Origin of the sequence: Mesorhizobium sp. M0016, from assembly GCF_040324035.1 — a bacterium.
Lineage (GTDB): Bacteria > Pseudomonadota > Alphaproteobacteria > Rhizobiales > Rhizobiaceae > Mesorhizobium.
Genome location: NZ_JAMYVM010000008.1, coordinates 170,650 through 212,921 on the forward strand (window position 1 = coordinate 170,650; position 42,272 = coordinate 212,921).

Annotated in this window: 37 protein-coding genes (1 of these 37 running past the window's edge); 25 read left to right on the forward strand and 12 right to left on the reverse strand. The window is 63.0% G+C overall.

The window, feature by feature from the left end; genetic code table 11:
• The 3 genes from NKJ88_RS14835 to NKJ88_RS14845 form a co-directional block, all read left to right on the forward strand.
• Nucleotides 1-243, forward strand: partial view of a DUF1036 domain-containing protein gene (locus NKJ88_RS14835; protein WP_023667922.1) — the 3' portion only. 219 nt of this gene lie to the left of the window's left edge; 243 of the gene's 462 nt are visible here — the last part of the coding sequence; the start codon falls outside the window, past its left edge; its stop codon occupies nucleotides 241-243.
• Entirely contained in the window at nucleotides 240-2,636 is a 2,397-nt protein-coding gene (locus NKJ88_RS14840; protein ID WP_352444501.1) for a M23 family metallopeptidase, read from the forward strand. The genes NKJ88_RS14835 and NKJ88_RS14840 overlap by 4 nt, the downstream gene beginning before the upstream one ends.
• A gap of 223 nt (nucleotides 2,637-2,859) precedes the next feature.
• Nucleotides 2,860-4,515: a caspase family protein gene (locus NKJ88_RS14845; protein ID WP_023823529.1), complete on the forward strand. Its 1,656-nt coding sequence runs from the start codon at nucleotides 2,860-2,862 to the stop codon at nucleotides 4,513-4,515.
• 87 nt (nucleotides 4,516-4,602) lie between these two features.
• Here the strand turns inward: NKJ88_RS14845 and NKJ88_RS14850 are convergent, their stop codons facing one another.
• On the reverse strand, nucleotides 4,603-5,139 hold the full coding sequence (locus tag NKJ88_RS14850; RefSeq protein WP_023714865.1) for an OmpA family protein: 537 nt from the start codon (nucleotides 5,137-5,139) through the stop codon (nucleotides 4,603-4,605).
• A 229-nt stretch (nucleotides 5,140-5,368) separates the two neighbouring features.
• Between NKJ88_RS14850 and NKJ88_RS14855 the strand changes: the two genes are divergently transcribed.
• Nucleotides 5,369-5,929: a DUF6931 family protein gene (locus tag NKJ88_RS14855; protein ID WP_352444504.1), complete on the forward strand. Its 561-nt coding sequence runs from the start codon at nucleotides 5,369-5,371 to the stop codon at nucleotides 5,927-5,929.
• Between the two features lie 59 nt (nucleotides 5,930-5,988).
• Here the strand turns inward: NKJ88_RS14855 and NKJ88_RS14860 are convergent, their stop codons facing one another.
• Entirely contained in the window at nucleotides 5,989-7,245 is a 1,257-nt protein-coding gene (locus NKJ88_RS14860) for a caspase family protein (protein WP_031202459.1), read from the reverse strand.
• A gap of 44 nt (nucleotides 7,246-7,289) precedes the next feature.
• On the reverse strand, nucleotides 7,290-8,375 hold the full coding sequence (locus NKJ88_RS14865; protein ID WP_245259885.1) for an OmpA family protein: 1,086 nt from the start codon (nucleotides 8,373-8,375) through the stop codon (nucleotides 7,290-7,292).
• Between the two features lie 546 nt (nucleotides 8,376-8,921).
• Between NKJ88_RS14865 and NKJ88_RS14870 the strand changes: the two genes are divergently transcribed.
• The 4 genes from NKJ88_RS14870 (at nucleotide 8,922) to NKJ88_RS14885 (ending at nucleotide 15,900) form a co-directional block, all read left to right on the forward strand.
• Nucleotides 8,922-9,401 carry a response regulator transcription factor gene (locus tag NKJ88_RS14870; RefSeq protein ID WP_352444505.1) on the forward strand — a complete coding sequence of 160 codons (480 nt, stop codon included), beginning with the start codon at nucleotides 8,922-8,924 and terminating at the stop codon, nucleotides 9,399-9,401.
• A gap of 340 nt (nucleotides 9,402-9,741) precedes the next feature.
• The gene (locus NKJ88_RS14875) at nucleotides 9,742-12,549 is read left to right on the forward strand and encodes a DUF5801 repeats-in-toxin domain-containing protein (protein WP_023726320.1); all 2,808 of its coding nucleotides are present in this window, start codon (nucleotides 9,742-9,744) and stop codon (nucleotides 12,547-12,549) included.
• A 105-nt stretch (nucleotides 12,550-12,654) separates the two neighbouring features.
• Nucleotides 12,655-14,370, forward strand: coding sequence for a type I secretion system permease/ATPase (locus NKJ88_RS14880; protein ID WP_023726319.1), 1,716 nt, complete (start codon nucleotides 12,655-12,657; stop codon nucleotides 14,368-14,370).
• A 3-nt stretch (nucleotides 14,371-14,373) separates the two neighbouring features.
• Nucleotides 14,374-15,900, forward strand: coding sequence for an HlyD family type I secretion periplasmic adaptor subunit (locus NKJ88_RS14885; RefSeq protein WP_352444507.1), 1,527 nt, complete (start codon nucleotides 14,374-14,376; stop codon nucleotides 15,898-15,900).
• Nucleotides 15,901-16,099: 199 nt separating this feature from the next.
• On the opposite strand, the gene NKJ88_RS14890 is transcribed toward NKJ88_RS14885, so the two are convergent.
• Entirely contained in the window at nucleotides 16,100-16,747 is a 648-nt protein-coding gene (locus NKJ88_RS14890; protein ID WP_352444509.1) for a ThuA domain-containing protein, read from the reverse strand.
• A 257-nt stretch (nucleotides 16,748-17,004) separates the two neighbouring features.
• Here NKJ88_RS14890 and NKJ88_RS14895 point away from each other — a divergent pair, with 257 nt between their 5' ends.
• On the forward strand, nucleotides 17,005-17,649 hold the full coding sequence (locus NKJ88_RS14895) for a YjbE family putative metal transport protein (RefSeq protein WP_023695266.1): 645 nt from the start codon (nucleotides 17,005-17,007) through the stop codon (nucleotides 17,647-17,649).
• 13 nt (nucleotides 17,650-17,662) lie between these two features.
• Here NKJ88_RS14895 and NKJ88_RS14900 read toward each other — a convergent pair whose 3' ends face one another.
• A complete protein-coding gene (locus NKJ88_RS14900) occupies nucleotides 17,663-19,048 on the reverse strand; it encodes an FAD-binding oxidoreductase (protein ID WP_352444511.1) in 1,386 nt (461 codons plus the stop codon).
• A gap of 227 nt (nucleotides 19,049-19,275) precedes the next feature.
• Between NKJ88_RS14900 and NKJ88_RS14905 the strand changes: the two genes are divergently transcribed.
• Nucleotides 19,276-20,340, forward strand: coding sequence for a LacI family DNA-binding transcriptional regulator (locus NKJ88_RS14905; protein ID WP_023834883.1), 1,065 nt, complete (start codon nucleotides 19,276-19,278; stop codon nucleotides 20,338-20,340).
• Here the strand turns inward: NKJ88_RS14905 and NKJ88_RS14910 are convergent.
• The 3 genes from NKJ88_RS14910 to NKJ88_RS14920 form a co-directional block, all read right to left on the reverse strand.
• Nucleotides 20,328-21,260, reverse strand: coding sequence for an alpha/beta hydrolase (locus tag NKJ88_RS14910; protein WP_352444513.1), 933 nt, complete (start codon nucleotides 21,258-21,260; stop codon nucleotides 20,328-20,330). The genes NKJ88_RS14905 and NKJ88_RS14910 overlap by 13 nt on opposite strands.
• A gap of 64 nt (nucleotides 21,261-21,324) precedes the next feature.
• A complete protein-coding gene (locus NKJ88_RS14915) occupies nucleotides 21,325-22,473 on the reverse strand; it encodes a Gfo/Idh/MocA family protein (RefSeq protein ID WP_352444515.1) in 1,149 nt (382 codons plus the stop codon).
• Nucleotides 22,474-22,728: 255 nt separating this feature from the next.
• Nucleotides 22,729-23,490, reverse strand: a complete 762-nt coding sequence (locus NKJ88_RS14920) for a DeoR/GlpR family DNA-binding transcription regulator (protein ID WP_023692210.1) — start codon at nucleotides 23,488-23,490, stop codon at nucleotides 22,729-22,731.
• A gap of 163 nt (nucleotides 23,491-23,653) precedes the next feature.
• Between NKJ88_RS14920 and NKJ88_RS14925 the strand changes: the two genes are divergently transcribed.
• The 9 genes from NKJ88_RS14925 (at nucleotide 23,654) to NKJ88_RS14965 (ending at nucleotide 32,508) form a co-directional block, all read left to right on the forward strand.
• Nucleotides 23,654-24,454, forward strand: coding sequence for a beta/alpha barrel domain-containing protein (locus NKJ88_RS14925; RefSeq protein WP_023682642.1), 801 nt, complete (start codon nucleotides 23,654-23,656; stop codon nucleotides 24,452-24,454).
• A 3-nt stretch (nucleotides 24,455-24,457) separates the two neighbouring features.
• Nucleotides 24,458-25,408, forward strand: coding sequence for a PfkB family carbohydrate kinase (locus NKJ88_RS14930; protein WP_023804402.1), 951 nt, complete (start codon nucleotides 24,458-24,460; stop codon nucleotides 25,406-25,408).
• Between the two features lie 89 nt (nucleotides 25,409-25,497).
• On the forward strand, nucleotides 25,498-26,643 hold the full coding sequence (locus NKJ88_RS14935) for an ABC transporter ATP-binding protein (RefSeq protein WP_352444517.1): 1,146 nt from the start codon (nucleotides 25,498-25,500) through the stop codon (nucleotides 26,641-26,643).
• 115 nt (nucleotides 26,644-26,758) lie between these two features.
• A complete protein-coding gene (locus NKJ88_RS14940) occupies nucleotides 26,759-28,006 on the forward strand; it encodes an ABC transporter substrate-binding protein (protein ID WP_352444519.1) in 1,248 nt (415 codons plus the stop codon).
• A 139-nt stretch (nucleotides 28,007-28,145) separates the two neighbouring features.
• Nucleotides 28,146-29,042, forward strand: coding sequence for a carbohydrate ABC transporter permease (locus NKJ88_RS14945; RefSeq protein WP_023729220.1), 897 nt, complete (start codon nucleotides 28,146-28,148; stop codon nucleotides 29,040-29,042).
• 4 nt (nucleotides 29,043-29,046) lie between these two features.
• A complete protein-coding gene (locus NKJ88_RS14950; RefSeq protein WP_023686993.1) occupies nucleotides 29,047-29,889 on the forward strand; it encodes a carbohydrate ABC transporter permease in 843 nt (280 codons plus the stop codon).
• 39 nt (nucleotides 29,890-29,928) lie between these two features.
• Nucleotides 29,929-30,750, forward strand: coding sequence for a sugar phosphate isomerase/epimerase family protein (locus NKJ88_RS14955; RefSeq protein ID WP_023692215.1), 822 nt, complete (start codon nucleotides 29,929-29,931; stop codon nucleotides 30,748-30,750).
• Nucleotides 30,751-30,754: 4 nt separating this feature from the next.
• Nucleotides 30,755-31,480, forward strand: coding sequence for a ribulose-phosphate 3-epimerase (locus tag NKJ88_RS14960; protein ID WP_352444522.1), 726 nt, complete (start codon nucleotides 30,755-30,757; stop codon nucleotides 31,478-31,480).
• On the forward strand, nucleotides 31,480-32,508 hold the full coding sequence (locus NKJ88_RS14965; RefSeq protein ID WP_023695255.1) for an ROK family protein: 1,029 nt from the start codon (nucleotides 31,480-31,482) through the stop codon (nucleotides 32,506-32,508). Before NKJ88_RS14960 ends, NKJ88_RS14965 begins: the two co-directional genes overlap by 1 nt.
• Nucleotides 32,509-32,554: 46 nt before the next feature.
• On the opposite strand, the gene frp is transcribed toward NKJ88_RS14965, so the two are convergent.
• The 3 genes from frp to NKJ88_RS14980 form a co-directional block, all read right to left on the reverse strand.
• A complete protein-coding gene (frp, locus tag NKJ88_RS14970) occupies nucleotides 32,555-32,887 on the reverse strand; it encodes a fluorescence recovery protein (RefSeq protein ID WP_023695254.1) in 333 nt (110 codons plus the stop codon).
• 83 nt (nucleotides 32,888-32,970) lie between these two features.
• Nucleotides 32,971-33,252 carry a hypothetical protein gene (locus NKJ88_RS14975; RefSeq protein ID WP_023686988.1) on the reverse strand — a complete coding sequence of 94 codons (282 nt, stop codon included), beginning with the start codon at nucleotides 33,250-33,252 and terminating at the stop codon, nucleotides 32,971-32,973.
• 91 nt (nucleotides 33,253-33,343) lie between these two features.
• Complete coding sequence (locus tag NKJ88_RS14980; protein ID WP_352444525.1) at nucleotides 33,344-34,261, reverse strand: LysR substrate-binding domain-containing protein; 918 nt, start codon at nucleotides 34,259-34,261, stop codon at nucleotides 33,344-33,346.
• Between the two features lie 102 nt (nucleotides 34,262-34,363).
• Between NKJ88_RS14980 and NKJ88_RS14985 the strand changes: the two genes are divergently transcribed.
• The 3 genes from NKJ88_RS14985 to NKJ88_RS14995 all read left to right on the forward strand — a co-directional run bounded on the left by NKJ88_RS14985 (nucleotide 34,364) and on the right by NKJ88_RS14995 (nucleotide 36,560).
• Complete coding sequence (locus NKJ88_RS14985; protein ID WP_023686986.1) at nucleotides 34,364-35,002, forward strand: DsbA family protein; 639 nt, start codon at nucleotides 34,364-34,366, stop codon at nucleotides 35,000-35,002.
• Between the two features lie 52 nt (nucleotides 35,003-35,054).
• Nucleotides 35,055-35,663 carry an NAD(P)-dependent oxidoreductase gene (locus NKJ88_RS14990; protein ID WP_023667893.1) on the forward strand — a complete coding sequence of 203 codons (609 nt, stop codon included), beginning with the start codon at nucleotides 35,055-35,057 and terminating at the stop codon, nucleotides 35,661-35,663.
• 165 nt (nucleotides 35,664-35,828) lie between these two features.
• Nucleotides 35,829-36,560: an SDR family oxidoreductase gene (locus NKJ88_RS14995; RefSeq protein WP_352444527.1), complete on the forward strand. Its 732-nt coding sequence runs from the start codon at nucleotides 35,829-35,831 to the stop codon at nucleotides 36,558-36,560.
• On the opposite strand, the gene NKJ88_RS15000 is transcribed toward NKJ88_RS14995, so the two are convergent.
• A complete protein-coding gene (locus NKJ88_RS15000; RefSeq protein ID WP_352444529.1) occupies nucleotides 36,511-37,443 on the reverse strand; it encodes a LysR family transcriptional regulator in 933 nt (310 codons plus the stop codon). The genes NKJ88_RS14995 and NKJ88_RS15000 overlap by 50 nt on opposite strands.
• Before the next feature lie 247 nt (nucleotides 37,444-37,690).
• Between NKJ88_RS15000 and NKJ88_RS15005 the strand changes: the two genes are divergently transcribed.
• The 3 genes from NKJ88_RS15005 to NKJ88_RS15015 form a co-directional block, all read left to right on the forward strand.
• Nucleotides 37,691-38,605: a dihydrodipicolinate synthase family protein gene (locus NKJ88_RS15005; protein ID WP_352444531.1), complete on the forward strand. Its 915-nt coding sequence runs from the start codon at nucleotides 37,691-37,693 to the stop codon at nucleotides 38,603-38,605.
• Nucleotides 38,606-38,848: 243 nt separating this feature from the next.
• On the forward strand, nucleotides 38,849-40,705 hold the full coding sequence (locus tag NKJ88_RS15010; protein ID WP_352444536.1) for an ABC transporter ATP-binding protein: 1,857 nt from the start codon (nucleotides 38,849-38,851) through the stop codon (nucleotides 40,703-40,705).
• The coding region (locus NKJ88_RS15015; protein ID WP_352444533.1) for an ABC transporter ATP-binding protein at nucleotides 40,705-42,272 on the forward strand (1,568 nt) is incomplete at its 3' end. The genes NKJ88_RS15010 and NKJ88_RS15015, both read left to right, overlap by 1 nt.

Consider the following 42,272-nt stretch of genomic DNA (forward strand, 5'->3'; position numbering starts at 1 on the left):
AATCAATGCGTCAACGTCATCCGCGAGGAGCTGACCAACCGCTACATCTACATCTACGCGACGGATGTGTTCGGCCACGCCATTCTGGCAGGCTCCACCGACATGTGCATCGAGCGGCGGCGGTTCTCGATCCGCGGCATCGATGAATGCTGGCAGCGCGGCCATATCGCGGCGAAGTTTCTCGAAGTCGACACCCAGGAACAGGTGCGCTGGACCTTCTTCCTGACCGGAAGCGCGCCGTGACGCACAGCATCGACACCAGCTTCAAAGCAAAGAAGCAGGCGCGCGCCGCGCTGCGCAGGCGCAGGATCTGGCTCGGGCTGGCGGCTGGCCTGGCGACAATCGTCCTCGCCGCGATCGCCACCGGCTTTTATCTTACCGCCGACTACTGGTCGTTCGGCGACGAAGACGAGGAACTGCACGCCGTCGAAGGCTCGGACGACGTGCCGGCCGACGCATCGGTCTACGTGCCGGCCATCATCGACCTTGCCGGCGACCCGATGTGGATCACACTGGCGCCGGAGGCGGGCGCTGCCAAGAGCCGCGGGATGCCGCGCCCGGCGGAGCTCGACCAGGCCGGCATCTCCCCTCAGATCATGGTTCTCTCCGACGTGATGCTGAGCGCCAGCGAAAAATTCATGACGACGATCCCCTCGACGCAAGAGGATTTCGCTTTCTTTCAGGCGCAGCGGAAGACTGCGGTCGCGCCACCCGCCGAACCCAGCGATCCGCAGAATGACCTGCAGAACGATCTTCAACCATCGCCCGGCGCGGACGGGGCTCCGGCGGCCTCCGGCCCAGCTCCTGACCCGCAGGTCGCTCCGGGTGCATCGGCGGCGGCCGATGACCCCGAGGCCGGCTGGGGCGAGACCATCGATGAGGGCGAAGCAGCACTCCCCGCCTTTCAGAAGACACCGGTCGAAAACAACACCAGCGTTGCCACCGTCAGCTCGGAATACCAGCGCTTCGAGGCGACCGAGGACATTTTCGTGAAAATCCTCAACGACCGCAGCCTGGACAGCGTGGCGCTCGATGCGCATTTTTCCGCCGACGACGCAAAGCTTGCCGGCGAGGGGCTGAAGGCGCTGTTCGACAAGGACGGCCTGCAGCCTGGCTATGTCGTGGCGATGCGCGGCTTCAGGCCGACGCGCGAGACCACGACGATGTCGCTGATGCAGGTCTCGATCTACGCCAGGAACGTCTTTGTAGGCACGCTGACACGCAACGCGGCCGGCGCCTTCGTGTCGGGCGTCGACCCGTGGGTGCGCGAGGACCTGTTCAATTATTCGGGCGCCGAGACCGAAGGCACGCAGAAACGGCAATACCGCCTGCTCGACGCGATCTACTCGACGGCGGCCCGCAACAATGTGCCGAGCGGCATCATCGGCGAAGCCATCATGTATCTGTCGCGCGGACAGGATCTGGATGCTTTCGCCAGCGAGGACCAGCGCCTTGTGCTGATCTATTCGCAGACGCCGCGTGGCAAGAACGAGACCGACGGACGGGTGCTCTATGTCGGCATCCAAGGCACGCAAAAGAGCCTCGATTGTTTCGTTTTCCAGCAGAGCGACGGCCAGTTTTCCTGCGTCTCGGGCGATGACCAGGTGCGCTCGCTGACGGTGGCCAACGGCATGGTGACGCCGGTCAACGGAGTCATGACGTCGACCTTCGGGCCGCGCAAGCATCCGATCCTGGGCGTTGTTCGCATCCACAAAGGCGTCGACTGGGCAGCACCCGTGGGGACCCCGATCGCCGCAGCCTTCGACGGCGAGATCATCTTCCAGGGCGACGGCGGCGGCTACGGCAATGTGGTCAAGATCGCCCATGGCGGCGGCCGCGAGACGCGCTACGCGCATATGTCGAAATTCGCCATTGCCAGCGGTGTCGGCACCAAGGTGAAGGCCGGCGACATCATCGGCTATATCGGCACCACCGGCCTGTCGACCGGGCCACATTTGCATTTCGAACTCTACCAGAGCGGTCAGGCGATCGATCCCCTCGGAACAGTGACCGCTGCAATCGCCGTCACTTCCAGCGATCCCGCCGTCGAAACGCTGACCGACCGTATCGTCCACGTCGAATCGGGCGGTAGCGCGCGGGCCAAGAACCCGCTGTCTTCGGCGACAGGCGCCGGCCAGTTCATATCCAAGACCTGGATCCGGATGATGAACACCTATCGTCCCGAACTCGCGCGATCGCTGTCGACCGCAGACCTGCTCGCTTTGCGCTACGACGCCACCATCTCGCGTGAGATGGTGCGCAATCTGGCGCGCGAGGGCGAAGCCTATCTCAAGGCGCGTGGCCACCAGATCACCGCCGGCCGGCTCTATCTCTGCCATTTCCTCGGTATGGAAGGCGCCCATCAGGTGCTGGCGTCGCCGGGATCGGCGCAGTTGAGCGCCGTGCTCGGCTCGTCCGTTATCCAGGCCAACCCGTTTCTTGCCGGCAAGACCGCCAGCTACGTCGTCGACTGGGCGGAACGGAAGATGGGCCGCAAATTGCCGACGCCCGCCACCACCGATGCGGGCCAGCAGACGACGACGGAAGTCCGCCAGACATCGCCGGAGTTCGAAAAATACAAGCAGGCGATAACGGCACTGGTCGGCTCGATCCAAAATGCTCTTGAGCCGGGCTAGAGCTGGCAGTTCGCCCCGGCTTTCGCCAAGCCGATTGGTTCTGAGGCCGGCGAATGGTATGTTTGCGGATATTTGGGAAGGTTTTTGGGTCCTTGTGAACCAAAACTGTGGCTGGGATCACATACGCCCAACAGCCATTTTGGCAGAAGCGATACACTCGCTGGTGAAATTTAGCATGCGCAGCCATCAATAACGCGCCCCATTGGGGCGGAGGGCCGATCCCATGAAAGCGTTTGCCGTCCTTTTGAGCGGAATTGTTCTGTTAGTGCTGACCGCGCTTGGCACCGTCCAGGCGGCGGCGCCGGATGCCGGTGGCGTCAAACGCGTCGCGCTGGTCATCGGCAACAGCAAATACGTCCATGCCGTCGAATTGCCCAATCCGGCCAATGACGCGCATCTCATCGCATCGACGCTGCGCAATGCCGGCTTCGAGGTGATCGAGGGTGTCGACCAGGACAATGCCGGCATGCACAGCCTGATCAGCAAATTCACCGAGCGGTCCTACGATGCCGACCTCGCCGTAATCTTCTACGCCGGCCACGGCATGCAGGTGGACGGCAAGAACTTTTTGATCCCGGTCGACGCCGAACTGACGTCACCTGCCTATCTCAAGACCCGCACCGTCCAGATCGACGACTTCATGGCCGCATTGCCACCCGACCCGGCGGTCGGCGTCATCATCCTCGATGCCTGCCGCGACAATCCGCTGGCACGCACACTGGCGGCCGCGATGCCGAAGACCCGCTCCACCGCGCTGGGCACCGGCCTGGCGCCGATCGACCCTAAATCAGAGGGCGTCGGCACCGGCGGCATCCTGATTGCCTATGCCACCGACCCGGGCGCCATCGCCTTTGACGGCAACGGCGTCGACAGCCCCTACTCGACCGCGCTCGCCAGGCACCTGACCGAACCCGGCGTCGAGATCCAGAGCGCGCTGACGCGGGTGCGCGGCGAAGTGGCCGAGACCACGCAAGGCCGCCAGCGGCCATGGCACAACGCATCGCTGGGCCGCGAGGTCTTCCTTGGCAAACCGGCCGCCCAAGCCGCGCCGATGGTAAGACCGGCCGCCGATGACGCGAACGCCGCGGCAGCGCCCGCCCCTGCTCTCGTCACCAGCGAACCGCCTTCGTGGGAAGTCGAGCAGCGGCTTTGGGACGAGGCCTCGAAGCGCAACACCGCGCCATTCTACGAAGCCTATCTCGAACAGTTCCCGAATGGCCGCTTCGCGACGGTGGCGCGGCTCAACATCGACTCGCTGAACGATCCGAAAGCCCAGGAACGGGAAGTCGCCGCGCTTGCTGCCGAAGAAGCGAACTCGGGTTCTGCCGTACGCACCTCGGTCGGCATTTCGGACGACATGAAGAAGGTGCTGGGCACCGAGGCGACGGAGAACGCGATCGGTCTCGATCGCCAGGGCCGCATCGACCTGCAATTGCGCGTCGAGGCGCTGGGCAACGAGCTTGGCCGCGTCGACGGCAATATCGGCGCCAAGACCCGGCAAGCGATCGGCGACTGGCAAGAGGGGAACGGGCTGCCTCCGACCACCTTCCTGACGCGCGAGCAACTGGCGTTCCTGGTTGTCCAGACGGATCCGATGATGGAGGCCGTTCGTGCCAAGCACGAGGCCGACCAGGCCGGCGTGGACAAGCAGAAGAAACAGGTGGTGCAGAAGGCCCGCACGCTGAAGCCGGTGGCGGAAAAGCCACGCAAGAAGCAGTACGCCCAGAAGCCGCGCCGGCAACAGCAGTTCGTGCAGAAAAGGCGCAACCGCGAGGTCGTGCGCGAGGATGAACCGCCGCCGCGGGACAACAATGATTTCCTGACCAAGGCGCTGATCTTCGGCACCGGCGTAGCGGTCGGCGGCGTGCTCAAGAACTGATCGATCATGTCAAACAATAAAAGCGCCGCGTGTCCGTTGGACGCGCGGCGTTGTGTTTGACGACGGCCGGAAGACGCACCCGCGAAGCTACTGCGCCTTGATCCGCATCTCGACCCGCCGGTTGACGGGATCGTAGGGATCGGGATTGCGTGGATTGGCCTCGCCGAGACCGACCGCCTTGATGCGGGTGGATTCGATGCCGTTGGATTCGAGGAAGGCGGTGACCGATTGCGCCCTGCGCTGCGACAGGCCTTCATTGTAGGTCGCCGAGCCGGATGCGTCGGTATAGCCTTCGACGACGAAGGACAGCTTGCTCAGCCGATCGTCCTTCAGCGCCTTGGCGAATTCGTCGAGTTCGCTGCGCGCCTTGGCGTCGAGCTCGGACGAATCCAGGCTGAAATTGATCAGCATATCGAGGCCGGTCTTCTCCGGAGGCTTTTCTTTCTGGCTGGTCTTGCTCTTGCACTCGTCCTCGGTGCCGACACAAATCCCGCGTGCCGCGCCGTGATCGATAGCGCCGGCAAAGAACTTCACAATGTCTTCCGATTTCTGAAGTGGGTCGGCATAGACGTGCGTCGAGAAAAGCACGGTCGCCAATGCCAAGACTGAAATGTGCCGCTGCATAACGGTTACTCCCGTTTCGAGCATCCGATTTTCACTCAGGCCCGATCCATGGATCCGGGCCAACTCTTCCTGTTCGACAATGATCTGTCGAGATCACGGTCGGCTGTGGAATATACCAAACCGTGAGGCGTTTGTCTGTGAACAACGTCATGGACATGTGGTGGTCGACAGCCTTGACCCGCGCCTCGCAGGCGGGTTGAGTGAGGGCTGGGGGAGGATAACAGCAGCGATGGTCAACGGGCTTCGATTCCAGACCGCACGCGATCTCTTCGCCGCGAACACGGCTGTCGCCCGGGACATGACGGCTGTTCCGACCGACCAACCCTCGCTCGAGTTCTGCCGCCGGCTGATGGCCGGGCGCATCCCGGAGGAAGCGATTACCTTTTGCGCCTATCTCCTGCCTGACCGGGCCGCAATCTGGTGGGGCCATGAGTGCCTGGGGCATCTGACCGAGCTGCTCGAAGAGCAGGACCTCGCAACGCTGGCACTGATCCAGGAGTGGGTCGGCGACCCCAACAATGCAACCCGCCGGGAGGCTGTCGCCGGGGCGGCGATGACGCAGCAGCACACGCCTGCCGGCTGGATCGCGCTCGCGGCGCAACGGCATATCAGCTGCCTGGCTGCGCAGAACGGGTCGGGGCTGCGGCCGCTGCCGGCTGCGCATGCCGTCAATACCGGCATACTGGCCGGACTGGCGCGGGTTGCGGTGGCGGACCGTTTCTCCGTGCTCACCGCCTTTGTCGAAATGGGCATCCATCTGGCCGAAACCGAGGCGCTGCGCCGAGCCTGATTGCTCCTAGATCATGACGAGATTTCATTGAAATCTGATCCAACCCATTGTTGGCGGTCTCATTTGCAGCCGTTTTGCGCCCATTTGCCGAGTGCCACCTTGAAGCGCGTGCCCAGCGGGTGTTGCAGGCGCAACACCGAGACATCATTGGTGACGTAGGTCTTGGCCTGGTCGCACAGCCGCTCCTCGGTCCATTGATGACAGTTGCTGCACTGGTTGTCCCAGACGGACTTTTCCAGGCCCTCGACCGGACTGAAGTGCGGCTTGCCCTGGATGAGTTGGGCGATGCTCTTGCCGTCGATCGCCGGGTCGCCGAAATTGACCGGAACGTCGAAAAGGACTGGCGCGTCTGAGCCCAGCTTCGGAATTTCCTCACGCAGCTGTTCCAGCGCCTGCTCGCCGGCGTCCGTACCCGGCGGATTGGCGGCCGCGCCGGTGCGCGCCTGCGTATCGCCTTCGGGCGCAGCCGCGCCGGAATCGCCGACGATCAGCGGCGCCTTGAGATCGACCTTGTGAAGCACGACATCGGTGGTCAGCGAAACGCTGACCCAGGGCTGCTGGCGTCCGGCTGTGGCCTTGAACACATCCGACGTAACCCGGTTCATCGCTTCGGTGATCGAGACGTTGACCTCGCCGATATGGGCAAGCAGCGCCGCCGAAAATGGCGAGTGCTCGCCCGGTCCGTCATAGGCGAGCTGGTTGGGACTGGCAGCGAAGGCGACCAGCGTGCCGGCGCCGCCATTCTCGATCGGTATTTCGGCAAGGCCGCTGCTTGCCGTGCTGTCGCCGCCAGTCTCCTTGGCAAGCACATCGGCGAGCGGGTTGTCGCGGCAGGCGTCGAGGAACACCAGCCTGATGCTGGTCTCGCGCGACATCTGCCGCAGGATGAAGTCCACCTGCACGGCTTCGAAGTCGAGCGAGGTCTCGTCCTCCAGCGCCGCATCGACAGGCAGCAGGTAATTCCTGCCCGAGACCTGCAGGCCATGACCGGCATAGAAGAACAGCGCGATATCGGCGCCACGCACCTGCCGCGCGAATTGCGCGATCTTTTCCTGCGTCTGCGCCTTGGTGAGATCGAGGCCGGAGACGATTTCGAAGCCCAGCCCCTTCAGGCGATCGGACATTGCCTGCGCATCGTTCACCGGATTGGGCAGCACCGGCGCGTTCCGGTAGTGGGAATTGCCGAGCACCAGGGCGATGCGGCGTTCGGCACTGGCCGCGGTCATGGTAATGATCATGGTCAACGCAAGCGCCAGCACGGCGAGGCCGATGCCGCGCATGAAGTTGCCGCAACTTGCAATGATGTCCAAACGCACCGGGTTCCTTTTCGGTTGACGGGCCTTCTCAGTTAAGGACCGGCTCAGTTGGAGAGCGGCGTGGCGGAGAACTCGATCCGCCGGTTCAGCGCCTTGTTCTTCGGCGTATCGTTCGGCGCCACCGGCTTTTCCTCGCCATAGCCGGAAGCCGTGATCTGCGCCGATGGAATGCCCGCAGCGATGATCGCGTCGGCGACCGCCTTGGCGCGCCGTTCCGACAGGTTCTTGTTGGCCGTCGGCGAGCCGTCGGAATCGGTATGGCCCGAAACCTCGACCTTCAGTTTCGGACATTTGCCGACGACGCCGACCACCTCGGCCAGCAGTGGGCGGCTCTTTTCATCGAGCCGAGCGCTGGCTGGGCGAAAATAGACGGCGCCGGTGCGCGACAGCACCTCGAACCTGTTCAGGCATTCATCGTCGCTGAAGGACGTCTTGCCTGCATCTGTGGCGACCGGCCCGGCATCGGCTGGGGCTGCGGCCGCGACGGCAGGCGTGGCCGCAGGCTTGGCGCCATCAGCGGTGAAGACGAAGTCGAACGACACCGAAGCCGTCGGGACGATGCTGCTGACATTGGCCGCCTGCTGGAGTTTTTCGATGTTGGGCAACAGGCCGAAATCCTCGACATGCACGGCGACCGGCGCCTCCGAGGCGATCGACACCATGCTGTCGGTGATCATGGTGACCACGACATTGGCCTCAAGGTCCTTGTCGACGCCGTGCAGGCTCAGGCGAAACGGGATATGCGCGCTCATGCGCCGTTTGGTGGCGAGATCAGCAAAAGCGGCGGGATCGACTTTCGCCGTCACTTCCGCCGTCGGGAATTTGAAGGTTTCGAAGAACAGGAAGCGCATGCGGACATTGCGAAGGTCGATACCGGTGTCGACCGAGTTGAGGTCGAACGTGACCTTGGCGGCGCCATCCGATGTCAGCGTGCCCGAGAGGTTCCTGATCTTGTTGGTTTCGACAATGGTGTTCTTCTTCACCGATTGATAGGTGAGCGTCGAATTCGCCGGATCGAGCGTCCAGTTCGGCTTCGCATTCGCCACTTCCGGTGCGAGCAGCAACAGCCCGAATACAGCGGCGACGAGAGCAAGGGCGCCGACGATGCGCCGGCCCTTTGAGAACGGCATTCGTTGCCGAAAAAATCCGCCGACCTCGAACATTGATGCCCCGCCTCAGGACAACAGACCTCAGTTCCGATCACGGCTGTCGAACGCAGTGATGCCAGCGAGCATAGAACATATGATTTGGCTTTGCGAGTAGCTCCGCCTGTCTGCCCAAGGGGAGAAGACAGCTCAAAAATCCGTCATCACTGGCAGCTTAACAGGCGTCAAATCCAGAGGCGCCTTGCGCGATCACGAGCGCTTCGGCGGGCCTGTCGAACGCAGAAAATGCCATTCATAGCCTTGAATATACTACAATATTAGCAACTCCTTGACAATCGACCGAAGCTCTGGTTTCTTGACATATTAAACAAAGTTCGTTGCGTTTTTTACGGACGTGTTCCCATGTCGAGCTTGGTAGTCGCGGACCCGCGGGGGGTGTATCTCGCCGGTCTGGAGTGGGTTTTGCGGAAGGCGGGACACAGCGTTGTCGCAGAATGCCACCACACGATTGAGGTTCTCCCCTTGGTGGAGCGCCACCGGCCCGATCTTGTCATCATAGGGTTGGATGGTGTGGACCGGCAGACGGCCGGCCTTTCCGCAAGGCTGAGAGCCACCAGCAGCCCTTTGGGCATCATCTACATCCTGCAGCCAAACGGCGGATTCGACTTCAACGAAATCCCCAAGCTCGATGCCGACGGCCTGCTGATGGACGGCATCAGCCACAGCTACCTTGTCGAATGCGCCAATGCAGTGGCAGGCGGCCGAAAGTGGGTCGACGACCATATCCTCCAGCATCTGCTGACGCCGAGATCGCTGCCTCAGCGCGCGCCAAAGCTTACTGGACGCGAGACGGAAGTCGCCGGCCTTGTTTCACGCGGCCTGCGCAACAAGATCATTGCGCAGCGACTGCATGTATCCGAAGGCACGGTGAAGATGCACCTGCATCACGTCTACGAGAAGCTCCGCCTCGGCAGCAGGGCGGAACTCGCCTGGGCGACTTTTGGCGAAGCTTCCGACCATCTGGGACCAAGTCACAAAAGCGGGCTTTGATCCTACCTTCGGCGAGCTGGCAAGGCAGGCTGCGTCGACAAGATGCCGACAAAAGGCCGGAAACCCACGGCATATCGATCGATCCATACCAACGCGGTTGCCCGCGAGCGCCTGTCGCGGCTCGATCTTTCGAAGGATGTATATCGTTCGATCAGGTAGGGGCATTCACCATAACACTATCGAACCGCGAATGGACGCGTCCTCTGCGTCGGCGGCACAATGGAGGATAAACGGCCGCAATTCTGTGCGCCGGCGGACGGATGCCCTGGGGTAGGTGCATCCGACATCGGGTGGGGGTGAACCCCTTTTCTTGATGTTGTTCAAAAAGGGGAGAATCTCCATGGCAATCGACATCACAGCTCATGACATCATCATCGATGAGAGCGCTGGCCTCACGGACAATGATATTGACCCATCCGATCCGCTGTACAGCACCAACACCACGCTGCAATATCTGCTGAATCTTGGCACCGCGCTGGAGGTCGCCTTCAAGGAGGACTTCGTGGTGGCCTCCGCGGACCCAGGGGAGACCATCACCTCGGTCGTTCTCGCCCAGGACTCTTCGGGAACTGCGTTTTCACCCACCGACGGCGCGGTCACCGGCATCCGGACGGTCGATGGCAATTATGTCTGGCTGTTCCAGGACCCGAACAATGCAGACGTCGTGATCGGCGTCATTGGGACCTCTGACCCGACCTCAGTTGGCGAGCCCGATCCATTACTCGATCCCCTCGCCTTCTCGTTTGCGCTGGACGGCGACGCGGACCTGTACCTGGTCCAGTACGTGGCGTTGATGAATCCGGACCCTGACAACGCGGACGTCGATCTAATCGATCTGGATCAGCTAGTCTACGCCTCGGTCACCGGGACCAGCGTCCTGAATTTCAGCTCGCTTGGTGACGCCCCTCCCGGACACAACAAGTGGTATATCCTCGACGCTGACACGGCGAGCACGCAGAAGATCCTGGTCACGGCTCATGACAATGGCGTACAGGCTGAAGTCAATGTCAGCACGCAAGGCCTGGGCGTCTCATCACAAGACGTGCGCTTTGGCCGTGAGCTTCAGATCGACCTGATCAACGGCGGCACCCAGAGCGCCGGCAAGAACTTTACCAACACGCCGACCGCGCCGAACTACACAGATCACATCGAGACCGTCTCCACCGCGGGTTTCTCGATTTCGCAGTCTACTCCGACCCATACCGTGGCTGACATAGAGGTCCACGCCTACAACAATGATGACAACGCGAAAGGCGCCACGTTACCGGGTGATGACAACGATGCGGAAGTCAACATCGCCTCAGTGACTTTCAAGCTGAACGGCGTGGTAACGGATGCCGCCACCCTGGGCATCACGGTTGATTACACCAACCTGGGAGTGATCCTTCACAATGTCGGCGAGGGTGTGACGGTCGATTTCACCGCAGACGCAACCTTTGACCGCTTCACTATCAAGAACATTGACGAGCAAAAAGACTATTTCGATGTCAAGGAAGTGCATTTCGGCACAGATCAGACCAACGTCGCCAGCGCAGAGGTCGGCTCCTTGATCAACTTCGACGATGACGGCCCATCGATCGTGCCGTCCGGCAATGACGTACCGACCCTGGTGGTCGGCGATTCGGACTTCGTTACCGACGACTCGACCAGCTTCGCGGCGCTGTTCACGCCGAACTTTGGCGTCGATGGACCAGCGGCCACCGACGATGTGACCTACACGCTGGATGTACTCGGCGGCGGCAGTAACGTCGCCAGCGGCGTGTTCGATACGCTCAGCGGCCTTGAGGTGCTTCTCAATGTTGTCGGCGGCGACATCGTCGGCACTGCCGGCACGGATGAGGTGTTCCGCATCTCGGTCGATGCCGACGGCAACGTGACCCTCGACCAGTCGCGTGCGGTTGTCCATGGCGATCCAACCGATCCCGTAGAGGCGGACACTCCGGTCATCCTTGCCGCCAACCTGGTGAGCCTGACCGCAACCGCAACCGACGGCGACGGCGACAGCGCGCACACCTCGGTCGACATAGGCGGTGCCTTCACCTTCGAAGACACCGGGCCGGCAATTGCTGTGGAGAACGCAACCGGTGACTACGACAGTGGCGCCCATGGCACCTGGACGCACGACCCAGGCGCCGACGGGTTCAACCTGCTGGGCGTAACGCTGGACGATTATACAATCGACTCCAACCCGACGGTAACGTCGGGCCTATCCCTGACACCGGACGCGGCAGACCCTTACACCTTCACAGGCTCGATCCACGATGACTTCAACGGCGACGGCACGGCTGAAGACGTGGACTTCACACTGACCTTCGATCCGGTCAACGGCACTTACGACCTTGACGTCGACACCCCTCCCGGAACGATCACGACCTTCGACACCACACAGGGTTCGCTGAAGGCGGGCGGTCCGGACGCGGTGCAAACGCTGCAATTCCCGCCGACCGGTCACGACGGTGACGTCATCTTCTTCAGCAATCTGGTGACCGCTCCCCTGGAGAATGGGGCGGGCAGTTTCCCGAACGACATCGAAGACCTGGTCAACAATGACCCTACCGAGGCAACGCTGGAGGGGTATGGTGCCACTAGCCTGATCAACAGCTCATCGAAGATGAACGTGTCGACTTCGGGCATCGGCGTCAACAACAACAACCTCGACGGCAAGAGCGGGGGTACCCCGCTGTTCGCCGGCACCTCAATCACCTCGGGCGACGAGAGCTTCGTGGTCAATCCCCAGCAAGACGTGGATAAGGTCACGGTCTATATCGACAACTCCGTCGGCGGCTACAACCCGGCTACGGAAGACCTCTATTACATCGTCTACTATACGGACGGTACCGTCAGCGGTCCTACCGACGTGACGGCGGGCATGCTCAGCAATGCCCCGCGCCACGACCCGCTCATTCCTGACGTCGCGGAGGGCGGGAAGTACTTCGAGATCGACGGCGGCGCGAAGCAGATCGAGGCGGTCCAGCTCATCATGGGCGTGGGCACCGTCAAGATCCCCGTGATTCAGTTCTCGCTCGAGCAGGAGTCCAACCCGGCGCCGCTCGACCTGGATTTCACGGCCAATCTCGTCGACGGCGACAATGACAGCTTTACCGACACGTTCTCGGTCCATGTCGACGCCCCGGACGGCATCATCTGACCCGACACCGGGCGGGCGCCTTTCCTGGCGCCCGGCCGGCACAATCCAAAGCATCACAATGGGGGGCGAGCCGTGCCGCAGCCAAGACCGCAGTTCGAAGAGGTAATGCATCTGGCCCGGCGCCAGGCGCCCGCCCTGCTCATCTTCAGCCTGCTTGCAAACGTCCTGATGCTCGCCAGCACCGTCTACATGCTGCAGATCTACGACAGGGTGCTGTCGAGCGGGTCGATCGACACGCTGGTGTGGCTCACCCTGGCGGTGATCGGCGCGATCGCCGTCTATGGCCTTTTGGAACAAGCCCGCCGCATGATCCTCGGCCATATCAGCCAATGGCTCGACGACCAGTTGAACGTCCCGGTGATCGAACGAGCCATGGAGGCTCGCCTCGCGGGTAGCAACGTCGAGGCCGGCCTGAAGGACGTAGCGGACCTGCGCGGTTTCGTCGGTGGCGACAGCATGCTGACCTTTCTCGACGCGCCGTGGACGCCCGTCTTCCTGGCTTTCATGTGGCTTCTGCACCCAGCACTGGGCGTGCTCGGACTCATCGGGGCGATCCTTTTGTTCTGCGGCGCGCTCGCCAATGATTTCTTTACCCGCCGCAGGAGCCAGGAAACGTCGGCAGAGCTGCGTCGCAACCAGGTCGCGGCCGGCCAATACATCGATGGCGCTGAGACGTTGCGCTCGCTCGGCATGTCGGGCTCGGCGCTGCAGCGCTGGGAAGAAAAGCAGCAGTCGTTGATGACCATCCAGGCGCAACTTCTCGGTCGCACGACCAGCATCGGGAGCCTGTCGCGCTCGCTGCGCATGGCCCTGCAAGTGGCCGTGCTGGGACTTGGCGCCTACTTTGTCTTGCGCGGCGAACTGACGGCCGGATCGATGATCGCGGCATCGGTACTGCTGAGCCGCGCGCTTGCGCCGATAGAACGCTCGATCGGAGCCTGGCGCAGCCTGGTTACCGCTCGCACCGCGCGTCGCAACCTCATGCGCCTGTTCGCGGACACCAATTCTAGGCAGGGCGGTGAAGTGACCTTACCCCGCCCGCAAGGCCGGCTAAGGCTCGAGAACGCACACTACCATGCGCCGGGTACACAGCAGGCCCTGATGAACAAAGTATCCTTCAACGTCGAGGCCGGCGAGACCTGCGGCGTGATTGGTCCGTCGGGTTCCGGCAAGACCACACTTTGCCGCCTCATGGTGGGAACGTTGCGGCCTTCGCTCGGTCATGTAAGGCTGGACGGCGCAGAGCTCGCGAGTTGGCCTTCGGACCAGCTTGGAATGCACATCGGCTACCTGCCGCAGCAGGTCGAGCTGTTTCCGGGAACGATCGCCGACAACATTGCGCGCTTGCGCGATGTCGATAGTGCCGCAGTGATCGCCGCGGCGCAGGCCGCAGGTATCCACGAGACGATATTGCGGATGCCAAATGGCTATCAAACGGAGGTGGGGCCGCATGGGGCGCGAATCTCGCGTGGCCAACGTCAGCGCATCGCTCTCGCCCGGGCGCTATTCGGCAATCCCGCGCTCGTCGTGCTCGACGAACCGAACACTGGCCTCGACGGCGATGGTGAAATGGCTCTGTTCAATGTTCTTCACCATTTGAAGGAACGGGGCTGCACCGTCATTCTCGTCAGCCACCAGACGAATCTGCTGCGTACGGCGGATCATGTCGTTTTCATGCACGACGGCACCGTTAAGATGTTCGGCACGCGCGACGAGGTGCTGGGCGCGCTGGGCGGTCACCGCAAACCGACTGCCGTGCCGTCGTCCGGGCAAGACAAGACCAGCGTCGTCGTTCCGGCAAAATTGAAGGCGGCGGAGTGAGCCATGAGCGACCGATTTAGCGACCTGTCGAAGATGATGGACATGCTGATGGCCAGCCTGCGTGACGTGCTGGACAGGTTAGTTGTCGCTGCTGGAGATCTAGCTGCGGCGGCTTCGAACCGTTTCGACAGCCTGGACGTGCCGGCGCGCGCCGCGCTGGCTGCAACTGCCACCGCGCTGTTCGTGCTCGTGCTTGTCGGGCTTGTCCGGCGGCGTTCGTCTGCATATCGCGATAGCAAGCGCGACCTGAATCGCCGGACGCGTCCAGCGCGTATACTCGGCTATTTCTCCGCGCTGTTCTTTGTCGGCGGCATCGCCCTCTGGTCAGACGTGGCCCTCCTGGCCAGCGCCATCGTGGCCCCCGGCATCGTCAGCCCGGACGGCTACCGGAAGACCGTTCAGCATCTGGAGGGCGGCATCATCGGGATGATCCACGTGCGGGATGGCGACAAGGTCACAGCGGGCCAGGTTCTGATAAGCATGAAGACGACCGATGCACAGGGCCGCTACGACGAGCTGCATGAGCGCTACATTCGCTTGCTGGCCGTCGAAGCGCGCTTGGGTGCGGAGCTTGCCGGAGAAGATCAGATCATTTTTCCCAAGGAACTGACATCGGCTGACAACCAGGCCGGGCAGAAAGTGGCCGCTGAAGAGCAGGAACTGCTTCGCAGCCGCCTTGCCACTCGCGAGGGGCGCGAGCAGATCCTCAACAAGCGGATACGGCAGATAGAGGAGCAAATCACCGGGTCCAGGGAAGTGATCGCAGCCGAGGAGGAGCAACTGGGGCTGATCGACCGCGAGATCGCTTCGGCACAGGAAATGTACAAAAAGGGATTGGAGCGCCTGCCGCGGATCCTTGCGCTGCAGCGTGCCCAGGCCGACATCCGAGCGAGCCAGGCGTCGAACCGGTCGCAGGTCGCGCGCAACGAACAGCAGATCGGCGAGACCGAGCTGCAGCTTCTCAATTTGCGGCAACAGGATGGTGAGAAAGCGAACGAGGATCTTGGCAAGGTGCGCGGCGATCTGGCCGAATTGCGGAGCCTGTTACCCTCGCGTCAGGATGTGCTGGCCAGGACTGACATTGTCGCGCCGATCGCGGGAACAGTGATGAACGTGCGTGTCACAACTGAATCTGGCGTGATTTCCAGCGGCCAGCCCCTCCTCGATATCGTTCCGAATGAGTCCAACCTGGTCATCGATTCACGGATCAAGCCGCGGGACATCGACATGGTGCATCCGGACATGCCGGCACGCGTTGTGCTGTCAGCCTATCCAACACGGCATCTTCCGCAAATCCACGGGTTGCTCACCTCGGTATCGGCCGACCGGCTGACGGACGAGAGGACCGGAGAACCCTATTTTCTCGCCAAGATCAAAGTCAATATGGCTGACCTCGCAAACCTCCATGACGTAAAATTGTCGCCCGGCATGCCTGCCGAAGTGATGATCCTGACTGGCGAGCACACACTGCTCGACTATATGCTGGCGCCGGTTCGCGACTCGCTCAATCGAGGATTCAGAGAGAATTAGAGTCTTCTACTTTCCCGTATCCCGACGCCATCCAGTCCTCCGAAAAGCCGCCCGTCGAACGATACGGCTCGAGTGTCATGGCATTGGCGATTCCTTCGCCAGCGCGCCCCCAGCAGTGTCGGGAGCGCCGCTTCGCGGAACTGGACGATCGCTATAAGCAATCCGTCCCACTGCGCTCAGCTTGACGCCAAGCCCGGGATCAGGCCGATCGGCTGGCCCACAGCACCCCACGCTCGAAGATGGTGCGCATTTGCGGCACGGAAAACTCATCCGCGGTGTGGCCGAGCGCGCTGAAGAAGACGCGGCCCTTGCCGTAGCGGCGCTTCCAGACCACGGGCATGACGACGCCGTCGATGAAGTCGAGATGCTCACCGCTGAACGTCGTCGTCGCCAGCACCTCGTTGCTCGGGTCGACATGCATGTAATACTGCTCGGAATGGTAGGCGAAACCCTCGATACCCCTGACGATCGGATCGTCGCTGATGATGTCGACACGGTAGTCGATGATGTCGCCGGGGTGCGCGACCCATTGGCCGCCGGTCATGAACTGATAGGCCGGCTCGTTGCGAAAACTGTCGCCCATTGTGCCGTGGAAGCCGGCAAGGCCGGTTCCGCCGCTGACGGCGGCGGTGAGGTTTTGCAGCTCCGGTTTCTCGATCGTCGACATGGTGATCACCGGCACGATCAGATCGATGACCGGGAGCTGCGGATCGGCGAGCGCCGATGTGCCCTCTTCTGTCCGCACTTCGAAGCCATGCCCCGTCAATATATCGCTGACGACAGCGGCGCTGCGGGCCGGCGTGTGACCCTCCCATCCGCCCCAGCAAATCAGTGCCGTCTTGCTCATGCTCGTCTCTCCTTTGGTCGGCAATATTGATAGGCAAGCGGAACGCTTTTGTCTTCCTTCCATGATGGGCATTCTGGGACGGGCATTTCTGGTCGGAAATCACGACCCGGCGATGAATTCCGTGGATGAGGACCGATTGGCCGCGCTGGCGTCTTGTTTCAATACCGGGCTGCACTCAAATCAGCTGTCTTCGCGTTTGCGCAGACATCGGTCCGATGCGCCCGCAACCAGCCGGAGCCTTCCGGGGAGACCGCTTTATGAGTTTCGACCAGACGACTGTCGCCGCCTATCTGGAAGTCATCACCATCAACCTTGTGCTGTCTGGCGACAATGTCGTGGTGATCGGCATGGCGGCCGCAGGCCTCGCCAAGGCGTTGCGGCAGAAGGCGATCATCGCCGGCATTGCCGCGGCGGCGGTGATCCGCATCGTCTTTGCCGTGATCGCGGTGCAGCTGCTGGAAATTCCTGGGATCATGCTGGTCGGCGGCATGCTTTTGTTCTGGGTGTGCTGGAACATGTTCCAGGAGTTGCGCTCGGCCGGCGACGGCGAGGACGTCGACAATGAAGCCGCAGCACTTGCGACGGCGCGGCCGGCCAAGGCGCTGCGCACCGCGATCCTGCAGATCGTCGTCGCCGATGTCTCGATGTCGCTGGACAATGTGCTGGCAGTGGCGGGCGCCGCCGCCCACGACATGAATGCGCTGGTGTTCGGTCTCATCCTGTCGGTGGTTCTGATGGCGGTCGCCTCGACGCTGGTGGCGGCGCTGCTTGCCAGGTATCGCTGGATCGGCTGGCTCGGTCTGGCAATCATCGTCTATGTCGCGGGAAATATGACTCTGGACGGCGTCGAGCAGATGAGAACGGTCGACTTCCACGCGCTGCTCTCGCCAGTTGCAAGCTAGATCCTCCCGGCGATCAAATGATATCGAAAATCCGCCCTGGGTTGAGAATGTTGTGCGGATCGAACGCCACCTTCAGCCGGCGCATGGCTGATAGTTCGGCGTCGCTGCGCACGAGGTTCAGCCATTTCTTCTTGTCGAGGCCGATGCCGTGCTCGGCCGAGACGGCGCCACCGCATGCCGCCACGCCGCGATAGATGATCTCATAGGCGGCCGCCGGTTCCGTGGTGTCGACCTGATAGTGCAGATTGCCGTCGCCGAGATGGCCGAAGACGTAGATCTCGGCGCTGCTGTCGACGGCGTGGATCGCGGCTTCGGCGTTGCGCAGGAAATCCGCCATGGCCGCCAACGGGATGCTGATGTCGACGCCGAGCATTCCCTCGATCGCAAACAGGAATCGGTTAGCCTCTTCGCGCACATCCCATAGCGCACGGAATTCGCGTGGCGACTGCGAGACGACCACGTCGTCGACGATGCCGTCCTCGACCGCCTGCATCAGCACCGAAGCGAAACGCTCGCCGTCCAGCTCGGCCTGGCTGCCCTGGATCTCGGCCAGCACATAGACGGGCGCGCCGACAGGCAGCGGCGCCGGCGCCGCCATGCCGGCAATCATGGAGCCGTAGAGCGGCGAGAAATTCACCTCATAGGCTGACAGCAAGGGACCGAGCCGCTGCTTGAGCAACCCCAGCAACGCAATCGCCGCCTCCAGCGAGCCAAGGGCGCAAAAGGCGGCAACCTCGGTGGCGGGCTTGGGATGCAGCCGCAGGCAGGCGCGAGTAACCACGCCCAGCGTGCCTTCGCTGCCAATGAAAAGCTGGTTGAGATCGTATCCCGAATTGTCCTTGGCCAGGCCACGCAACGAAGTCAGGATCGAGCCGTCAGCAAGCACGGCCTCCAGCCCCAGCACCTGGGCGCGGTACATGCCGTAGCGCAGCACGCGAATGCCGCCGGCATTCGTGGCGATGTTGCCGCCGACCGTCGCCGTGCCGCGCGCGCCGATATCGACGCCGAACATCAGGCCGGCTGCATCGGCCGCTTCCTGCACCATTTGCAGCGGCGCGCCGGCCTCTGCGATGATGGTTGCCGCGGCGCGGTCGGGCGCTTCGACCGCGGTCATGCGCTCCAGCGACAGCACCGCTTCGCCCGGCTGCACGCGCGCGCCGCCTGCCAGCCCGGTGCGGCCACCATGGACGACCAGCTTCTGGCCGATACCACTGCATAGGCGCAGGATTTCGGCGACGTCGGCGGCGTTGCGGGGACGCAAGACCAGTTCGGGCAGGCCGCCGCCCTTGCCGGAGAGGTCGTCGCTGTAGCGCGGATCGATAGCATCGCCGATCACAATCGCGGCGGCGTCGAGCCGCTGATAAAGCTGGGAAAGAAGCCGATCGATCTGTTGTGTCATGGTGCCTGGACTGTTTCAGCGCTCTTTGTGGCCGAGACTTTGATGCGCGACAATTTTCGCGTCAATTGAACAAATTTACGCACGGTATAATCTGTCATTGCGCGTTGAACCCACTGACGTTTCCTGTAAATTTCGTCTGCCGTTGCGTGGCGGACGCGCCGGCTGCAGGACCCTGGGCAGCGTCAAGGGATGACCGAGGTTCTGGCGCGTGCCAGACGAGGGATTGAATGCCGATGACGCACAAGACGATGGAGGATTTCGCCCGCTCCTGCGGCGTCTCCAGGCCGACGCTGTCGAAATATTTCGACGATCCGACCAGCGTCAAGCCGGCAACGCGCAAGCGCATCGAAGAGGCGTTGCGCTCATCCGACTACCAGCCCAATCTGTTTGCCCGCAACCTCAACCGCAAGCGCACCCGCGCCATCGGCATTGTCGTACCGACGGTCACCGACCCCTTCTATTCCGAAATGGTCAGCCGCATCGAACTTCGGCTGCGCGACGAGGGCTACTGGCCGATCGTCATCTCCTCGCATGGCTCGACCGAGCTCGAAATGGAGGCGACACGTACCATCCTGTCGCTGAAAGTTTCGGGCGCGCTGATCGCGCCGCTCGGCTTGCGCTCGGACCGGCGCACGCTGGAGAAGCTGACCCAGACAATGCCGGTCGTCTATTTCGACACCTATCTTGAAGGCGGCACGCCCTTTGTCGGCAACAACAATGCCCAGAGCGTCTCGACCATCGTCGACTATCTCTGCCGCTCCGGCGACGCCCCGATCTATTTCGACATCCCGCATGTCAATCACAATTCGCCGGAGCGCCTGAACAGTTACGTCGCCGCGATGCGTCAGCTTGGCCAGGAGCCGGTGGTTATCGGCAACACCCGAGACTACACATGGGATTTCGAGCGCATCGGCTACGAGCAGATGGAACAGATGCTCGGGGCCAGCGGCCTGCCGGGCAAGACCAGAGGTCTGCCCGGCAAGACCGGGGGTCTGCCCGGCAAGACCATACTGTGTGCGAATGACCGCCTGGCCTTCGGCGTGATGGCGGCAGCCTTCGCGAAAGGGCTGAAGATCGGCCGCAAGGCCGATTGCGACCTGCGTATCGCCGCCCATGACGACCATCCGCTGAGCCGCTACACTTGCCCCGCACTGACCACCATCGCGCAGGATTTTGCCGCCATGGCGGGGCGCAGCGTCGAGACACTGCTCGCTTTGCTCAACGAGGATACGGCAAACGTCGCGCCGAAGGTCAGCCTCGACGCCGCCCTGGTGATGCGTCAGTCCGCTTGAGCCTTTCCAAAGGCAGGATCGAAGCTTCGCCACGCGGCAATGGCGGCGGCAACCGCCTGTCTCGCTGCCGGGCCGTGACGGCCCATCGAGACGAAGCCGTGGATCTGACCGGGCCAGTGTTCCAGCACGACCGGCACGCCGGCCTGCTGCAGACGCCTGGCATAGGCCTCGCCTTCGTCGGCGAGGATGTCGTGACCGGCGATGGCGATGAAGGTGGGCGGCGCACCGGCGAGGCTTTCCGCCTTCAGCGGTGAGGTACGCCAGTCGCCGATGTCGGCGGCATTGCGGATATAATGGTCGCGGAACCAGGCCATGGTCGAGGCGGTCAGGCCAAAGCCTGCGGCGAAGCGGCGATAGCTGTCGGCCGTCTGCCCGGCATCGGTGTTGGGATAAAACAGAAGCTGCGCTGCCGGCGGATTTTTGTCCCCCCGCGTGAGCAGGCCGAGCACCGTGGCGAGATTGCCGCCGGCGCTGTCGCCGGCAACCGCGATGCGGGCAGCGTCGATGCCGAGTTCGTCCGCGGCGCTTTGCATGAAGGCAAGTGCCGCTCGGCAATCCTCTATTGCCGCCGGGAATTTGTGTTCCGGCGCCAGCCGGTAGTCGACGGAAACGACGACAGCGCCTGCCTCGTTGGCGAACCAGCGGCAGATCTCGTCATGCGAGTCGAGATTGCCGATTACCCAGCCGCCGCCATGGAGATAAAGCAGCGCCGGAGAGCCTGCCGAAGGCGCGCCCTGCCCGCGATAGATCCTGAGCCTCAGCGGACCGCCGGGTCCTGCAATGATGCGCTCGCTGATCGACGCGACCAGCTCGCGCTCGCCTTGCAGGGTCGGGAAGCCTTCATTGTAGGCGCGGCGCGCCTGCTCAGGCGTTCCCGTTTCGAACGGCGGCGCGCCGGCCTGGCTGCCGAGCTCGAGCACATGCCGGGCCTCCGGATCTAGGGGCGACGGGGACGGTGGCGATGGCGTCACGGGCGAACCTCCGTCAGGCAAGCAGGGTTGCGGCTTCGTCTTCGCCAAGCAGCGGCGGCTGGTCGACCGTGCCGTTGACGGCAACCGAGCCACGGCTTTCGCCCGAAGCCAGGATCGCCTCCATGATCTCAAGCACATGCAGCGCCAGCTCACCGGAGGCGCGCGGCTTTCTGCCCGTGGCCAGCGCGCGCGCCAGATCGGCGACGCCGAGCATGCGGTAATTGGCGCGGTCGGGCGCGGAATAGGGCCAGTTGCGGGCGCCGTAGAGTTCGCTCTCGCTGGCGAAAACGGCCCAGTCGGCGCCACGTTCCGACAGCGAGACCGTGCCGCCGAACGTGTCGGGATCGGGCAGCCTGAGCGAGCCTTCGGTGCCGTGCAGTTCGATCGGATGGTTGGAGTGTTTGAACACATCCCATGAGGCGCCGAAGGTGACGGTGGCGCCCGAGCGGAATTCGAGCAGCGACATTATGTTGGTCGGCGTGCCGACCTTGAATGTCGTGTTCTTGAACGGCCCGTCGGCCGTGATCAGCCTCTCCTCCTGGCCGCGCGTCGCCATCGCCATGACGCGCTCGACCGGCCCGAGCAGGTTGACCAGCACGGTCAGGTAATAGGGACCCATGTCGAACACCGGACCGCCGCCGGGCTGATAATAGAATTGCGGATTGGGATGCCAGTGCTCCATGCCCCGTCCCATCATGAAGGCGGTGCCGGTCACCGGCTTGCCGATCGCGCCGTCATCCATCAGCCGGCGCGCGCGGCGGCCGGCTGCACCCAGGAATGTGTCCGGCGCCGAGCCGATCAGCAGGCCGCGCTTCGCGGCCTCGGCGACAAGGCGGCGGCCGTCGGCGGCAGAGGTTGCCAGCGGCTTTTCGGTGAAGACATGCTTGCCCGCCGAGAGCGCTGACAACGAAATGTCGAAATGCGCCGCCGGGATGGTCAGGTTCAGCACGAGGTCGATGTCGGGGTCGGCGAGCAGCGTGTCGACGCCAATCGCTCGGATGCCGTATTGGCTGGCGCGCAGCTCGGCCATGTCAGCGGAAATGTCGGCGCAGGCGCGTAGCTCGACACCACCGAAGAGCGCTGCATTGCGCAGATAGGTCATCGAGATGTTGCCGCAGCCGATGACACCGATGCCGAGCTTTGTCTCTGATTTTCCGTGCATTTCCAGCTTTCCTCCCAAGCCAAGGGCATGCTGCGCGAACCGTTGCAGTTCCCACGATCCCCCCGCAATCCGCTATACAGGATTTTAAATATTGACGCGCGTAAAATTTTTATAGAACTTATGAGAATTCTGGCGGCATTGGGAGGCCGCCAGCGTGAGGAGGAGAACATGACCGGCATGAAAAACGGCCGACGGCCGCTGCGAAGCCCGTGGGTCATGCGCGCTTTCCGTCGCGCATCAGAGACCGGGATGGGTTCAGGCATAGATCACCTTGGCCCCGATCCTATCAAGCTCGCTGCGTATTGGACCGGGCAGGCCATCGTCGGTGATCACCACATCGACGGCCGACAGCGAAAATGCCTTGGACGTCCCGCTGACGCCCCATTTGCTCGAATCGGCGAGCAGGACAACGCGCCGGGCCATGCGAACGAGGTTTCGCTTCGTTCGCGCCATGTCTTCGTTCACGTCGACCACATCCAGTGACGAGTCTATCGCATGCGCTCCAACAAAGACCTGATGCGCTACCAGGCCGCCGAGAGCCGTATCGGCATCGGTGATCAGCGTGCTCACCGTGTCGGGATAGACCCGGCCGCCGATCATATGAACGTCGAGCCCGGGACGATGCATAAGATGCTGCACGATATTCATGGCCGTGGCCGCGACCACGACATTGCTGAGCGGCGGTAACTGCATGGCAAGCTGCATCAATGTCGAGCCGCCGTCGAAGATGACCGACTGGTTGTCCTCGAACAGGTCCAGCGCCGCCCGGGCGATGCGCTTCTTTGCGTCGAGGTTGGTCTGCATCCGCCGGGCGAACGCGGCCGTCGTAGAATCGGTGGTCCGGGTCACCGCTCCTCCACGGGTCTTGGTCAGCAGTCCCTTGCGGTCCAGTATTTCGAGGTCGGAGCGCACCGTGACCTCCGACACGCCAAACCCGTCCGACAGGTCCTTGATGCGAACCTGTCCGCTGCGTTGCACCTCGCCCAGGATCGATTGGCGTCTCTGCTCCGACAACATTGCCCTGCCCTTGCCTTCCCGCGCCAGGCAATCGCCCTGGCCTTGGCTCACCTTACCGAAAATATGCAGATTCGAAAGCTTTCGAAAGATTGTTTTTCCTTTTTCTTTCGGAAACACTGGATCGAGCTTTTTTTAAATCAACCGATCAGGGAATTTTGGACTCATGAGCCTAGGAACCAAGGTGCGCCTCGCGCGCCTCTTCTCGCATCCATCGGGGAACCTTTTTGGCGGCGCGGTCGACCACTTCGTCGGCTATGGCGACGTGCGCAAAGGCGGCCTTGCCGACCTGCCGGGTGCGCTCGCACGCGTCATGGCGGGCAAACCCGACTATGTCAGCATCCAGCCTGGCACCGCGCGCCATCTGTGGCCGCAATATGCGGGCAAAGCTTCCCTGGTGATTCAGGCGGGCTGCTTCACTGCGGACGATCGTATCAGCGAGTTGATCGCAACGCCCGAGGACGCGGTACGCGCGGGGGCCGATGCGTTGGCCGTGGCCATTCCGGTGCGCGGCGCGACGGAGGGCAAATACATACGCTGGCTGACCGATTCGGTGAATGCGGCGGCCCGCTACGGCATGCCTGTGGTGGCGCATATCTACCCTCGCGATTTCACCGACGGGGCAAAGATCGTCTTCACCCCCGACGAGATCGCCTATGCGGCGCGCATCGGTTACGAGTCCGGCGTCGACGTGATCAAAATCGGCTACACCGGCGATTTCGAGTCGTTCCGGGAGACCGTCCGGACCTGCCCGGTGCCGGTTGTCATCGCGGGCGGTCCAAAGACCGATACGCTGCTCGGCGCGCTTCAGCAGACGGCGGACGCCATCCGTGCCGGCGCGCACGGCGCCGTGGTCGGCCGCAATCTCTGGGGGCACGGCGATCCGGAGAAGGCAGCGCTTGCCTTTCGCGGCGTCATCCATGACGGCCTTTCGGCGCAAGACGCCCTGGCGAAGGCGGGTGCCTGAACGATGCCCACCATCCCCTCGATCCTCGGCTTCGGCGCTATTGCGATCGACGACATAGTCTACGTCGATCAGCCATTGTCGGCGGGCAAGGGTAAGGTTCTGCAAAGTACCCGCGCCTTCGGGGGAAATGTCGCGACGGCGCTGGCCGCCGTCGCGCGGCTCGGCGGAACCGCCGGGTTCGTCGGATGGCTGGCCAGTGCCTCGGACAACGCGGTGCAGCTCGATCTCGTGGCGAGCGGTATTGAAACCGCATTCGCGCCGCGCCATCCCGACGCGCGCCCGGTGCACTCGCGGATCACCGTCGGCTCGGACGGGGAAAGGTTCATCGCGTATGACGACGATGCGATGCTGGGCACAGCTCCGGACTTTCCGGACGATATCCTCAGCCGCGCAACCGTCCTGATCGTCGATAGTTATGCGACCGGGTCGCTGGATGTCGTGGCTCGGGCTCGCGATCTCGGCCTTGCGATCCTCGGCGATATCGAATGGAGCAGCGGCCCCGCCACGGAGCGGCTGATCGCGCTCTGCGACCATCTCATTCTTCCACTTAGCTTTGCACGGACTGCCACGGGGCGCCGATCGCCTGCCGAGATGCTCGATGCCTTGTGGTTGCCATCGCGATCCGCCGTGGTTCTGACCGATGGAGGCAGGGGTGTGTACTATCGCGGCCGTGAAGAGACAGGTCTCTGGCACCTGCCCCCGCACCGGGTTGCGGTCGTCGACTCCACAGGCGCGGGTGACTGCTTTCATGGCGCCTATGCCCATGCGTTGACGCGCGGAGCCGACACCGCGGGCCGGATCGCATTCGCGGCCGCGGCGGCGGCCGTTTCGATAACGGGGCGTGGCGGGCGCGAGGCGCTTCCGACCGAGGACCAGGTCACGCAACTCCTGGCATCGGCGAACGCGCCGTCAGCAGTCGACCTGAAAAATGCGCATGTGGATGCTGGAGCATGACCTGAAACGATCCGACGAAACATTTCGCAGGCGAACACAAGCCCAGGAGAATCATAAAAATCAGGGCTTATACTTGTGGAGGGAGGAATATGGCAGAAGTCATCCTTGAGAAGATCTGCAAAACCTACGGGAACAGTTTTCGCGCAATCGACCAGTTGAACCTGTCGGTCAAGGACGGCGAGTTCTTGATCCTCGTCGGGCCTTCCGGCTGCGGCAAATCCACGGCGTTGCGAATGATCGCGGGGTTGGAAGACATCACCAGCGGCAGCCTTCGGATCGGCGGGGTCGACGTCGTCGACATGCCGCCCAAGGACCGCGACATCGCGATGGTGTTCCAGAGCTACGCGCTCTACCCGCATATGACGGTATCCGAAAACATCGCCTTTTCGATGCGGCTGGCAGGCAAGCCGAAGGCCGAGCGCAAGAAGCGCGTGGACGAGATCGCCAAAACTCTTCAGCTGACGTCTTTGCTGGACAGCAAACCCGCGAACCTGTCAGGCGGGCAGCGTCAACGGGTTGCCATGGGCCGCGCCATGGTGCGCGAGCCGGCCGCCTTTCTCATGGACGAGCCGCTTTCCAATCTGGATGCGAAACTGCGTGTGCAAATGCGCGCCGAAATCACCAGCCTGCAAAAGCAGCTCGGCGTCACGACCATTTACGTGACCCACGATCAGATCGAAGCGATGACGATGGGCGACAGAGTCGCGGTGTTGAAAGGCGGTGTGCTGCAGCAGGTCGACACACCCAAGAGGCTCTATGAATCGCCGGTTAACGCCTTCGTTGCCGGCTTCATCGGCTCTCCTTCGATGAACCTTTTCGAGGCGACCCTGAAGGGCGGCGAGCTCGCTTTTCGCGACTTCGCCGTCCGGCTGCAGGATGCAGCCTTCGTGCGCAGGCCGGCCTTGAGGTCGTATGCGGGGCGCAAGGTCGTGTTCGGGATCAGACCGGAGGATCTTTATGACAGCAGCCTTGAATCCGGTCGCAAGTATCAGACGATACCGGCCAGGGTGACCTCGATCGAGGAACTCGGCTCCGAACAGATCGTCCACATGAACATCGACGCGGTCCGGGTGGACTCCGGTGATCCGGATGCGGTGGATGATTTCGGCCCGGCGTCGAACGCGGTGGCGAGGTTCGAGCCGATCAGCGCCGTCCGCTCCGGCTCGGAAATCCGGTTGGCCGTGGATGATGCCAAGTTCCATTTCTTCGATCCCGAAACGCATCTGGCGATCTGAAGATCTGCGGAAGACCGCGGGCGGGAGCGAGGTGCCTGCGGAAGATACAAGAAGGCTTCTGAATGAACAGACGATCGTCCGCATTGTGCGGCCGATCTTGAAGAAGGAGGAGAAAATGATGTTTCGGATACGACCCGCGATGCTGAAAATAGCCGCGGTCGCATGGTTGCTTGGTGCAACCGGCGCAATGGCGGACACGACGCTGGAATTCACCCAATGGTGGGAGCCCGAATTGCCGGCGGGATCGCTCAGGGCAATCATGAACGACTTCGAGGCTGCAAACCCCGGCATCAAGGTGACGCTGGTCAGCGGTCCCTATGCGACCACGCGAGACCAGATCTCGGTCGGCGCCGCAACCGGAACGCTTAGCGACGTCGTCGGTCTCGACGGCGCCTGGGTGAACAATCTGAACGCGCAGGGTGCGCTGGCCGACATGAACCCGATGATGGATGCGAGCGGGTTCGACAAGACCCAGGTCGCTGATATCATCAAGGTGGACGGCAAGGCGGTGATGTTTCCCGTGGCTTCGTTCGTCTATCCGGTCTTCGTCAATCTGGACCTCGCCGCCCAGGCAGGCGTGACCAAGCTGCCGTCGACCCGCGCGGAGTTTCTCGAAGCCGCCAAGAAGATGACCCACGCCGACAAGAACCAGTATGGCTGGGTGCTGCCCTTGTCGCTGCAAACGCCGTCCGGTGTCCAGAACGACCTGATGTCGTGGGTCTGGGCCTCGGGCCAATCGATGATGGTTGAGGGCAAGCCGGCTCTCGAGGGCAAGCCGGTCGTCGATATGCTCACCTTCGTCAAATCACTGAACGACGCCGGCGTCATCTCGCCCGGCATTGCCACCAAGACCGAGCAGGAGAAGGTCGAGGAATTCGTCAACGATCGGGTCGGAATGATGATCGACTCGCTTGCGCATGTGAACCTCATCCGCAAACGCAATCCCAAGCTGAACTTCGACCTGATCCCGGTCCCGGTCGTGGCGGACTACAGCGGCAAGCGCGGCCTTCCCTACGCCTCCTGGGGCATCGGCATCTCCGCCGCCTCGAAACATCAGGATGAAGCCTGGAAGCTCGTCCAATATCTGATGAGCGAAAAGGTGAATGCCAAGCTCGTGTCGCTTGCAAACGCCTTCCCGGGCAACGTCAACGCCAAGCCCAATTTCGTGACCTCGGACAAGGCTTTCGCCAAGGCTTTCGAAATCTTCAAGACCGGCTATCTCGCCAACGAGTTCACGGGCCTGCCGGTGGCTGAAGACCTGATGACCCAGTTCGACGTGGAGGCTCAGAAGATGCTTGCCGGCGAGCAGTCTCCGGAACAAGCCGCAACCAACGCTCAAAAGGGCTGGATGGCGAAATTCTGAGCGGCCCATTGCCCGTTTGCTATCTTCCACCGGGTGGCCCGGCCTCGCCAGGCCACCCGTCAACAACGGATCGGCAATTTGAGATGGACCTTTTTTTGAAGCGCACCTTCCTCTTCAAGGCACATCCCAGGGGTCGCACATGACCGGGCAGAAGCGCTCCCACCATCGACTGAAACGAGCGGTCGCACCCTATCTCTATCTGTCACCCTCGCTCCTCATAATCGGCCTGTTGATGCTGCTGCCGATGGTGACGGTGATTGGCTATTCGTTCCAGAACAGCGCGGTGCTGCGTCGCGACCCGTCCTTTGCCGGATTGAAACACTACCAGGCGATCTTTGCCGATCCGGTGTTCTGGGCCTCGCTGTGGCACACGCTCTACTTCACCTGCATGAGTGTCGTCTTCCATATGACCATCGGCATGCTCTTCGCACTCATGCTGAACAGCGACCGCATCAATCCGACGCTGCGCAATGTCCTGCGCGTGCTCTACATACTGCCCTGGCTGTTCACCGCGGTGATTATCGCGGTGATCTGGCGCCTGCTGCTTGAGCCGAACGGTGTCGTCAACAGCGTTCTCATGCAGATGGGCATCATCGGTTCCAAGGTCGAGTGGTTTTCCTCGCCCGCGACCGCGCTGCACGCCGTCACCTTCGCCAACATCTGGGCGGGCTACCCGCTTTTCATGGTCAGCCTGCTCGCAGGCTTGCAGGGCATTCCCAAGGATTTCTACGAGGCCGCCGATATCGACGGCGCGAAGGCCTACCAGAAGCTGATCTTCATCACCATTCCGCAGCTGATGCCGATCATCATCAGCATCTCGCTGCTCGACTTCATCTGGACCATGCAGGTCTTTCCATTGATCTGGATAACGACGGGTGGCGGTCCGATCTACTCGACCGAGGTCCTCAGCACCTACACGTACAAGCTGGCGTTTTCGAGCTACAACCTGTCGCAGGCCTCGGCGAGCGCCGTGGTCATCCTGCTGATCTCTCTCGGCCTGACGCTGTTCTACATCCGCTATCAAAAGGCTCGGTAGTCACATGAGGAAAATGCACACGCCCAAAGACAGGCTGATCACCGCCGCGCTCCATGTCGCGCTTGCCGCAGGGCTCTTTTTCGCGGCCTTCCCGATCTACTGGATGCTGAGCAGCTCGTTCAAGTCGAACACCGAAATCTTTGCCCTGCCACCAACCGTCCTGCCGAAGGCCTTCACGCTGGAAGCGTATGCGGCCATCCTGGGCGACCCGGTAAAGCTGCGCTTCTTCTTCAACAGCTACTTCGTGGCCGGAGCGGTGACCGTGCTGACGGTGCTGATCGCCTTGCTGGCGGCCTATGGGTTCAGCCGTTTCAATTTCCGCGGCAAGGGCAGCCTCAACACTCTCATCATCAGCACGCAGACGATCCCGCCGATCACGCTTTTAATCCCCTTCTTCGGGCTTGTCGTCTCGTATGGCATCTTCGACACCTATGTCGCGCTGATCCTGACCTATCTGGTGTTTACGCTGCCCTATGCGATCCTGCTGATGACGGGATATCTGAACACCTTGCCCCGCGACCTCGATGAAGCGGTGGCTGTCGACGGCGGCACCAGTTGGACCGCACTGTGGCGGGTGATCGTGCCGATTTCACTGCCTGGTATCGTGGCGACGTCGGTCTACACCTTCCTGTTGTGCTGGAACGAATTTCTCTTTGCGCTGACACTGACGAAGTCGACGTCCATGCGCACCGTCCCGATCGGCATCCAGTTGTTGATGGGGCAACACGCATTCGAATGGAACCAGATGATGGCGATGAGCGTGCTCGGCTCGCTGCCGCTCCTGGTCATCTACCTGGTTGCCCAGAGGTTCTTCCTCGCCGGCATGACCGCAGGGTCGGTCAAGTAGGATGTCCCTCCAACGGAGGTGGAATCAAGGAATGAAAGGATGACCGTGAAAGACCTGGAAGTCGGTTGCCAGACCTTTACCTGGGAAATGCTCGGCGACCGTTTTGCCGGCGGCCCGGACGATCTGCTCAAGGCGATCGCCGATGGCGGCTATGCCGGCATCGAGATCACCGACACGATGATCGGCCGCTATGCCGCCAAGCCAGCGGAGTTCGCCGCCGCGCTGAAGTCATCCGGGCTGACGCTCGTCTCCTTCGCCTTCGGCTCCAAGAGCGGTTTCACGCTCAGGGATGAGATCGGCGCCGACCTGGAGACCGCCAAACGCTGGATCGACTTCGCCGCCGCCTTTCCCGGCGCGCTGGTGTCGATGGGCTCGGCCACGATCGTTTCCGACGGGCCGCGCGACGACAAGTTTGCCATCGCCGCCGAGGTCTACAACAAAGCCGGCGAGCTCGGGCGCGAGGCCGGCGTCCAGGTCGCGGTGCATCCAAGCTCGCATCACAACACGCTGCTGTTCGACCGCGCCGACTACGACCGCATCTTCGGGCTGCTCGACGCCTCGCTGGTGGGCTGGGTGCCCGACACCGGCCACATCTTGCGCGGTGGCCAGGACATGGCGGATACGCTCACCACTTATCGCGACCGCATCCGCTATGTGCATCTGAAGGATGTCGACGCGAATGGAACCTGGGCGATGCTCGGCAAGGGCGTCTGTGACACGGCGAAGGTGATCGAGATCGCTGGTGCTGCACCCAATTTCAACGGCTGGCTGGTGCTGGAGGAAGAGTCCGAAACGGCCGCCGCCGACCCTGCCGGCGCCGTCAAAACCAACCGCCAGACAATGCGCGGCTACGGAGCCTGAGACGATGACGACGAACAAGCCCCTGTCCGGCCCCGCAGGAATTGCCGCCCTGCCGCGCAACCGGCTTATCGGCGAGTTTTCGCTGTGGTCGGCCGACCTCGCCAATATGGAGCGCGATTTGAAGCGCATCGAGACCCATGCCGATGTCCATCATATCGACGTCGCCGATGCCCGCTTCACCCCTGGCTTCCTGTTCTTCCCGGACCTGGTGGCGCACATCGCCAAGCTCACCGCAAAGCCTATCCATGTCCATTTGATGGTCGAAGCCGAGATCGTCGAGGAACAGACGCGCCAGTTCATCGAGGCCGGCGCCGACCTGATCAGTGTGCACGCCGAAAACGGCGAGACCGGTCTGCGCGCCGTGAGACTGGCGCGTGAACTCGGGGCCGAGGCCGGCGTGGTGCTGCGGCTGGAAACACCGGTCGCGGCCGTCACGCCCTTCCTGCCGGAAGTGGCGTTCGTGACGCTGCTCGGCACTTCCATCGGCGTCAAGGGCCAAAGCCTGTCGGAGCAGGCGTGTCCGCGCCTGATCGAGGCGCGCGTGCTGATGCGCAAAGCCGGCCGCGAGGCCGACATCGTGCTCGCCGCCGATGGCGGCATCCGCCACGAGACCGTGCCGCTGCTGCGCGCCGCAGGTGCGGAGACCGTGGTGCTGGGCTCGCTGGCCTTCGGCGATCCCGACCTTGCCCGGCGCATGGCCTGGCTGCACGGGCTGGAGGTCGCCGCCTGATGACCAAGCTTGCGCTCGCCTTCGATCTCGGTGGCACGGCGCTGCGCGGTGCGCTGGTCGAGAGCGATGGCCGTATCGTCGCTCATGCTTCGGCGCCGACGCTTGCCGGTGCGGGATCGGAGGCGGTGATCGGCCAGATCGTCGCTCTGGCAGGCACGCTGCTTAGGGAACACCCGCAGGCAAACGTCGCCGGCATCGGCGTCGGTGCGCCGGGGCCACTCGACCCCAAGGCGGGGATCGTCATTGCGCCGCCAACGCTGGCCGGCTGGCACGACGTGCCGCTGATCGACATTCTGGGGCGGCATTTCGGGCTGCCGGTGCGGCTGGAAAACGACGCCAATGCGGCGGCGCTCGGCGAATGGCGTTTTGGCGCCGGACGTGGCAGCGGATCGCTGGTGTTCGTGACTGTGTCCACCGGCATTGGCGGCGGCGTCGTCGCCGATGGCCACATCTATCACGGCAGGCGCGGACTGGCGGCCGAGATCGGCCACATGACCATCACCGGTGAAGGCGACCGCTGCTTTTGCGGCGCCATCGGCTGCTTCGAGGCCGTTGCCTCCGGAACCGCGCTCGGCCGCCGCGCCACGCGACTGACCGCGCCGGGCGACGGCTCGCTCTTACGACGGCTGTCAAATGACGGCGACGTCTCGGCCAGGCATGTCGTAGAGGCTGCCAAGGCCGGCGACGCCAACGCTCTCGACCTGATCGAGGCGGAAGCACAATGGCTGGGCATCGGCTTCACCAATGTCTTGCATCTCTATTCGCCCGATCTGATTGTCATGGGTGGCGGCCTTTCCAACGGGTTCGACCTTCTGGCACCGTCGATCAGAGCGGTCATCCAGCAGCGGGCGATGCCGGCCTATCGCGACGTGCCGATCGTGCAGGCTGAACTCGGCGACCGCGCCGGGCTGATCGGCGCCGCCAGCCTGATCCTGTGGGAAGGCGAACCGGGTGCGCCGCTGGCGATGGCGCAGGACGACAAGGACAGAGGCGCGACCGCCGATGCCAGAGAGGCAAGCCACGGCTGAGCTCAAACTGCGCGGCGCGCAGCGCCAGGGTCCCCGAAGAGGACCCCTACCCTTCGCGATTCCAGCTGGCGTATTTTCGGATCGTTTGCCGCTTGTCTTCCGACAAGCCAACAAAGAGATTCTCCTCGAGATAGCCTTGCCGGATGAGATTGGCGAAGACCTGTATTAGCTGTGAATAGCGATAGTCGAACATCTGGTCGATCTTCCGTCGCTGCTGCCGCAGAAAGTCTTCGACGTCCCACATTTCGGAAGGCGTTGCCGCAACGTGGGCCCTGCTCTTGAGTTCAGCCAGCGTCTTGTCGAGCGCCACCTTCAGCGCTGCGTCATAGGCTCTGCGAGCGGCCTTCCTTTCGGACGGAGACCATTTTTCGACGGTCATCGGCTATCTCTATCGAGTTCGCGGTGGCCGGCATCCGGTAGAACCCGCGACAGGCGCAGGACAGCCCCGCTTTTGGGGCCGTTCTACTTCCCGCAATGGTGATCGTTGACCTTGTTCAGCGCATTCGCGTCCGGCCCGACCCTGTCGTAGGAGCAGGGGCCGGCAGCCGTGGTGACCAGCATCTTATCATAGTAGCGCGGGCCGCCGAACAGGGCATAGAAGAGGTCGCGATGGGCGGGAACGTAGCGTTGCTCCGGTTCCGGCTGGCGATGGCGGTGCTTCTTCTCCTTGGCGAGCGCTGCGGTAGACAGGCTGCAGCCAAGCGCGAGAACAAGGGCGGAGGTCGCGAGGATCTTGATGGTCATCGGCAATACCCTTCTGACGGTTCGGAATCGCAGCATATCCAAAAGCGTGGGCCGAACAAAGGTTCCCTGATTACCATAGCCAGCGCCGAAATCAGCCTGTAACGGCACTGCGCGCCCGCCGCCTTTCCGCCGCAACCAGCAAGTCGACGAAGGCGCGCACCTTGGCCGGCCTGAAGCGCGCCGGCGGGAAGACGGCGTGGATGCCCCCGGACGGCAAGGTCCAATCCGCGAACACCCGCACCAGCCGTCCCCGCGCAATGTCGTCGGCGACACTGTAGTCCGGAAAGATGCCGAGGCCGATGCCGGCCAGCACGCAGGACAGAACGCCCGGTGTCTTGTCGCAACTGACGACAGGGTTGAGTTCGGCCAGCACCGTTTCCGTGCCCCTCGAGAACAGCCATTGGCCCACCCCGCGCAACTGGGCGTTGCCGACCCAGGGCAGCGACTTCGCCCGCCTGGGGCTGGCTTCCCCAGGCAGCCTGGCGGCCAGTTCCGGGCTGGCGACGACGAATTGCTGCAGGCTGCCCAGCCGCCGCGCCAGATTGCTGGAATCGGCAAGCCAGCCGACGCGGATGCCAAGATCGATCTGCTCGTCGACCAGGTTGCTGACCGCATCGTCGAAGATCGTCTCGACCCCCATTTTCGGGTATTTTCTGAGATAGGCGGCGATGGTCGGCGCCACGACCTTCTCGCCATAGTCGAGCGGCGCCGTCAGCCGCAGCGTCCCCGTCGGTTGCGCCGCGCGCTGCGAAATGTCGCCATAGGCTGCCTCCGCCTCGCGCAGGATGATCGCGGTCCGGTCATAGAACAGACGACCCTCTTCGGTCGCCGTCACGCGCCGCGTCGTGCGCCGCAGCAGCGTTGCACCGAGCTCTTCTTCGAGCTTGCCGACCTGATGGCTGACCACAGCCTTGGCAACATCGAGACGGTCGGCAGCGGCCGTGAACGAGCCGGTCTCCACCACGGTGGCGAAGTAGACGAGCCGGTTGAGATTGAGGAGTTCGGTCACAGGCAGCTCATTGTATGATTTGATCAGACAGATTGTATGATTGATCGCTATTTTTCGCAACCGGTCCAGCTGTCATCTATCGGGCAACAGAATGAGGCCGCCATGACCAATGCAACCCTAACCTATCTTTTCGACCCGCTCTGCGGTTGGTGCTATGGCGCCACGCCGATGCTGGATCGACTGGCCGCCGGCGGGACCGCGCTCCAACTGCTGCCGGTGGGGCTTTTCTCCGGTGCCGGCGCGCGGCCGCTGGATGCTGGTTTTGCCGCCCACGCCTGGGACAATGACCAGCGCATCGCGCGGCTGAGCGGACAGCGCTTCAGCCAGGCCTATCTCGACAATGTGCTCAATGTCAGCGGCACCTTGCTCGATTCTTCCGCTGCCACCATGGGCATCAACGCCGCCGGGCTGGACGACTGGCGCCAGGAACTTGCGGCACTGAAGGCGATCCAGCATGCCCGCTATGTCGACGGCCGCGATATTGTGACGGTTGACGGCGTCGCCGCGGTACTGACCGACGCCGGCATGAGCGACGCGGCAAAGCTTTTGAAAGCGCCGACGCAGCCGTTTCTGGCGAAGCATGACGACCTGGTCAGCCGCGGGCGGATGTTGTTCCAGCGGCTGCATGTCAATGGCGTTCCCGCGCTCGCGGTGATCGGCCAAACGGCGCCGCGCCTGATCGGCGCCAACGCGCTGTTCGGCAGCTACGACAATCTCGTCGCTCACATCGAGGCGGCGTAGGCCCAGAAATTCTCCCCAGACGAAATTCTCCCCAGACGAAAGGAAAATCCCCATGAAAATCGCACTTATCGGCGCGTCCGGCCAGGTCGGCTCGCGCCTGCTTAAGGAACTCTCCGATCGCGGGCACAGCATCACCGCCATTGCCCGGCATCCAGACAAGATCGCGGCACTTCCGGGCGTGACTGCCAAGAAGGGCGACGTCTTCGACAAGGATGGCCTTGCCGCCCTGATCAAGGGGCATGACGCGGTGATCTCCTCGGTTCATTTCCTCGACAGCGATCCCGATACGCTTATCGCAGCCGTGCGTGCTTCCGGCGTCAAACGCTACCTCGTCGTCGGCGGCGCCGGCAGCCTTGAGGTTGCGCCCGGCAAGCGCCTGGTCGACACGCCGACCTTCCCTGATATCTACAAGGCCGAGGCGCAGAAGGGCGCCGACTTCCTCGACACGCTACGGACGGTCGACGATCTCGACTGGACCTTGCTGTCGCCTTCGGCGCTGTTCGTCGCCGGCGAGCGGACCGGCAAATACCGCATCGGCAAGGACACGCTGCTGACGTCCGACAAGGGCAGCAGCATTTCCTTCGAGGACTACGCCATCGTCATGGCCGACGAGATCGAAAAGCCGGCGCATATCAAGCAGCGCTTTACGGTCGGCTATTGAGCGCACTTCTATTGACAGGTGGGCCACTCGACGGAGTGGCCCGCGTCGGTTCCTATCGACGATAGTGCCATCGGAGTCTCCGATGGCACTATCGCTTTCTTCCGTTTCCACTCCTGCCGCCGGTCTGCGACTCTCGCCGGAGCGGTTCAGGACAGGAACGGAAACATGGCAGACATCGCAAAATCGAAAATCGCTATCATTGGCGGCAGCTCCGGAATGGGGCTGGCGTTGGCAAGGCGGTGCCTGGACTCAGGCGCCGAAGTCATCATAGTCAGCCGCAGTGAAGCCAGGCTCAAGCGTGCCGGCGAGGCGCTGCAGAACCCTTCCGCTTTGAGCGCCGTCGCGGCCGATATCGCCAGGGAGGATCAGGTCGCTGACCTGTTCAAGCGAATTGGCCGGCTCGACCATATCGTCAGCACCGCCGCCGACATCGAAGGCGCCTATGAGCTATTGCCTTCAGTCGACCTGAAGGCGGCGCAGCGGGTCGTCGAAAGCAAATTCTACGGGCCGCTGCTGCTCGCCAAGCATGGCGCGCCGCAGCTTTCGGCCAACGGCTCCATCATCTTCACCTCAGGCATCGCCGCCTACCGGCCGGCGGCGCGCGGCTCGGTCGTTGCCGCTGTCAACGCTGCGCTGGAAGGGTTGGTGCGGGCGCTGGCGGTCGAGCTGGCGCCGGTCCGTGTCAACGCCGTCTCGCCGGGCTGGGTCGACACGCCGATCTGGAGTTTTGTGGCCGGCGACAAGAAGGACGAGACGCTCGATGCAATGGCCAGGCGCCTGCCGGTCGGCCGCGTCGGACAGCCGGACGACATTGCCGATGCCATCGCCTTTCTGATGGGCAACGGTTTTACGACAGGGACGGTTCTGCATGTCGAGGGCGGTCATCGGCTGATCTGAGCGCAGCGAAATTCCTGGCCGCGGCCGCCAGCAGCAGTTTCAGCGCCGGCGGCTGAACCCGCCGGCGGCGCCAGACCATGACCAGCGACGCCGTGCGGGCCGACCCCGGCCACGGCAATTCGACGATCTCGCCGCGATCGAGCGCGTCGGCAACGGCCAGCCGCGGCACCAGGCCCATGCCGACACCAGTCGCCACCAGGCCCGCAATGGCGCCGATGCTGCCGACTTCGGCGGCAAGTTCTGGCGCTGCAATCTCGGCAAAGGCAGTGTCGAACAGATGCCGGTAGACGCATCCGGTTTCCGTCACCACGAAACGCATCGCGGCGAGCGCGGCCAGGTCGTTCTGTCGCGATGCGGCCGCATCTTCGGGCGAGGCGACAAGGACCAGCGGCTCGGCCGATATCGTGCGCCTGGCCAAGCGTTCGTCCAGACCGCTCTTGTCGAAACAGAAGGCGACGTCGATCTCGCTCTCTTCGAGCTGGCGCAGCAGGGCGTCGCTGCCGGCGATTTTCAGCCGCAGACCGATCTCCGGGTGGTCGCCTCGAAAGGCCGCCAGCCATTGCGGAAGTTTGACAGTGGCAATCGTCTCCAGCGCGCCGACCGTAACCGTTCCGGCGGTCATTCCCGTCGTTGCCTCGACGGCAATACGCGCCTCCTCCGCCAGTTGCAGAATCTCTTCCGCATAGGGTTTCAGCGCGTCGCCGGCCGTCGTCAGGTCGAGGCCGTGGCGCGAGCGGATGAAGAGGACGACGCCAAGTTCGCTTTCCAGCGACTGGATCTGGTCGCTGACGCTCGACTGCGCCAGATGAACCTCCCGCGCTGCGCGGGTGATATTACGGTGCCGCGCCACGGCGAGGAAGGTCTTGAGCAATCGTGGGTGCATGCCGTTTCCGGATCTGTCTCTGTTCGACATTTCGGGCTTGGCTGGTCCACTTGCAACCCTGGTCCATTTGCAACCCATTGACGCCGGCGTCATCTGGTTGCGGCAGACCGAAGGGCCAGAATTTCGCGGCAATGACCCGCAAGTTTTCCCACGGCCGGCGCGGTGGCCCAAGAGATCGCCTCTGGCAGATCGCATCGTACGTATGCTCTATGCCAAGCTGATTTCCAGCACCGATGGAAGGACCGACATGCCCCGCCCGCAAGGAACCATCGCCCCGATCCTGACGCCGTTCGAGAACGATGGCCGCATTGCCCGTGACCTGTGGATCTCACATGCCAAATGGGTGCTGGGCCAGGGCGCCCATTTGCTGTCGCCGTTCGGCACCACGGGCGAGGCACTGTCGCTCTCGCTCGACGAGCGCATGCAGGCGCTGGAATGGCTGGTTGCATCAGGCATTTCGCCGGGGCGCATGATGCCCGGCACCGGCGTCACCGCATTGCCCGAAACCGTCGAACTGTCGAAGCACGCGGTCGGCCTCGGCTGCGCCGCCGTGATGGTGCTGCCATCGTTCTTCTACACGGCCGCCGGGGACGATGGCCAGGCGCGCTACTACAGCGAGCTGATCGAAAGGGTGGCCAACCCGGCGCTGAAGATGATCCTCTACCACATCCCGCAGAACTCCGGCGTGCCGGTAAGCCCTGCCCTGACCGCCCGGTTGAGCGCGGCGTTTCCAGAGACGGTCGTCGCCTACAAGGATAGCGCCGGCGACTGGAACAACACGGCGGCGGTGATTGCCGCCGCACCCGACGTCGCGGTGTTCCCCAGCTCGGAGGCGCAACTGACCAAGGGGCTCGCCAGTGGTGCTGCGGGCTGTATCTCCGCGACCGTCAATCTCAACGCTGCGGCCATCCGCGCCCTCTACGACGCGACGATCGCTGGCCAAGACGTCACGGAAGCGGACGCCGCGATCAGGGCGTTCCGCAAGGTGATCCAGGATGCAGGCCTGATCCCGGCAATGAAGGCCGTGCTGGCGGTGCGCTCCGGCGACAAACGCTGGCTCAACCTGCGCGCGCCGCATGAGAATGCGACGCTGGAAAGCGGCAAGGCGCTGCTCACTGCGTTCGGTCCCGCAGCCGATCACATTGGCCGAGGTCACGCATGATGGCGGTTGGCGCAACCCACATGCTCGCATCTTTTCAATCGGCCTAAAGTGACGAGCCTGCCGCCTCTAACGCCGACACGGGCTTAAGCGGTCGCGGACGATCAGCCCCTTTCAGGCACAGTGCGATGCCGCCATTGGCCCTTGAACGGTCAAAATGGAGGCGTACCATCGCGGCATCTGAAACTGAGTCTTCTTCATTCGTCTGGGCTAATGTCCGGACCGGATTGGATATTTTCCTTGGCAATGGATGCAACCCGCGGCGCGGCGAAGCGCGGCAAATCGTTTGCCCATGTGGCGGAGGCGTCCTGGGGCAAGGGCCTCAGCACGCTGCTGCGCATCGTGCGCATGACGTTGCGCCATCCCTGGCAGGTTGCGGTCACCATCGCCTCGACCTTCATCGCCGCGACGCTGCAGCTGTTCATCCCGCGCCTGCTGGGCCACGCCATCGACCAGGCGCAAGGCGTGATGGCTGGAGGCGGCGGCGCGGCGGCTGAGCAGGCGCTGTGGACGACGGCGATCACCTTGCTCGTCGTCAGCATCCTGCGCGGCCTCTTCACGATGGCGCAGAATTATTATGGCGAGGCCGTCGGCCACCGCACCGGCTATGAGCTGCGCCTGGCCTTCTACGAGAAGATCCAGCGGCTGAGCTTCTCCTTCCATGACCGGGTGCATACCGGTGACCTGATTACGCTTGGCCTGCTCGACCTCGACGGCGTGCGCATGTTCTTTTCCACCGGCATATTGCGCGTGGTGCTGCTCGGCGTGCTGATCGGCGTCGGCTCCTATCTCCTGATCAGCACCGATCTCGAGCTCGGGCTGCTCAGTCTGAGTTTCGTGCCGTTCGTCGCCTGGCGCTCCTCGGTCACACAGCTCAGGCTGCGCAGCACCTGGCTGACGCTGCAGGAGCGGCTGTCAGTGCTGAGCCGGGTGATGGACGAGAATCTCGGCGGAATCCGCGTCGTGCGCGCCTTTGCGGCGCAGCGGCATGAGCTGGAAAAATTCGACCGCGCCAAGAAGTCGGCGCTGGAGCTTGCCGACCAGCGCGTCGACATCCGCGTCTCTAACACCAGCGCCATGAATTTTTCCTTCCTGGCGGCCATGGGCCTGGTGCTGTGGTTCGGTGGCCAGAAGGTGATGGCGGGCCAGATCAGCGTCGGCACGCTGGCGCAGTTCCTCACCTTCATGACCATCCTGCAAATGCCGGTGCGCCAGCTCGGGCTGATGGTCAACTCGTTCGCCCGCGCCTCGACCTGCGGCACAAGGCTGTTCGAACTGCTTGACGCCGAACTCGACATTCAGGATGCGCCCGATGCCAAGGATCTCGTGGTGACCGAAGGCATGCTGCGCTTCGACAATGTCGGCTTCCGCTACGCGGGCGCCGGCGGCCGGCCGGCGCTGTCGGGCATTTCCTTCGAGGCCCGGTCCGGCGAGACGGTCGGCATTGTCGGCCCGCCGGGCAGCGGCAAGTCGACCATCGCGCATCTGATCCCGCGCTTCTACGATGTGACGTCAGGCGCGATCACCATCGACGGGCAGGATATACGCGAGGTCACGCTGCAATCGTTGCGCAAGGCGGTCGGCGTCGTGCAGCAGGACGCCTTCCTGTTCACCACCTCGATCGAAAACAACATCGCCTATGGCAATCCGTGGGCGCGCGAGACCCGCATCGGGCAGGCGGCTGAATACGCCCAGCTGCACAATTACATCATCGGGCTTCCGGCCGGCTACACCACGGTCGTGGGCGAGCGCGGGTCATCGCTTTCCGGCGGCCAGCGGCAGCGCCTGACCATCGCCCGCACCCTGATGCTGCGGCCTTCGGTGCTGGTCTTCGACGATTCCACCGCGGCTGTCGACGCCGGCACCGAGCAGCGAATCCGCACCGCGATGAAGCGTTTCGCCAAGGACCGCGTGACGCTGATCATCTCGCACCGGCTGAGTTCGCTGATGCATGCCGACCAGATCCTGTTCATCGAGAATGGCCGCATCGCTGAGCGCGGCACGCACCAGGAATTGCTGGCGCTGGGTGGTCGCTACCGCGCGCTTTACGACCTGCAGCTGCGGCCGGACGACGATTTGCCGGTGGCGGTGGGAGCCGCATAATGTCGACACCGGGTCACGACGAAAAAGAAGACACCAGCCGGCGGCCCACCAGGGCCGTCGTCGGTTCGCACCGCGACGAGGAAGAGGTCTTCGGCAAGGTCTACGATCCGCGCATCGTGCGCCGCATCTGGAGCTTCGTGAGACCGCATCAGGGCCGGATCTTCATCTCGGTGGCCGCCGTTTTGGTGTTCACTCTGACGCAATTGGCGATCCCGCTGGTCATCCGTTACGCCATCGACCACGGCATGGCGGCGGGCAAGGCCGACAGCTCCGTCATGAACTGGGCGATCGGTGCCTTCGCCCTGATCATCCTGATCAACCATGCCGCCAGCTATGTCCAGGAAAGCGTCGTCGGCAAGGTGGCCGAGAATGTGCTGTCGGATTTGCGCCGCGCCATGTTCAGCCATCTGCAGCGCGTCTCGCTGAGCTTCATGGACAAGACCGAGGTGGGCCGGCTGATGTCGCGCCTGCAGGGCGACGTCAATTCGATGCAGGAATTCCTCGAGACGTCGGTCATGTCGGTGGGCGACATCGTGCTTTTTTTCGGCATTGTCAGCGTGCTTTTGTGGCTCGATTTTCGTCTCGGCCTGTTGACGCTGTCGACCATGCCGGCGCTGTTCATCGTGCGCCTGTTCTGGCTGCCGCGCGCCAAGGTCGCCTTCATGGCCGCGCACGAGACCAACTCGATTGCCAATGGCGCGCTGGCGGAAGGCATCCATGGCGTGCGCACGGTGCAGAGTCTCGAACGCCAGCACGTCAATTTCGACCTCTATGACGAGAAGGTGCTGGCCAATCTCAGGGCTCACCTGACCTCGGCCAAATATGCGCAGGTGATGGTGCCGATCGTTGACACGCTGACCGGCATTGCGATGGCAACCGTGATCGTCGTTGGCGGTTCGATGGTGCTGTCGCACAGCCTCGACATCGGCGTCATGGTGGCGTTCCTGTTCTACATCCAGCGCTTCTTCGACCCAATCCGCTCGCTCACCATGCAGTACAGTGTCATGCAGCGCGCAATGGCGTCGGGCCAACGCATCTCCGAAGTGCTGGACGTGCCGGTCGACGTCAGCGACCGACAAGGCGCGGTGGCGCTGACGCGCGACATGGACGGTTCGGTCGAGTTCAGGAACGTCACTTTCGGCTACCGGCAGAACCAGCCGGTGCTGAAAAACATCTCCTTCCGCGTCAATCCGGGCGAGACGGTTGCGCTTGTCGGTCCGACCGGTTCGGGCAAGTCGAGCTGCATGGCGCTGGTGCACCGCTTCTATGATGTCTGGTCGGGCGAGGTGCGGGTCGGCGGCCACGATGTCCGTGACGTCAGGCAGGATTCGCTCGGCGACCAGGTGGCGATGGTGCTGCAGGAGCCGTTCCTGTTTTCAGGCACGGTGCTGGAAAATATCCGCTACCACAAGACCGAGGCCACTCGCGAAGAAGTGGTGGGGGGCCCCCCGGCCCGCCGGGGGCCCGCCGGAAAAGAGGGGATTTACGCTTGGGAGGACACCCCGCGCGCGCCCCCCGGGGGGCAGATAAAACAGGGCCACCCCCCCCCGGGAGGGGATGAGCCGCC

Bases quoted from the DNA above. Each gene is read 5' to 3' on its own strand.
- NKJ88_RS15000 (WP_352444529.1), bottom strand. From the start codon at position 37,443: ATGCACCCACGATTGCTCAAGACCTTCCTCGCCGTGGCGCGGCACCGT.
- NKJ88_RS14940 (WP_352444519.1), top strand. From the start codon at position 26,759: ATGATGTTTCGGATACGACCCGCGATGCTGAAAATAGCCGCGGTCGCA.
- NKJ88_RS14850 (WP_023714865.1), bottom strand. From the start codon at position 5,139: ATGCAGCGGCACATTTCAGTCTTGGCATTGGCGACCGTGCTTTTCTCG.
- NKJ88_RS15010 (WP_352444536.1), top strand. From the start codon at position 38,849: ATGGATGCAACCCGCGGCGCGGCGAAGCGCGGCAAATCGTTTGCCCAT.
- NKJ88_RS14875 (WP_023726320.1), top strand. From the start codon at position 9,742: ATGGCAATCGACATCACAGCTCATGACATCATCATCGATGAGAGCGCT.
- NKJ88_RS14950 (WP_023686993.1), top strand. From the start codon at position 29,047: ATGAGGAAAATGCACACGCCCAAAGACAGGCTGATCACCGCCGCGCTC.
- NKJ88_RS14995 (WP_352444527.1), top strand. From the start codon at position 35,829: ATGGCAGACATCGCAAAATCGAAAATCGCTATCATTGGCGGCAGCTCC.
- NKJ88_RS14925 (WP_023682642.1), top strand. From the start codon at position 23,654: ATGAGCCTAGGAACCAAGGTGCGCCTCGCGCGCCTCTTCTCGCATCCA.
- NKJ88_RS15005 (WP_352444531.1), top strand. From the start codon at position 37,691: ATGCCCCGCCCGCAAGGAACCATCGCCCCGATCCTGACGCCGTTCGAG.
- NKJ88_RS14890 (WP_352444509.1), bottom strand. From the start codon at position 16,747: ATGAGCAAGACGGCACTGATTTGCTGGGGCGGATGGGAGGGTCACACG.
- NKJ88_RS14965 (WP_023695255.1), top strand. From the start codon at position 31,480: ATGACCAAGCTTGCGCTCGCCTTCGATCTCGGTGGCACGGCGCTGCGC.
- NKJ88_RS14945 (WP_023729220.1), top strand. From the start codon at position 28,146: ATGACCGGGCAGAAGCGCTCCCACCATCGACTGAAACGAGCGGTCGCA.
- NKJ88_RS14920 (WP_023692210.1), bottom strand. From the start codon at position 23,490: ATGTTGTCGGAGCAGAGACGCCAATCGATCCTGGGCGAGGTGCAACGC.
- NKJ88_RS14960 (WP_352444522.1), top strand. From the start codon at position 30,755: ATGACGACGAACAAGCCCCTGTCCGGCCCCGCAGGAATTGCCGCCCTG.
- NKJ88_RS14865 (WP_245259885.1), bottom strand. From the start codon at position 8,375: ATGCCGTTCTCAAAGGGCCGGCGCATCGTCGGCGCCCTTGCTCTCGTC.
- NKJ88_RS14935 (WP_352444517.1), top strand. From the start codon at position 25,498: ATGGCAGAAGTCATCCTTGAGAAGATCTGCAAAACCTACGGGAACAGT.
- frp (WP_023695254.1), bottom strand. From the start codon at position 32,887: ATGACCGTCGAAAAATGGTCTCCGTCCGAAAGGAAGGCCGCTCGCAGA.
- NKJ88_RS14900 (WP_352444511.1), bottom strand. From the start codon at position 19,048: ATGACACAACAGATCGATCGGCTTCTTTCCCAGCTTTATCAGCGGCTC.
- NKJ88_RS14985 (WP_023686986.1), top strand. From the start codon at position 34,364: ATGACCAATGCAACCCTAACCTATCTTTTCGACCCGCTCTGCGGTTGG.
- NKJ88_RS14955 (WP_023692215.1), top strand. From the start codon at position 29,929: ATGACCGTGAAAGACCTGGAAGTCGGTTGCCAGACCTTTACCTGGGAA.
- NKJ88_RS14930 (WP_023804402.1), top strand. From the start codon at position 24,458: ATGCCCACCATCCCCTCGATCCTCGGCTTCGGCGCTATTGCGATCGAC.
- NKJ88_RS14915 (WP_352444515.1), bottom strand. From the start codon at position 22,473: ATGCACGGAAAATCAGAGACAAAGCTCGGCATCGGTGTCATCGGCTGC.
- NKJ88_RS14855 (WP_352444504.1), top strand. From the start codon at position 5,369: ATGGTCAACGGGCTTCGATTCCAGACCGCACGCGATCTCTTCGCCGCG.
- NKJ88_RS14990 (WP_023667893.1), top strand. From the start codon at position 35,055: ATGAAAATCGCACTTATCGGCGCGTCCGGCCAGGTCGGCTCGCGCCTG.
- NKJ88_RS14885 (WP_352444507.1), top strand. From the start codon at position 14,374: ATGAGCGACCGATTTAGCGACCTGTCGAAGATGATGGACATGCTGATG.
- NKJ88_RS14895 (WP_023695266.1), top strand. From the start codon at position 17,005: ATGAGTTTCGACCAGACGACTGTCGCCGCCTATCTGGAAGTCATCACC.
- NKJ88_RS14905 (WP_023834883.1), top strand. From the start codon at position 19,276: ATGCCGATGACGCACAAGACGATGGAGGATTTCGCCCGCTCCTGCGGC.
- NKJ88_RS14880 (WP_023726319.1), top strand. From the start codon at position 12,655: ATGCATCTGGCCCGGCGCCAGGCGCCCGCCCTGCTCATCTTCAGCCTG.
- NKJ88_RS14845 (WP_023823529.1), top strand. From the start codon at position 2,860: ATGAAAGCGTTTGCCGTCCTTTTGAGCGGAATTGTTCTGTTAGTGCTG.
- NKJ88_RS14975 (WP_023686988.1), bottom strand. From the start codon at position 33,252: ATGACCATCAAGATCCTCGCGACCTCCGCCCTTGTTCTCGCGCTTGGC.